Annotated in this window: 41 protein-coding genes and 1 tRNA gene; 25 read left to right on the top strand and 17 right to left on the bottom strand. The window is 35.9% G+C overall.

Annotation, left to right across the window (positions count from 1 at the left end; all coding sequences use genetic code 11):
• A tRNA-His gene (locus V7Z48_RS08290) sits at positions 1-76 on the top strand.
• Positions 77-182: 106 nt separating this feature from the next.
• Here the strand turns inward: V7Z48_RS08290 and V7Z48_RS08285 are convergent.
• A complete protein-coding gene (locus V7Z48_RS08285) occupies positions 183-365 on the bottom strand; it encodes a hypothetical protein (RefSeq protein ID WP_334112942.1) in 183 nt (60 codons plus the stop codon).
• Positions 366-583: 218 nt separating this feature from the next.
• On the opposite strand from V7Z48_RS08285, the gene fumC reads away from it, so the two are divergent.
• The 4 genes from fumC (at position 584) to V7Z48_RS08265 (ending at position 4,700) form a co-directional block, all read left to right on the top strand.
• Positions 584-1,981: a class II fumarate hydratase gene (gene fumC / locus V7Z48_RS08280; RefSeq protein WP_334112941.1), complete on the top strand. Its 1,398-nt coding sequence runs from the start codon at positions 584-586 to the stop codon at positions 1,979-1,981.
• A gap of 59 nt (positions 1,982-2,040) precedes the next feature.
• Complete coding sequence (locus tag V7Z48_RS08275; RefSeq protein ID WP_334112940.1) at positions 2,041-3,444, top strand: T9SS type A sorting domain-containing protein; 1,404 nt, start codon at positions 2,041-2,043, stop codon at positions 3,442-3,444.
• Between the two features lie 22 nt (positions 3,445-3,466).
• Positions 3,467-4,141 carry a M24 family metallopeptidase gene (locus tag V7Z48_RS08270; protein ID WP_334112939.1) on the top strand — a complete coding sequence of 225 codons (675 nt, stop codon included), beginning with the start codon at positions 3,467-3,469 and terminating at the stop codon, positions 4,139-4,141.
• Between the two features lie 73 nt (positions 4,142-4,214).
• Positions 4,215-4,700, top strand: a complete 486-nt coding sequence (locus V7Z48_RS08265; RefSeq protein ID WP_334112938.1) for a YybH family protein — start codon at positions 4,215-4,217, stop codon at positions 4,698-4,700.
• A 91-nt stretch (positions 4,701-4,791) separates the two neighbouring features.
• Here V7Z48_RS08265 and pckA read toward each other — a convergent pair whose 3' ends face one another.
• Complete coding sequence (pckA, locus tag V7Z48_RS08260) at positions 4,792-6,393, bottom strand: phosphoenolpyruvate carboxykinase (ATP) (RefSeq protein WP_334112937.1); 1,602 nt, start codon at positions 6,391-6,393, stop codon at positions 4,792-4,794.
• A 208-nt stretch (positions 6,394-6,601) separates the two neighbouring features.
• Here pckA and V7Z48_RS08255 point away from each other — a divergent pair, with 208 nt between their 5' ends.
• From V7Z48_RS08255 to V7Z48_RS08225, 7 genes are all read left to right on the top strand, one after another.
• Positions 6,602-7,345 carry a DUF2490 domain-containing protein gene (locus tag V7Z48_RS08255; RefSeq protein ID WP_334112936.1) on the top strand — a complete coding sequence of 248 codons (744 nt, stop codon included), beginning with the start codon at positions 6,602-6,604 and terminating at the stop codon, positions 7,343-7,345.
• A gap of 11 nt (positions 7,346-7,356) precedes the next feature.
• Positions 7,357-8,781: an SLC13 family permease gene (locus tag V7Z48_RS08250; protein WP_334112935.1), complete on the top strand. Its 1,425-nt coding sequence runs from the start codon at positions 7,357-7,359 to the stop codon at positions 8,779-8,781.
• 182 nt (positions 8,782-8,963) lie between these two features.
• A complete protein-coding gene (locus V7Z48_RS08245; RefSeq protein ID WP_334112934.1) occupies positions 8,964-9,620 on the top strand; it encodes a hypothetical protein in 657 nt (218 codons plus the stop codon).
• 76 nt (positions 9,621-9,696) lie between these two features.
• Complete coding sequence (locus V7Z48_RS08240) at positions 9,697-10,662, top strand: sensor histidine kinase (protein WP_334112933.1); 966 nt, start codon at positions 9,697-9,699, stop codon at positions 10,660-10,662.
• A 1-nt stretch (position 10,663) separates the two neighbouring features.
• Positions 10,664-11,359 (top strand): LytR/AlgR family response regulator transcription factor, encoded by a 696-nt coding sequence (locus tag V7Z48_RS08235; protein ID WP_334112932.1) that lies wholly within the window; start codon positions 10,664-10,666, stop codon positions 11,357-11,359.
• 24 nt (positions 11,360-11,383) lie between these two features.
• Complete coding sequence (locus tag V7Z48_RS08230; RefSeq protein ID WP_334112931.1) at positions 11,384-11,866, top strand: hypothetical protein; 483 nt, start codon at positions 11,384-11,386, stop codon at positions 11,864-11,866.
• Positions 11,867-11,949: 83 nt separating this feature from the next.
• A complete protein-coding gene (locus V7Z48_RS08225; protein WP_334112930.1) occupies positions 11,950-12,720 on the top strand; it encodes a hypothetical protein in 771 nt (256 codons plus the stop codon).
• A gap of 482 nt (positions 12,721-13,202) precedes the next feature.
• Here the strand turns inward: V7Z48_RS08225 and V7Z48_RS08220 are convergent, their stop codons facing one another.
• From V7Z48_RS08220 to holA, 4 genes are all read right to left on the bottom strand, one after another.
• Positions 13,203-13,466: a type II toxin-antitoxin system RelE/ParE family toxin gene (locus V7Z48_RS08220; RefSeq protein ID WP_334112929.1), complete on the bottom strand. Its 264-nt coding sequence runs from the start codon at positions 13,464-13,466 to the stop codon at positions 13,203-13,205.
• Positions 13,457-13,699: a hypothetical protein gene (locus V7Z48_RS08215; RefSeq protein ID WP_334112928.1), complete on the bottom strand. Its 243-nt coding sequence runs from the start codon at positions 13,697-13,699 to the stop codon at positions 13,457-13,459. The genes V7Z48_RS08220 and V7Z48_RS08215 overlap by 10 nt, the downstream gene beginning before the upstream one ends.
• Before the next feature lie 254 nt (positions 13,700-13,953).
• A complete protein-coding gene (locus V7Z48_RS08210; RefSeq protein WP_334112927.1) occupies positions 13,954-14,322 on the bottom strand; it encodes a cupin domain-containing protein in 369 nt (122 codons plus the stop codon).
• Positions 14,323-15,327: a DNA polymerase III subunit delta gene (gene holA, locus V7Z48_RS08205; protein WP_334112926.1), complete on the bottom strand. Its 1,005-nt coding sequence runs from the start codon at positions 15,325-15,327 to the stop codon at positions 14,323-14,325.
• A gap of 107 nt (positions 15,328-15,434) precedes the next feature.
• Here holA and V7Z48_RS08200 point away from each other — a divergent pair, with 107 nt between their 5' ends.
• From V7Z48_RS08200 to V7Z48_RS08190, 3 genes are all read left to right on the top strand, one after another.
• Positions 15,435-15,881: a type I restriction enzyme HsdR N-terminal domain-containing protein gene (locus tag V7Z48_RS08200; protein ID WP_334112925.1), complete on the top strand. Its 447-nt coding sequence runs from the start codon at positions 15,435-15,437 to the stop codon at positions 15,879-15,881.
• A gap of 13 nt (positions 15,882-15,894) precedes the next feature.
• The gene (locus V7Z48_RS08195) at positions 15,895-16,884 is read left to right on the top strand and encodes a glycosyltransferase family 2 protein (protein ID WP_334112924.1); all 990 of its coding nucleotides are present in this window, start codon (positions 15,895-15,897) and stop codon (positions 16,882-16,884) included.
• 95 nt (positions 16,885-16,979) lie between these two features.
• Positions 16,980-17,837 (top strand): OmpA/MotB family protein, encoded by an 858-nt coding sequence (locus V7Z48_RS08190; RefSeq protein ID WP_334112923.1) that lies wholly within the window; start codon positions 16,980-16,982, stop codon positions 17,835-17,837.
• Positions 17,838-17,908: 71 nt separating this feature from the next.
• Here the strand turns inward: V7Z48_RS08190 and V7Z48_RS08185 are convergent, their stop codons facing one another.
• Complete coding sequence (locus V7Z48_RS08185; RefSeq protein ID WP_334112922.1) at positions 17,909-18,529, bottom strand: L-threonylcarbamoyladenylate synthase; 621 nt, start codon at positions 18,527-18,529, stop codon at positions 17,909-17,911.
• An 11-nt stretch (positions 18,530-18,540) separates the two neighbouring features.
• The gene (locus tag V7Z48_RS08180) at positions 18,541-20,856 is read right to left on the bottom strand and encodes an ATP-dependent helicase (protein WP_334112921.1); all 2,316 of its coding nucleotides are present in this window, start codon (positions 20,854-20,856) and stop codon (positions 18,541-18,543) included.
• Positions 20,857-21,010: 154 nt separating this feature from the next.
• On the opposite strand from V7Z48_RS08180, the gene V7Z48_RS08175 reads away from it, so the two are divergent.
• Both V7Z48_RS08175 and V7Z48_RS08170 read left to right on the top strand, forming a co-directional pair.
• Positions 21,011-22,288: an amidohydrolase gene (locus tag V7Z48_RS08175; protein ID WP_334112920.1), complete on the top strand. Its 1,278-nt coding sequence runs from the start codon at positions 21,011-21,013 to the stop codon at positions 22,286-22,288.
• Positions 22,289-22,397: 109 nt separating this feature from the next.
• Positions 22,398-22,916 (top strand): DUF7935 family protein, encoded by a 519-nt coding sequence (locus tag V7Z48_RS08170; protein ID WP_334112919.1) that lies wholly within the window; start codon positions 22,398-22,400, stop codon positions 22,914-22,916.
• A gap of 1 nt (position 22,917) precedes the next feature.
• Here the strand turns inward: V7Z48_RS08170 and V7Z48_RS08165 are convergent, their stop codons facing one another.
• Positions 22,918-24,918 (bottom strand): M1 family metallopeptidase, encoded by a 2,001-nt coding sequence (locus V7Z48_RS08165; protein ID WP_334112918.1) that lies wholly within the window; start codon positions 24,916-24,918, stop codon positions 22,918-22,920.
• A gap of 192 nt (positions 24,919-25,110) precedes the next feature.
• On the opposite strand from V7Z48_RS08165, the gene recG reads away from it, so the two are divergent.
• A complete protein-coding gene (recG, locus tag V7Z48_RS08160) occupies positions 25,111-27,252 on the top strand; it encodes an ATP-dependent DNA helicase RecG (protein ID WP_334112917.1) in 2,142 nt (713 codons plus the stop codon).
• Positions 27,253-27,324: 72 nt separating this feature from the next.
• Here recG and V7Z48_RS08155 read toward each other — a convergent pair whose 3' ends face one another.
• Positions 27,325-28,539 (bottom strand): peroxiredoxin family protein, encoded by a 1,215-nt coding sequence (locus tag V7Z48_RS08155; RefSeq protein WP_334112916.1) that lies wholly within the window; start codon positions 28,537-28,539, stop codon positions 27,325-27,327.
• Positions 28,540-28,657: 118 nt separating this feature from the next.
• Here V7Z48_RS08155 and pheT point away from each other — a divergent pair, with 118 nt between their 5' ends.
• The 7 genes from pheT to ribB all read left to right on the top strand — a co-directional run bounded on the left by pheT (position 28,658) and on the right by ribB (position 38,307).
• Positions 28,658-31,084 (top strand): phenylalanine--tRNA ligase subunit beta, encoded by a 2,427-nt coding sequence (pheT, locus tag V7Z48_RS08150; RefSeq protein WP_334112915.1) that lies wholly within the window; start codon positions 28,658-28,660, stop codon positions 31,082-31,084.
• Between the two features lie 17 nt (positions 31,085-31,101).
• Positions 31,102-31,602: a thiol peroxidase gene (tpx, locus tag V7Z48_RS08145; RefSeq protein WP_334112914.1), complete on the top strand. Its 501-nt coding sequence runs from the start codon at positions 31,102-31,104 to the stop codon at positions 31,600-31,602.
• A gap of 10 nt (positions 31,603-31,612) precedes the next feature.
• Entirely contained in the window at positions 31,613-31,981 is a 369-nt protein-coding gene (locus V7Z48_RS08140; protein WP_334112913.1) for a diacylglycerol kinase family protein, read from the top strand.
• 65 nt (positions 31,982-32,046) lie between these two features.
• Positions 32,047-34,434, top strand: a complete 2,388-nt coding sequence (locus V7Z48_RS08135) for a DNA translocase FtsK (RefSeq protein ID WP_334112912.1) — start codon at positions 32,047-32,049, stop codon at positions 34,432-34,434.
• Between the two features lie 37 nt (positions 34,435-34,471).
• On the top strand, positions 34,472-35,086 hold the full coding sequence (locus tag V7Z48_RS08130; RefSeq protein WP_334112911.1) for a LolA family protein: 615 nt from the start codon (positions 34,472-34,474) through the stop codon (positions 35,084-35,086).
• Between the two features lie 69 nt (positions 35,087-35,155).
• Positions 35,156-37,129, top strand: coding sequence for an LptF/LptG family permease (locus V7Z48_RS08125; protein ID WP_334112910.1), 1,974 nt, complete (start codon positions 35,156-35,158; stop codon positions 37,127-37,129).
• A gap of 29 nt (positions 37,130-37,158) precedes the next feature.
• The gene (ribB, locus tag V7Z48_RS08120) at positions 37,159-38,307 is read left to right on the top strand and encodes a 3,4-dihydroxy-2-butanone-4-phosphate synthase (RefSeq protein ID WP_334112909.1); all 1,149 of its coding nucleotides are present in this window, start codon (positions 37,159-37,161) and stop codon (positions 38,305-38,307) included.
• 9 nt (positions 38,308-38,316) lie between these two features.
• Here ribB and V7Z48_RS08115 read toward each other — a convergent pair whose 3' ends face one another.
• The 7 genes from V7Z48_RS08115 to V7Z48_RS08085 all read right to left on the bottom strand — a co-directional run bounded on the left by V7Z48_RS08115 (position 38,317) and on the right by V7Z48_RS08085 (position 45,543).
• Entirely contained in the window at positions 38,317-39,120 is an 804-nt protein-coding gene (locus V7Z48_RS08115) for a T9SS type A sorting domain-containing protein (RefSeq protein WP_334112908.1), read from the bottom strand.
• Between the two features lie 26 nt (positions 39,121-39,146).
• A complete protein-coding gene (locus V7Z48_RS08110) occupies positions 39,147-40,130 on the bottom strand; it encodes a hemagglutinin protein (protein ID WP_334112907.1) in 984 nt (327 codons plus the stop codon).
• A gap of 4 nt (positions 40,131-40,134) precedes the next feature.
• Positions 40,135-41,280 carry a tail fiber domain-containing protein gene (locus V7Z48_RS08105; RefSeq protein WP_334112906.1) on the bottom strand — a complete coding sequence of 382 codons (1,146 nt, stop codon included), beginning with the start codon at positions 41,278-41,280 and terminating at the stop codon, positions 40,135-40,137.
• Positions 41,262-41,477: a hypothetical protein gene (locus V7Z48_RS08100; RefSeq protein WP_334112905.1), complete on the bottom strand. Its 216-nt coding sequence runs from the start codon at positions 41,475-41,477 to the stop codon at positions 41,262-41,264. Before V7Z48_RS08100 ends, V7Z48_RS08105 begins: the two co-directional genes overlap by 19 nt.
• A gap of 141 nt (positions 41,478-41,618) precedes the next feature.
• Positions 41,619-43,442, bottom strand: coding sequence for a beta strand repeat-containing protein (locus V7Z48_RS08095; protein ID WP_334112904.1), 1,824 nt, complete (start codon positions 43,440-43,442; stop codon positions 41,619-41,621).
• A gap of 245 nt (positions 43,443-43,687) precedes the next feature.
• Entirely contained in the window at positions 43,688-44,881 is a 1,194-nt protein-coding gene (locus V7Z48_RS08090) for a DegT/DnrJ/EryC1/StrS family aminotransferase (RefSeq protein ID WP_334112903.1), read from the bottom strand.
• 32 nt (positions 44,882-44,913) lie between these two features.
• A complete protein-coding gene (locus V7Z48_RS08085) occupies positions 44,914-45,543 on the bottom strand; it encodes an NAD(P)H-dependent oxidoreductase (RefSeq protein WP_334112902.1) in 630 nt (209 codons plus the stop codon).
• Positions 45,544-45,832 lie beyond the last annotated feature (289 nt).

Genomic DNA, 45,832 nt, shown 5'->3' with positions numbered 1-45,832 from the left:
GGTGGTTGTAGCTCAGTTGGTTAGAGCGCCTGATTGTGGTTCAGGAGGTCGTCGGTTCGAGACCGATCTTCCACCCAAAATTAACAAGCCTTTCTTTTCAGAAGGGCTTTTTTTGTGCCTCACTTTTAGGCAGAAAAAAAGGAAACCTTTCGATTTCCTTTATACCTATTTTTTAGTTTCAATTAATGTGATGCCCTTTCTCTTTTAGCTTTTCTTTCGGCTAAAATTTCTTTAAAACGCTCAATAGAAGCGCCAAATAACCAATATGGTATTACGAAGGTTAATAAAAAAATCATTAACCAAAAGCCAATAGTCAATATAGTTAAAAATGCTAAAAATCCTAAATATTGGTCAAATTCGAACATAATTACAGTGTTTGTTGTGCAAATATAAACTAAGAAATAATCTTAAACAAGAAGAAAACTAGTATTTATTAACAGGAAACTAACTAAAACACCAAAAAGTCAAACCTTCTATAATCATATTGAAATCTTTAGCCTTTTACCTATCATTCTGTATAAAAACGGCAATTCCTTCTACTAAAAATTAGTAATTTTGTAGTACTTAATTTAACCAATAAATCATGGATTACAGAATAGAAAAAGATACCATGGGCGAAGTAAAAGTCCCTGCAGATAAATTATGGGGTGCACAAACAGAACGCTCCAGAAATAATTTCAAAATCGGACCAGAAGCTTCAATGCCCTTAGAAATTATTTATGGCTTTGCTTACCTTAAAAAAGCAGCTGCGTATACCAATTGCGATCTCGGAGTTTTAGCCGCTGAAAAAAGAGATTTAATTGCAAAAGTCTGCGATGAAATTTTAACTGGTCAGCACGATTCGCAGTTTCCTTTGGTTATTTGGCAAACAGGTTCTGGAACCCAAAGCAATATGAATGTTAACGAAGTTATTGCTAACCGTGCGCATCAAATTGCTGGCAAAATAATTGGTGAAGGCGATAAAACCATACAACCAAACGATGATGTTAACAAATCGCAGTCGTCTAACGATACCTTTCCAACTGGTATGCACATTGCCATCTATAAAAAAATTAAAGATGTTACCATTCCTGGTGTTAAACAGCTTCGAGATACTTTACAACAAAAATCAACCGACTTTAAAAATGTGGTTAAAATAGGAAGAACACACTTAATGGATGCCACGCCATTAACTTTGGGACAAGAATTTTCAGGATATGTTTCCCAATTAAACCACGGTTTAAAAGCTTTAGAAAATACCTTGCCTCATTTGAGCGAATTAGCACTTGGTGGCACAGCGGTTGGCACTGGTTTAAACGCACCAGATGGCTACGACGTTTTGGTAGCAAAATACATCGCTGAATTTACTGGTTTACCGTTTATAACTGCCGAAAATAAATTTGAAGCACTAGCAGCCCACGATGCTTTGGTTGAAACCCATGGCGCATTAAAACAATTGGCCGTTTCATTGAATAAAATTGCAAACGATATTAGAATGCTGGCATCAGGACCGAGAAGTGGTATTGGTGAAATCATCATTCCAGCTAACGAACCCGGAAGTTCCATCATGCCAGGAAAAGTAAATCCTACACAATGCGAAGCGCTTACCATGGTTTGCGCTCAAGTGATGGGTAATGATGTAGCTGTAACAGTTGGCGGTACCCAGGGTCATTACGAATTAAACGTGTTTAAACCAGTTATGGCAGCCAACGTATTACAATCGGCGCAACTCATCGGTGATGCTTGCGTAAGTTTTGATGTTAACTGTGCTATCGGCATAGAACCTAATCACAGTGTGATCAAACAACTTTTGAATAATTCACTGATGCTTGTTACCGCTTTAAATACAAAAATTGGCTATTACAAAGCAGCCGAAATTGCCAACACAGCGCATAAAAATGGTACAACCTTAAAAGAAGAAGCTATAAACTTAGGTTACGTTACCGCCGAAGATTACGATAACTGGGTAAAACCTGAAGAAATGGTTGGAAGTTTGAAATAATTTTATAATTTTGAGAGTCAATTAATTAATCCAACTCTTAAACTTAAATTTCAACTCCCATGAAGCAAAAACTACACTTTCTTTTCACAATATTACTTCCAGTAATAGTAGCGGCTCAAACGACCTTTGCACCTAAAGTAACGATTAATAATAATACAGGTGCGGCTCCTTACACCATCGATTCTGGTTTTATAAATGGAGATGCTTTTGCTGATATTGTCATTGGCACTGCTAATGGCAGCACCTTAGAATGGTATTTAAACAACGGTGATGGCACCTTTACTTTGCAACCTTTAATTTCGAACACACTAAGTTTTATAACTGGTGTCAAATTATTTGATGTAAATGGTGATGGATTTTTAGATATTGTTGCAAACGGATTTTCAAGTAACAATGTTGTTTGGTTTGAAAATGATGGAAATGGAAACTTCGGAAGCCAGCAAACTATAGTTTCTGGCGTTAGTGGTGCTGCTGATTTTCTTTTTGCTGATGTCAATAACGATGGTATTCAAGATTTGGTAGTATCTGCCTACTTTGGCAATTCAGTTTCTTGGCATGAAGGAGATGGAATTGGAAATTTTGGAGCTGGCAATTTAATAGATGGTAGCATTACAGCGCCTGCATCTATGAGCATGAGTGATATTGATGGCGACGGTGATTTAGATTTGGTGGTTGCAACCGCATCAACACCCCAAGGCAATAATAGCGTTCAAGTTTATAGAAATGATTTATTTCCGGGAGGCACTAACACATTTACAAAAGAAACCAATCCGGTTACCACAAACAAGCAATACTTTTTTAATGTGAAGTTTGATGATGTAGATGGTGATAATAACTTCGATATCCTAGCGACCGATTTATCTACTACTGCTGGAACAGGTAATTTTTATTGGTATGAATTTGACGGAACCGATTATATAGAAACACAATTTACAACCAGTATTGGTAATCCGGCAAGCGTTAGAATGTTCGATTTAGATAATGATGGACTCAGAGATATTATTTTAAGTAGTGGATCGTCTGGCGCAGGAAATGATATTGTTTGGTTTAAAAATTTGGGTTCAGGAAGTTTTGCTTCCGAGGCAGTAATCGATGCTACCCAAAATCAGGCTTACGTTTTTACAGTCGCCGATTTTGACAACGATGGTGATTTGGATATTGCTAACGCGGCTTTCAATCAAAACGATTTAAATTATTTTGAAAATGAACTTATTACCTTATCGCTTGATGCGCTTGAAAGTCAAAATATAAGTGTGTTTCCAAATCCAACAGCTGATTTTATTTATTTAATAGGTATTGAAAATAATTCTCAGCCAATCGCTATTTTCAACCAATTGGGTCAAAAGGTTTTCCAAGGCCTCCCAAATGAAAACGAAGGTATTGAGGTGAAAAATTATGCACCTGGTGTTTATTTCCTTCAACTTTTAGAAAATAACGTTACCATCAAATTTTTGAAACAGTAATTTTTGATGAAGCATTCATGTGATGTCTGAGAGTCTGAAAAATTTAATAGAAGCCGAAGCAAAGGCAAGCCAATTATTTGATGAAATTGAAAAGCGTCAAATTATAAAAGCTGGAAAAACCGAAAAAGACGTAAACACTGATATTTTCAAATTAGCGTTTGACATGTTCGGAATTGAAAAATATTGGCATAAACGCATTGTGAGATCTGGAGAAAACACCCTTAGACCTTACGATGACAACCCTCCAAACCTTGTAATTCAACCTGATGATATTGTATTTTTAGATTTCGGACCCATTTTCGAAGATTGGGAAGCCGATTTTGGAAGAACCTTTGTGCTTGGCCATGATGCCTACAAAATAAAACTTAAAACCGACATCGAAACAGCTTGGTACGAAGTTAAGGACTGGTTTCATCAGCAAACCGAATTAACTGCTTCAACCTTTTACAATCACATCACAAAAGTTGCCAATAACTATGGCTGGGAATACGGTGGCGAAATTGGTGGTCATTTAATCGGGCAGTTTCCGCATGAAAAGATTGAGTCTAATAATTATGGCTTATACATACATCCAGAAAACAATCTAAACATGTTTACGGTAGATGCCAAGGGTAACAAAAGGCATTGGATACTTGAAATACACTTTGTAGATAAAAAGAAAAAAATTGGTGGCTTTTTTGAACAGTTGTTGTGCTGATTAGTAAGATGATTGAAAATTTGAAATATTTTTATTAACTTTCATGACACTAACCAATTAAATCGTTCCTGTCATGATACAATCAACCTCATTTACAAGAAAAAAATCTATTTTTTTAACCTCACTGTTTTTGATTCTGTTAATTTTAGCTTGTGAAGAAAAGAAAACGGAACCTCTAAATCCTGAGCCTGAAATTTCAGCCTTATGGTCTAATTTTACCGAACATTGGAATGCCATGAATTCTGATGGATTAGTCGAAATTTTTGCTGAAGATGCCAAAAATATTCCACCTGAATTTGAAGTGAAAACAGGGAAAAAGGAAATAAAAGAATTCTATGACTTCTTGTTCGACAATAATATCTCGACCAAATATCAACATCAAATCGAGGACGTATCATTCGCCGAAAATACCGCGGTAGAATACGGCAATTTTGAAGTAAACTGGGTAAGAAACGACAGCGTAGCATGGATTTATAAAGCGCGAAGTGTTGTAAATTGGGAAAAATCAAATGATGACGAATGGAAAATAAAATCATTTATTTTCAACACCTTAGAATAGTAATTAAATTTTAAAATTGACTATAAAAAATATGTCTAAAACAAAAAAGGGCCGCAAACGGCAACCCTTTTTCTTTTAAAACTCAAATAAATTATAACTGTGGTCCTGCAGCCATAAGTTTCTTACCTTCATCGGTATCGGTATATTGATTAAAGTTTGAAATATATTTAGCAGCTAAACTCTTGGCTTTAGTTTCCCATTCTGAAACACTTTTATAAGTGGTTCTTGGGTCTAAAATGTCGGTCACACCATTCAATTTTGTTGGAATAGTCAAATTCAGATAAGGAACATGAGTCGTTTCGGCTTTATCTATAGAACCATTTAAAATTGAATCAATAATAGCGCGTGTATTTTTAAGAGAAATACGCTTGCCTGTTCCATTCCATCCGGTGTTAACCAAATATGCTTTGGCATTGTGTTCTTTCATTTTACCAATCAGCGTTTTTGAATACATAGTAGGATGCAAGGTTAAAAATGCTTCTCCAAATGCAGGCGAGAACGAAGGCTGTGGTTCTGTTATGCCTCTTTCGGTTCCAGCTAGTTTAGAAGTATAACCGCATAAGAAGTGGTATTGCGCTTGCTCATCATCTAAAATAGACACCGGAGGTAACACACCAAAAGCATCGGCAGACAGATAAATTATTTTACTAGCGTGACCTGCTTTAGAAGGCAATACAATTTTATTAATATGATAAATCGGATATGAAACTCTAGAGTTTTCAGTAATTGAATGATCGTAGAAATCAATTTCTCCATACTCATTCACTACTACATTTTCTAGTAAAGCATCACGTTTAATGGCTCGATAGATATCTGGTTCGTTATCTTCAGAAAGATCTATTACTTTGGCATAACAGCCACCTTCGTAATTAAACACCCCATTATTGTCCCAACCATGTTCATCATCACCTATCAAATATCGTTTAGGATCGGCAGATAAGGTTGTTTTTCCCGTGCCTGAAAGTCCAAAAAACACGGCCACATCACCATCTTCTCCAACATTAGCAGAGCAGTGCATCGATGCCATTCCTTTTAATGGCAAATAATAATTCATCATAGCAAACATACCTTTCTTCATTTCACCACCGTACCAAGTGCCACCAATAATCTGTATCTTTTCTGTAAGATTGAATACCACAAAATTTTCAGAATTTAAACCTTGTTCCTTCCAATTTGGATTGGTAGTTTTTGAACCATTCATTACGATAAAATCAGGTTCGCCAAAATTCTCTAGTTCATAATGTGATGGTCTAATAAACATATTGGTTACAAAATGTGCTTGCCATGCGACTTCCATAACAAAACGCACTTTTAATCGTGTATCAGGATTTGTGCCGCAAAAAGCATCAACCACATATATTTTTTTGGAGGCGGATAATTGTTCTAAAACCAAATCCTTTAAGTTGTCATAAATTTCTTTTGTAGTTGGCTTATTTACAGTGCCATCCCAATGAATAGTATCTTTAGTAACTTCGTCTAAAACTATATATCTATCTTTTGGAGATCGACCTGTAAATACTCCTGTTTTAACAGCTACTGCTCCAGAATCGGTAACCGCTCCTTTTTCAAAACCTTTGCGCATGGTAGATACTTCGGCTTTGTATAGCTCCTCATAACTCGGATTGTAAGATACTTCATGGTAACCTGTAATTCCTAAGTCGTGTAATTCTTTAATAACTCTAATATTTTTCATGATATATAATTTTAATTAGACCTTAACTATGCATTACAAAGTACGATAATTAACTGTTTAAAATAGCTGACAATAATCATGTTTTCACTTTAAACTAACGCAAACGTTTTCGCAAAAAACATTCATAAACAATAGATTACATGATATAAATCACCTGAAATGTGTGGGAGTTGTGCGTATCTTTGTTTTTTGAAATAAATGATGAATCATGAATTTCTATCAACTTATTTTTTGCTATGCAATTTTCGTTTTTTCAAGTTTGAAATCACTTGCTCAGGAAGATTTTATTTACGAGAATCAGGTTTGGATTGGCTATCTAACCAGCGCACGAGTAAGCGACAGAATTTCAATCTGGAACGATGCACATTTTGTGCCTGAAAGCTTTTTAATTGTGAGAACTGGTGCCACTTACCATTTTAATTTTAGCGAAAAAGTGAGAGGTACAAGTACCTTAGGATTTGCGCGCTTGTGGCTTTATAGCAGAAATGATCTCACTCCTACTCGAAACGAATATCGACCTTGGGGACAAACTACAGCGACATTTAATCTCAATAAATTTACCATAACCAACAGGTTTAGATACGATGCCCGATTTAGACAAGAAATTGAAGATAATTTTTTGCTAGACAACTATGAATTTAACTGGCGTTTGCGATATTTCTTGATGGCTCAATATCCGATATATAAAAATTCAGAGAAAAACACTGAGTGGTACGCCTACAGTTATAATGAAATTTTATATGATACGGGTAAAAATGTCACCAAAGGTTTTAGACTTAATCAAAACCGCTTCACTGTTGGAATTGGTTATAAATTTGACAATCTAAGAATTCAACTTGGATATTTAAACATGATAAAAAATCCCACAACAGACGGCAGTAAAACATTTGCAAATACGGCTATGTTAATGGTTTTTCATAACTTCGATTTAAGAACTAAACAACAAAACTAACTTACATCATTATGTCTGATTCAAGATCCTATTCGCTCTCAAAATACACCAAAAAAATTGAAAGACAAACCAAGACCATTTTCTTTTTAACAACCTTGGTGACATCCTTTTTTCTAGTGTATGTGTTGCGAGATGAAAGCTTTACCTCAACACAGGATTACACATTGTTTTTGTTGTTTTTAGCAATTGGCTTATGGATTACAGAAGCAATCCCGCCTTTTGCAGTAGGTATTTTAATTATTGGTTTTCTTGTTTTTTCAATGGGTTCTAATCCCGATATTGATGTTACGCAATATGTACAAACCTGGTCTGATGGTGTAATCTGGTTGTTTCTTGGAGGTTTTTTCCTCGCGGAAGGTATGCGGAAAACACAACTAGACGAATCCCTTTTAAAATTTATTTTACCCAAGCTTGGTGGTAACTCTAAAAATGTATTGCTAGGATTAATGATGGTAACTGCCGCGCTTTCAATGTTGATGAGCAACACAGCAACAACCTCTATGATTTTAGCTTCTATTGCACCACTTATTTTAACATTAGGGAAAGATGCTTCATTAATTAGAGCATTACTCATTGGAGTGCCTGCAGCAGCCTCAATTGGCGGAATGGGTACCATTATTGGTTCAGCACCAAATGCCATTGCCGTTGGTGCACTTGAAGGTATTGGTATTAGAATTTCATTTATTGAATGGATGGTTATAGGTGTACCAGCAGCTATTTTATTAGTCTTTTTGTTTTACAAGCTACTGGTGAAAAAATATAATTTAAAAACTGAGCACATTTCCTTAGAGTTTCTTAAAACCGAAATTGTTCCTCTAACGCAAGAAGATATAATCAGAAAGAACATTGTTTTAGTAATTTTGGCAGGAACGCTTTTACTGTGGTTAACCTCTCAGTGGACAGGTATTCCCGTAGCAGTAGTTTCTGGTGTCCCAATTGTGTTGTTAACGATGTTAGGTATCATAGATTCTGAAGATGTAAGAAGATTACCTTGGGATACACTTATGTTGGTTGCCGGTGGATTATCGCTTGGTTTGGCCATTCAAGAACAAGGCATTGCGGAATATTTTGTGCAAAGTATCAACCATTTTGAATTGAATTATTACGTTATGATTGTAATATTTGGCTATGTATCAGTATTGTTGTCTAATTTTATGAGTAACACCGCAGCTACCACGATTTTAGTTCCGGTAGGAATTTCTTTGGTAAGTATCATTCCCGGTGCGAATGTGGCATTTTTACCTGTAATTATTGGTTTATCTGCATCTTGTGCATTGTTGCTTCCGGTTTCAACACCACCAAATGCCGTTGCATTTAGTATGGGTATTGTTAGCCAGAAAGAGTTTTTCCCTGGAGGCATATTTGTTGGTTTACTAGGACCAGCAATTATCATTGTGTACACAATTTTAAGTTTTAGTTTGTTTCATTTTGGATAAATGTTCAGATTTATAATTCTTATATGAGTTTTGTAATGTCATATAACATTCCGAATTGACATTAAAAAATATGGATACAGTAAATTTATTGTTCGTCATGTGCAAACCATTATTCATCGAATTTTAGTTTCATTGATCAGACTAAGACCATAAGTTTGCCCAGTTCAATTAAAACAAATAATATGAAAATCTTAAAATTTTTTGGCGTAGTTATATTACTGCTCAGTCTACAAGCTTGTATCGTAAAATCCATTCAACCATTTTATGTGAGCGAAGCAGTGAGCTTTGAAAAATCGTTGTTGGGAAAATTTACCGATAACAAACAGGGTGAATGGGAAATCATGTCCTTTAAAGAAGCTTTCGAAAAAGATAGTTCCAATCCGTCCAAATACTCTAAAGACGATTTAGAAGCACTTGAAAAATACAAACAAGCCTATGTGGTAAATAAAGTTAAAAAAGAAAAGGAAGCTGCCTTTCTAGTAGTGCCATTTAAGGTTTATAACGAGACTTTTTTAGATTTTACGCCCATTGCTTTTGACGATAGTGAAAGCAATTCGTTAGCGATGCAGCACTTATTAAAAACACATTCGGTGGCCAAAATGAATAAATTAGAAAATAATGCTATTCAGTTGCAATGGTTAGATGAAAAACCGATTAGTGAACTTTTCAATAAAAGCCAACTCAAACTAAAACACGAAACAGTTGGTGTTGATGAAACTTTGGTGCTTACCGCAACCTCTAACGAATTGTATCAATTTCTGCAAAAATTTGTGAAAAGTGACATTGAAGACAAATGGAAAGATTCTGAAACTTACAATTTAACGCCACTTGGAAATTAATATCCAGTCTTATTTCAAGTTCAAGCACCACAATGCACTAATTTTTAATATTTTTTTGTGGTGCTTAACCTATTTAGTGCTACTTTTTATTTTCACCAAAAACGAGCAGGCATTAAGAGTTGATTACTTATATACATTGGCCTACACTGCTGCGTTGGTGATTCCGGTAAGTCTTAATCTTTATATTCTTATTCCTTATTTTCTAAAGAAAGAACGCTATTTAAGTTTCTTTTTTCTTTTTGTGGCACTTATCGCCATAAGTGCGATAAGTTTTAATCTTTTCTTTATTGTAATTATAGATGCGCTTTTTAAAAATTACTTTTTTATTTCATATCACAGCAATTCAAGTTTTACCACCATTTTAAGTATCGCGATTATTGCTGTCACCTTAATAAAGTTAGCCGAAGATTGGTTTTATTTCAATCAGACTCAAAATAAAATCATTAGAGATGCGCATCAAATTACACAATCGCAACTATCGGCACTGCGCTCCCAAATCAACCCGCATTTTTTATTTAATGCACTGAATGTCATATATGCGATGTCGCTAGAACAGAAATCCACCACCAAAGATGCGGTTTTGCAGCTATCGGATATTTTAAGGTACGTTATTTACGATGCCAACACCAAAAAAGTAATGATCAGTCAAGAACTTGAACTCATTAAGAGTTATATTGCTTTTAATAAAAACAGAAGCGCAACCAAACTCGAAACGCAGCTGATTAGCACTGTTGAAAATCCAAGTTTTGAAATCTATCCAATGCTATTACTGCCATTAATTGAAAACGCCTACAAACATGGCGGAATGAATAAAGTTGAACAAAATTTTATCAATATAGCACTGTTCCAGAAAGATACAATGTTTAACTTTGAGATTGAAAACAGCGTACATTCTAATTTTCAAAAAGAGTTGGAGAACAATGGTGGCGTCGGACTGAAAAACGTTCAGGAAAATCTCAAAATTGTTTATCCACAAAATCATAGTCTAAACATTCAAGAAACGCCATTTTTGTATAAAGTTTCGCTACAAATCAATCTATAAAATGATTACCAAACCTATAAAATGCATCATTGTTGACGATGAACCATCGGCACAAGCCGTCTTAAAGCATTTTATAAGTATGATTGATTTTATCGACATTAAATCACTTTGTTTTAATACTGAAGAAGCCGAAAAAGCACTTGATAAACACCGAGACATCAATCTGATTTTTTTAGATATCAATATGCCAAAAGTTTCGGGATTGAACTTTTACAAATCTTTATCAGATCCTCCCGAAGTTATTCTCACAACGGCTTATCCGCAATACGCCTTGGAAGCTTTTGACATAAATGCTGTTGATTACCTACTAAAGCCTATTGCCTTTGAACGCTTTTTCGCAGCGGTAAACAAGGTTTTAGAGAAATTAAAGAATCTGCCAACTATTGCAAATCAATCTATTGTTGTAAATTCCAATAAAGTTTTACATCAAATAATTATCGATAAAATTTTGGTTGTAGAAGCCTTTGGCGATTATATAAAAATTCATACTACCGAGAAAGTTGTGGTGGTCAATAACTCACTAAGTAATTTTTTGAAAGAATTACCTTCCGAGCAGTTTGCGCGTTGCCATAAATCTTTTGTAGTCAACAAAAATTTAATTAATGTTGTAGAGGGAAATACTATTCATATTGAAAAGCTTTCAATTCCAATTGGTTTGAAATATAAAGCTGAATTTCTTGAAAATCTAAAATCATAATAACTTCATTATAAATAAATTTAATTGAAAACGACCAATATTGTTCAAATAAAAAAAGAATTACAACATCTCAATAGCGACGAGCTCATAGAACTATGCCTAAGACTCACGCGTTTCAAAAAAGAAAACAAATCACTCCTTACCTATTTATTATTTGAAGCACATGATGAAGCACAATACATTGCCTCGGTAAAAGAAAGTTTAAATCAAGAGTTCCAGAGTATCAATAGCAACAGTTATTTTTACATCAAAAAAAGCGTTCGAAAAATTTTACGTCAGCTCAAGACTTATGCGCGATATTCCCTAAAAAAGGAAACGGAAGTAGAATTGCTACTTTATTTTTGTGCCGAATTGAATGAAATCTCGCCCAATATCCATCAAAATATCACACTGAGCAATCTCTACGACAGACAAATTATTGCATTAGAGAAAAAAATTACCACACTTCACGAAGATTTACAATTTGATTATCGCTCTCAAATAGAAGCACTTAAATATTATAACTAATTTATTTTAAAATTTTAGTCTTTTTAGGGTAGGAATTTCAAGGCTTGACTTGTTTTATAATAAAGAACTAAAACCTATAAAACATGAAATCTTTAAGAACAAAATTTTTAACCTTAGCTGTAGCACTTGTGTATGTATTTATACTTACTTCGTGCTCCAACGATAATGACGACAATAATTTCGAAACCGCTTCACTTGCGATTAAAACCAAAGCCATAACCAGTACTAACGGACAAAACAGAAATGCCAATGCTATGGTAGAAGTCACTAAATTTAAAATCAATATCAAGGAAATTGAATTAGAATTCGACGATGATTTTTGCGATGACGATGATGATGATGATGACAACAATAATATCTTTGATTGTGCGCTTTATAACGGCTTCTACGATGGTGACGACGAAATTGAACTTAGAGGTCCGTTTGAAGTAGATGTACTTACAGGTGTAAATACCATTACAACCGTAGATGTGCCAGCCAATGTAATATTTGAAGAAATTGAATTTGAATTTGACCGCAACAGCAATCCAAATAGCGATTTATTTGGGAAAACCATTCTAATTGAAGGTACCATCGATGGTCTGCCATTTATATTCTGGCACAATTTTGAGGTAGAATTTGAAATTGATTATGAAGACACCAATCAAACTCTAGATATCTCAAACGGCTTTAACAGCGTTATTATAGAATTTGACCTTGCGGGCTTGTTTAGCATGGTAAATTTATCAAATGCAACTGACAACAATAATGACGGATTGATTGAAATTAGCCCAAGTGATCCTGATGGCAACACTGTTTTGGCAAATCAAATTAAAAATCTGATTAAAGAATACGCAGATTTATTGGATGATTAATAGCACTTCATTTTGACTGCCAAATGAAAACCTGTTGGAAATTCCAGCAGGTTTTTTTGTTTCAAATCGGATGCACTATTTAACACGCTTTCTTTAGATTTTTTTGGTGTAAAGACAGAAGCATTTAAAAATACTGGGAACAGCCTCAAAAACAGCTTTAATTAGAATTATTCTAAAAAAGCCAAGGGTGGGCTTTACCTAGGCTTTGCTAGGGCGTAAGGTGGGAGTATCTATGGAGTAACTATAAATTATGTAGATTTTATTCATACGGTTGATCCGTCCTTGGATATGCTCAATGTTTTTCTGTAACAGGCGTTGTGTGGTTTAAGAAACTAAGATACTTAAAAAACACAAACCTACACGATTGCGAGGATTTTCCTAGAGGAAATTCAGAAGCAATGCGTGTTACACGGTGTTGGCAACTGACTTTTATTTTGTTCGTTCTAATTTTATGGGGTTTTGTCTGGTGTCAAAAACATCATTTATTTCAATTCTATTTTCTTTTCGTTAATCCAATAAATGACCTTATAATTTTCGTAGACTAAATATCTGAATTCTTGTTTTCTATACTTTAAAAGTTCCTCTTCTTGTCCAATTCTAGGTTGGGTTTTTAGTTTTAAAGTTTCATCATAAATTCCGTTAACAAGTTTTTTAGCAATTCGAACTCCTGCTTTTTCACGATAATATTCATAAATATTTTTAAGTTCTTTTTGTGAAAAATCAGTCCAAAAAACTGTCAATTCCATTTGTCTATCTTAGCTTTTAATTCTCTAGCTTCAATCATCCGACCATTTTTTGAATCTGTCATTGATTGGTCAATTCGAGAGTTAAATTCCTCAATTGTCATAGGTTTCAAATCGTCCTTTTCAGATATTTTAATTTCCTTTCTTAGGATTTTTTCAAGGCGTGAAATAACGTCTTCACTTTGAAGTTTTAAAAATTCCTGCACAAATTCTATTTTTCGAGCTTCTAAATTCATTTTATTCAGCTTTTTATCAAAGATACAAAATTATCAATTCAGTCTTTATTTTGGTTGGATTAATGTGTTTAGATAGCTTGTTGCCAACTTCTTATATCATCAACGAATCTGACATTTTTCCGCAAATGGTTGGTTATACGTTAGTTTTCTCAAATATAGCAAAATCCTTTAATTTTAATTTGAGCATCATCTTTAGGTAGTTATATTTACAGTTGAGATATTTAAAAATTGAAGCGGTAAATTTTAAGCATCATCTATTTAATCTCCGTAATCAAAAACACGGCCGTGGTCGTACCGACATTTAAAACTTCGTGCGAAATAATTTCGGTATTTCTAAAATTTGATCCGGTTTTAACTTCAACGGTTCGCGTGCCACTTTCGTCCGTAATTTGAAAAGTACCGCCAACCAACGTATATCCAAAATGCGGCTGATGGTAGTGGAGCTCATGCCCTATTTGCGGTGGAAAAGTGCATTTTAAAACTCGAATGTCATCGTCTTCATGAATTACTTCGCACACCTTTTCGCCGTTCCATCCAGCTTCTAAGGGATCTGGAAGTTTTGGGTTTTGTGTACAGCTTAGTAAAACTGAGATACACAATAGCGCTGTTAATAATCGAATCATTTATCTAAATATTTTAACCAAAAGCTCCTTTAGCAAATCACCTTGGGGAATATTATTGGCACCAACGCCTTTTCCTTTAGCATCAAAATCACGCAAAACAGAAACAATACCACTCACCTTTTTCATGGGGTAATTTCGCGCTGCTTGAATGTAATCATTCACAAAAAAAGGATTGATTTTTAAGGCGGCTGCCACCGATCGCGGTGATTTGTCCTGCAAACCATGAAACTCCAATAATTGCGAAAAAAAACTGAATAGTAAGGTCACCGTCACCACAAATGGATTGTCCTTAGGATTTTCAGCGAAGTATTTAACAATCCTAAACGCTTTTACCTCGTTTCGTTCGCCAATGGCTTTGCGTAATTCGAAATTGTTGTAATCCTTACTAACGCCGATATTTTCTTCGATGTGTTCGGGTGTAATTTGCGTTCCCGAGGGCAAGACAATTTGCAACTTATTAAGCTCGTTACTGATTTTCCCTAAATCTGTTCCTAGAAATTCAACCAGCATTTGTGCGGCTTTAGGTACGATGGTATAACCTTGGGTTGATAACACGCGTCTGATCCAATCAGGTACTTTATTTTCGTAAAGTGGTTTACTTTCAAATACCAAACCTGTTTTGTTAACTGCCTTATACAAAGCCTTACGCTTGTCTATTTTTTTGTATTTATAATTGATTACCAAAACCGTAGAAGGTTGTGGCTGCAAAGCATAATCGGCTAATTTTTCTATGGTTCTAGACAGTTCTTGCGCTTCTTTTACGATAATAACTTGTCGGTCTGCCATCATAGGAAACCGCTTGGCATTACTCACAATATCCTCAACACTAACATCATAACCATACATCACCATTTGGTTAAAACCCTTTTCTGCTTCGTCTAAAACATTGGCTTCTATGTATTCAGAAATTTTATCGATGTAGTATGGCTCTTCACCCATTAGCAAATAAAAAGGCTTGATATTTCCTTTTTGAATATCAGCCACCAATTGTTTTACTTCGTCCAAAACGTTGAAATTTGAAAAATTAGATAAAAGGGAAAACTTTTTTAAACCATCGTGCCTTTGGTATTTGTCAATTGTGGTTTAACTTTGAAACATCAAACAACCATTCTTTGCAAAAGCTAAATTTTCCGCAGTATTCATTCCGTTTCAAAAATAACGAAAATAACCTATCTATTTTTGATGCTATCCGTAAAAAATTTGTGATACTTCAACCAGAAGAATGGGTGCGACAGCATTGTATTCAGTTTCTTCTGAATGAAAAAAAATTCCCGAAATCACATATCAATATTGAAAAAAAAATAACGATAAATCAGTTAACCAAACGCTATGACATTGTGGTTTTTAATCCTGATGGTAGGATTCATTTAATGGTGGAATGTAAAGCACCAACCGTCATAATTAACCAAACCACATTTGATCAAATTGCACGATATAATTTAGCCTTAAATGCTACTTATTTGATGGTGACTAATGGTTTAAATCATTATTATTGCCAAATGGATTACAAAGAACAGCGCTATCAATTTTTAGAAAACTTACCTTCGTACCAACCATAACAACCATGAAAATTTGAAAATAGCAGTCGTTATACTCAATTGGAACGGAAAGGCCTTGCTTGAGCAATTTTTGCCTTCTGTTTTGAAATATTCTCATGAGGCTAAGATATATGTTGCCGACAACGCCTCAACCGATGGCTCAATTGCCTACCTAGAACAATCTTTTCCAAATGTTTCTATTGTAAAAAATGATGACAATTACGGCTTCGCTGGTGGCTATAATCAGGCTTTAAAAAAAATTGATGCAGATATTTTTTGTTTGTTGAATAATGATGTCGAAGTTACTTCTGGATGGTTAAGTCCAATAATCAAGCATTTTGAAGACCATCCTGCAACAGCCATCATTCAACCCAAAATTCTTGATTTCAAACAAAGAGATACTTTTGAATATGCAGGTGCTGCTGGCGGTTTTATTGATAAATATGGTTATCCTTATTGTAGAGGAAGACTATTTGATACCTTAGAAACCGATCAAGGTCAATACAATGACAGCGCAGAAATTTTCTGGGCTTCTGGTGCCTGTTTTTTTATACGAGCCAAAGATTTTGAACAACTAGGTGGTTTTGACGACGATTTTTTTGCCCATATGGAAGAGATTGACTTGTGCTGGCGCGCCTTCAACAGTAATTTGAAGGTTCATTATGTTGGCGCTTCTACTGTTTATCATTTAGGTGGTGGTACCTTAAGTAACCTAAATCCAAAGAAAACATACCTGAATTTCCGAAACGGTTTATTTGCGCTTACTAAAAATGCTTCTGGTAATCTGCTGTTTATTATCTTTATAAGATTAATACTTGATGGTTTGGCTGCCTTAAGGTTTTTGTTTTTAATGCAACCAAAACATGTATTGGCAATTTTAAAATCGCACTTAAATTTCTACTCAATGTTGCCAAAATTATTGAATGAAAGAGCACAGATAAATCAGCGTAAAAACTACTATAAAATAAACTCGATTGTATGGCGTTATTTTGCCCTGAAACGCCAATCTTACAATAGTTTATAAATATGTTAATGTTTTTAATAACTATTGCAAATTTGGCATATATTTTGAATAATTTTGTAAAACTATAAAACAACTGAATTAATCATTTTCCAATTATGAAAAAACTAATCTTATTAAGTGTGGTATCGATGTTTATTTTAGGGTCTTGCGTCTCTAAAAAAGAATATGCTGCACTTGAAGCCAAACACAAAGAAACACAGGATTTACTAAACACAGCAACAGTAAAACTTAACACTTGCCTTTCAGACGCTGCTGCAGCCAATGCACGTGTTGAAGGGTTAAGAGACCAGTTAGCAGATTTGCGCAAATCTAATCAAGACTTAATTGACACTAAAGGAAATTTAACAACCCTTACGCAAAAAGGTGCTGAAAACTTAGAACGTTCACTTGAAAGCTTAAAAGAAAGAGATTTAAAAATTACCAGATTACAAGATGCACTAACTAAAAAGGACAGTGTAACCTTGGCAATTGTAACTTCTTTAAAGAGAGAAGTTGGTATTAGCGATCCAGACATTGAAATTAATGTTGAAAAAGGGGTTGTTTTTATCTCGATTGCTGATAAGTTACTGTTTCAAAGCGGAAGCTACAACGTAACCAACCGTGCTAAAGAGATTTTAGCTAAAGTGGCGAAAGTAATCAATAGCAAGCCTAATTTTGAGGCTATGGTTGAAGCACACACCGACAATGTTCCTTACAAAAGAGATGTGTTGTTAGACAACTGGGATTTAAGTGTGAAACGTGCTACTTCTGTTGTACGCGTACTTGAAAGCTTAGAAGTGAATCCACAACAATTAATCGCATCAGGTAGAAGTTACCACGTGCCTTTAGTTGAAAATGACACAGCTGAAAATAGAGCCAAAAACAGACGTACTCGTATTGTAGTGCTTCCTAAAATCGATCAATTCTACGAAATGGTTGAGACAGAAATGAAAAAATTAGCTGAAGGAAATTAAGACTTTCCAAACATAAAAAATCAAAACCCATTCTTTTTAGGATGGGTTTTTTTGTGGTAATAAATGATTAACTAAAAAATTTCTATACTGCCTTTTCCTTGACGCACAATTTCGGGTGGCTCTAAAGACAAATCGATGACGGTTGAAGCTTCATTATCGCCATAACCACCGTCTATTACTAAATCTACGAGATTGTCCCATTTTTCTAAAATCAATTCAGGATCGGTAGTGTACTCTAAAATTTCATCTTCATCTCTAATAGAAGTTGAAACCAACGGATTACCAAGTTGTCGCACAATTTCTAAAGTGATATTATTATCAGGAATTCTAATACCAACCGTTTTACGCTTCTTAAACGGATGTGGTAAGGATTTTGCTCCTGGCAAAATAAACGTGTAAGGTCCCGGTAATGCGCGCTTCAAGATTTTAAATGTTGCTGTATCGATTTGCTTGATATAATCGCTTAAATCACTCAAATCGTGACAAATAAATGAGAAATTGCTTTTCTCAAGCTTCACACCCTTAATACGTGCAATGCGTTCTAATGCTTTTATGTTGGTAATATCGCAGCCCAAACCGTAAACTGTATCAGTTGGATAAATAACGAGACCACCGCGTCTTAACACTTCAACAACCTGTTTGATTTGTTTCGGGTTTGGATTTTCGTTAAATAACTTTATAAATTCCGCCATCTGACTACAATTTAACCTAAAATTTCAAGTTTAGCAAAACGCAGTAATAATTTCTTAACGCCACCGTGCTCAAAATTAATTTCAGCTTTTATATCGGTTCCGGCACCTTCAATCTTTAAAACTTCTCCTTTGCCAAATCGCAAATGCGAAACAATATTGCCCACCACTAATTTGTCGTCAAACAGATTTGATGTTTTAGCAGTGTCTGTTTTGGTCACAGGTTTTAAGTTTTTAGGGGCTACAAATTTTGGTGGTACTGCTTCTTTTTTTCTGATAGTTGGCTTTTTAAACCTTACCACATTGGGTTCTACATCACCAAAAATATCAGCATCTAGCATCGGATTAAATCGACGCTCTTGCATAGGTGTGATGTTATCTAAATACGCATCGTCAATTTCTTCAATAAACCTGCTTGGTTCTGCATCAATAAGTTTTCCCCAACGATAGCGGGTTAAGGTATACGTTAAATAAGCCTGCTTTTCTGCCCTGGTTAGTGCCACGTAAAACAAGCGGCGTTCTTCCTCTAATTCAGAGCGCGTATTCATACTCATGGCACTTGGAAATAAATCTTCTTCCATTCCTACGATAAACACATGAGGAAATTCAAGTCCTTTTGCTAAGTGAATGGTCATCAGCACTACTTTGTTATCGTCGGAATCTTCATTGTCTAAATCGGTTGCCAAAGCGACGTCTTCTAAAAATTCAGCCAGTGAAGCTGTGCTATCGGCAATTTCCTTCTGACCTTCCACAAAATCTTTAATACCGTTGATTAACTCTTCGATGTTTTCCATACGAGCTACACCATCGGGCGTGCCGTCTTTTTTGAATTCGCGCAACAAACCTGATACTTTGGCAACATGTTCGGTTAATTCAAAAGCATTCACATTTTGATTCATCACCTGAAAGCTTTGAATCATCGTAACAAAATTGTTTAATTTGGTTTTGCTGCCAGCATTGATACCCATATCTATCGAATTGAGATTTTCTAAAACCTCAAAAATACTCTTGTCATGTTTATTAGCGGCAATAATTAGTTTATCAATAGTGGTTTGCCCAATGCCTCGAGCAGGGAAATTAATAATCCGTTTTAACGCTTCTTCATCGGCAGGATTGATAATGAGTCGTAAATACGAAAGAATGTCTTTAATTTCCTTTCGCTGGTAAAACGATGTGCCTCCAAAAATTCTATACGGTATATCACGCTTTCGTAAAGCTTCCTCCATTGCTCTAGACTGCGCATTGGTACGATACAAAATCGCGAAATCTTTATTGTGTAGTTGCTCTTGCATTTTCACCTCAAAAATGGTGCTAGCCACAAATCTACCTTCGTCACCGTCAGTTAAGGATCGGTGTACTTTAATTTTATTACCAGAATCATTCGAGGTCCAAACAACCTTATCTATTTTACTTTTATTGTGGGCAATAATCGAATTAGCCGCGTTTACAATAGTTTTGGTCGAGCGATAATTTTGCTCTAAACGGTACATTGCCACCTCATCATAATCCCTTTGGAAATTGAGAATATTGTTAATATTTGCGCCTCTAAAAGCGTAGATACTTTGGGCATCATCGCCAACCACACAAATATTTTGAAATCTATCAGCCAAAGCTCTTACAATTAAATACTGCGAATGGTTGGTATCTTGATACTCATCTACAAGAATATATCTAAATCGGTTTTGATATTTGGCCAAGACATCAGGAAACCGCGTTAATAATTCATTGGTTTTTAGCAATAAATCATCGAAATCCATGGCGCCCGCTTTAAAACACCTGTCGACATAGTTTTTGTAAATTTCACCCATTTTCGGACGTTTGGCCATGGCGTCTGATTCGATTAGTTCAGGATTGTTATAATAGGCACGAACCGTAATCAAGCTATTCTTTAATGAAGAAATTCTGGAGCGTATTTGTTTGTTTTTGTAAATATCCTTGTCCAGATTCATTTCTTTGATAATCGAAGAAATAAGTTTCTCAGAATCTTGGGTGTCGTAAATGGTGAAATTGCTGGGATAACCTAATTTATCCGATTCAATACGAAGTATTTTGGCAAATACGGAGTGAAAGGTTCCCATCCATAAATTTTTTGCTTCGCTACTTCCTACAATCTCTGAAATCCTCGATTTCATCTCTCTGGCAGCCTTATTGGTAAATGTGAGCGCAAGAACATTAAAAGGATCGACGCCTTTACTCATTAAATAAGCAATTCGAAACGTGAGCACCCGTGTTTTTCCAGATCCTGCTCCGGCAATTACCATTAGCGGGCCATCAACATGGGTTGTTGGCGCCAGTTGCGCATCGTTTAGCTGACTGAGATATTCTTTCAATTTAATTCAAATTTTAAAAACGTGAAATTAACCATTGTTATGCTTTTTGGGTAACAGATTTATCAATAATTATAAACAATTGGACTAAAATGAGCGCCTGCATTCAATTTTTAAATATATTTAGAAATTCAACTATCCATAACAATTATACCACATGAAAAAGCTCGTAATATTACTTTTTATCTGCTCCCAATTTATGCAGTCTCAAAATACGAATATTGAAGCAGATATTGCCGAAATAGAATCGAAAATTATTGAATGGCGTCGGTATTTTCATCAAAACCCTGAATTGTCAAATCGAGAATTTAACACGGCGGAAAAAATTGCAGAACATTTAAAAGGTCTGGGCTTAGAGGTTCAAACCGGTATCGCAAAAACTGGCGTGGTTGCAATACTTAAAGGTGATAAACCAGGAAAAGTAGTAGCATTAAGAGCGGATATTGATGCGTTGCCAGTAACCGAACGCAACGATTTGCCATTTAAATCAGAAGTAAAAACTGAGTTTTTAGGAACTCCAACGGGCGTGATGCACGCTTGCGGTCACGACACTCATATTGCCATTTTAATGGGTGTGGCCGAGATACTTTCCAAACACAAAGAGAAAATTAACGGTACGGTCAAGTTTATTTTCCAGCCTGCGGAAGAAGGTCCACCGCCGGGCGAAGAAGGTGGTGCCAAATTAATGATAAAAGAAGGCGTGATGAACAACCCTAAGGTAGATGCTATTTTTGGTTTACACATAAGCTCAGACACGCCAGTTGGAACTATAGAGTACAAACCCGGAGGCATCATGGCTTCGGTCGAGCGATTTGTTATAACTGTAAAAGGCAAACAAACCCATGGCTCACAGCCCTGGGCTGGCGTTGATCCTATATTAATTTCAGCCAAAATCATTGATGGATTACAAACTATTATAAGTCGCGAAGCACCTCTAACTAAGGAAGCTGCGGTTATCACAGTGGGTAAAATAACGGCGGGCACTCGTTTTAATATTATTCCAGAATCGGCCGAATTGATTGGTACTGTTCGAACCCTTGACAAAGGAATGCGCACCTTAATTGAACGCAGAATGACCGAAATGGTTACAACACTAGCGAAAGCTTATGGTGGCGAAGCTGAAATCACCTTTCAGAATAATGCTGGGATCACCTTTAACAATCCCAATTTGGTGGCTCAAATGTTGCCATCACTCCAAAAAGTGGCTGGAGATGATCATGTACAACTTTGCAAAGCGACCACTGGTGGCGAAGATTTTTCTTTCTTTCAAGAAGTTGTTCCAGGGTTTTACTTCTTTTTAGGAGGAATGACACCTGGAAACACCGAAGCCTTTCCGCATCATACACCCGATTTTATGATTGATGAAAGTGGCATGCTCTTAGGCGTAAAAACTTTTGTAGCGCTTACTTTTGATTATTTAAATACTAAAAACTAAATCTTTTTAGAACATCTGAACTTTTGGCTTTAATCATTTGTTTCATTATTTCGAGACTTTTAATAGATTGTATATATTTGGGCTGAGATTATAAAAATCAATTTTTGTTATGGATACCAAACTTTTCGACTTAGCCCTTTATGCCATACCTGCTTTAATAACTGGAGGTATCGCTTACTACTTTTTTAAACAACATATTGAAAATGAATTTCACCAACGACGTTATCATTTGCAGCGCGAAATTCAAAAAGAAGCATTTCCACTCAGACTTCAAGCCTACGAACGAATGGCCCTTTTTTTAGAGCGCATCTCGCCTTCTAAATTATTAATTAGAGTAAGTCCAAAAAGCTCAAATAAAAACGATTACGAGTCTTTACTTATAGCAAGTATTGAACAGGAATTTGAGCATAATTTGTCGCAACAAATTTATGTTTCAGATGAATGTTGGAGTATTATATCGGCCGCTAAAAATGCCACCATACAATTAATTCGCAAAGCCAACATGCTTGAAAAAACTGACACAGCCAACAAACTACGTGAAGTTGTATTAACCGAACTGATGGACAAACAAGCACCGAGTAGCGCGGCGCTTTCTTATATTAAAAAAGAGGTGAGCGATTTGTGGTAATCTAATTTTTTGAGTTAAAAAATTCTTTATACCGAGATTGAGCTGATAATTTTTCAATTATTTCTTTTGAATAACTTTGAAACCTCCAATTGTGATGTTTTGAAGCTTCGTAAAGATTGTTTAATGCGTCAGGACTCCATAAATTAAGCATTTTCAAATAGCTAAATGCTGACTGCCTGATTTCAAAACTAAAATCTTTTGAAGTGTAGTTGATTAATTCCTCTATAAATTGATTCTTATTGTCAATTTTATATTCAGGTGTTGCAATGGCCAAGGCTAACCATAAGAGTCGCACATTTTTTAAGTTATTTCCTTCTACTTCCTCTAATTTGTCTAAGTATTTTTCTCTGTCTTTTGGGAAATTAGTCCATAACTTATAAAGTGCACTTTCAACCGTAACATAAGATGTATCCTGTAATAATGATTCAAAATTTGACTTCAGCTTTTCCGGTATCTCAGTCAAAGTTATTGCAATGGCTTGCCTGACTTCCCAACCTTCATTAAAGTGATTTTGATTAATTAAATTTGGATATTGCGCAATGAGTTTCGACTTTATTTTAGGGTCTAATGGCATGGTTAAATAATCCTTGCATTTAGACTGAAATAACTCGCAGTCAATCATTTCATAATCTCTAATTAACATACTGTCATCTTTCAATGCTTCTAAAACATCATCATAATCAAAACTGTTCTCTTCTAGCCATTTAGATACAAAATTAGAGAGCGAGATACCGCTTTCTGCCTCCGATTCCCTTATAAAATCTGAAGTTTTAGCCGCGGCAAACGAATGCTTATGTAAATAATTAGCGACTGCATTTTTAAAAGCCTTGTCACCTATTTTTTTCCTTAAGAGATATAAAACAACAGCACCCTTTTGATAAAAGGTTAAACTACTGGCTTGAGCATTCAGTAAGCCCGTAGCGGAACCCGATTGTTGTTGTGCTTTGAGTTGATTGGCATATTCGTAAAGTCGCCAATAAAAATAATCATCGCCAAAAACATGACGTTCCGCCAATAGTGCATAATAGGTTGAAAAACCTTCATGTAACCAATGGTGTTCGCTTGATTGCGCTGTGACCAAGTTACCAAACCAGTGATGTGCCAACTCGTGTGCGTTTACATTTACATAGTTTTTGTCGTTAAATTCCCTGTCGTCAACCATATAACTATCCGAAAAAATAGTTAAGGTCGTGTTTTCCATGCCGGCATAAAGAAAATCATGAACTGGAACTTGCCTGTGAATTTCCCATGGATAGGCTACTCCTATTTCTTCTTCCAAAAAATTAAAGATTTCTGTGGTGTAGCGATAGGTTGGTTCAGCTTTTAAAGAATCGTAAGGCGCATAATACATTTCAAGTGGAATTCCGCTAGCTGATTTATCAAATATGTTGCTATACCTGCCAGCCGCAATCGCTACCAAATAACTACTCATCGGTTGCTTCATTTGGTAAGTCCAACGAGAAATACTATCGTTAATCATGGTTTTTTCAATAAGTAAACCATTGCTATTCAAAGAATAATCCGAATAAAAATCTACTGAAACATTAAAAATCAACTTCTCATTTACATCGTCGAAACTTGGCAACCAGTGGCTTGTATATTTACCTTGACCTTGGGTCCAAACTTGATTAGGTGCATCGCTATCCCAACCAACAAAATAGATGGTTTGTTTAGGGTACGCTTTAAAATTAAAACTTAAGCTGTTTTTATTTGAAGGCTCAAAATCATGGTGAATCAACAATTTGTTGGTATGAACATTATATTTAACTTCTGAACTATTCAACTCAAGAGATTCAAATTCCATATAATGCGCATCAATGAAGATGGAATCGACAGGCTTCAAAACGTCAAAAATCAATTCGCCACTGCCAGAAACCTCTTTAGTTAATGGATTGATAGTTATTTGGTAATTGGCGACTGTAAAATCTACCGCTGTTTGCTGTTGTGCTGAAACACCTAAAACAGCAAAAGCATTAATTACACTAAAAATTAAAGTTTTCAAATTCATAATTGTGTAAGACCAAAATACAATAATTTGTCAGTTATATGAAGGTCTGAGTCTAAAACACTAATTCGGATTAGTTATTGCACCTCAAGTGCTACTTGACAAACCAAAATTGATAGATTTTAATAAATAATGAATTTCCTTTAATAGGAGAATCATGCCTTCGCAGGAATTTGGTAAATTCGCTTAATGAGCGTCAATTTACAAACTCCCATCGATTATTTAAAAGGTGTCGGCCCAAACCGTGCCGATTTGTTGCGCTCTGAGTTGGGCATTCACACCTACCAAGATTTAATTAATCTGTTTCCCAATCGTTATATTGACCGAACCAAATATTATAAAATCAACCAATTACAAGATAACAGCTCCGAGATTCAAGTTATTGGAACCATTGTAAATATACAGGAGATTTCACAAAAACACGGCAAACGATTGGTCGCTACGTTTCAAGATGAAACAGGCAGCATGGAATTGGTTTGGTTTAGAGGCATTAAATGGATTAAGGAGAATTTAAAGCGTAATATAGCATACGTAATCTTTGGAAAAGCGAGTTGGTTCAACGGTGTTTATAGCATGCCGCATCCTGATATGGAATTACTTACTGAGCACGAACAAAACTTGCGCTCTGCCATGCAGGCCATTTATCCTTCAACAGAAAAACTCTCGAATAAAGGCATTACCAACCGGGTGGTTTCGAAAATTATGCAGCAACTGTTTTTAGAAACCAAAGGAAAATTTGAAGAATCACTTTCCCCCGGTTTACTGAATTCGCAGAAATTAATTTCCAAATCGGATGCTTTATTCAATATTCATTTTCCGAAAAATCAAGACCTATTGGCCAAGGCTGAATTTAGATTAAAATTTGAAGAATTATTTTACATTCAACTACAACTAATTTTAAAAAACCTAATTCATAAATCCAAAATTAAAGGACTCACTTTTGTAAAAGTAGGCGACTATTTCAACACCTTTTACACCCAACATTTACCCTTTGAATTAACCGACGCTCAAAAGCGCGTTCTCAAAGAAATTCGTCAAGATTTAGGCAGTAATGCTCAAATGAATCGTTTACTTCAAGGTGATGTAGGTTCAGGCAAGACCATAGTGGCCTTCATGTCAATGTTAATGGCACTTGACAACGGTTTTCAAGCTTGCTTAATGGCGCCGACTGCAATTTTGTCAGTACAACATTATAATGGATTACTTGAACTGTGTAAGCCGTTGAACATCAGTATTAAATTACTCACTGGTTCAAGTACTACTTTAGAAAGAAAAGAGATTGACGAAACGCTGCAAAATGGCAGTTTACAAATTATAATTGGTACGCACGCCTTACTCGAAGACAAGGTTGTTTTTAATAATTTGGGTCTGGTGATTATAGACGAACAACACCGATTTGGAGTTGCCCAACGCGCCAAACTTTGGAAGAAAGGCCCAACCCAATCCTCCCAAAATGAGGAAACAAAAAGTGTCCCGACTCCACCGCATATTTTAGTGATGACTGCAACACCCATTCCAAGAACATTGGCCATGAGTGTTTACGGCGACCTTGATATTTCGGTAATTGATGAGCTACCAGCCGGACGAAAACCCATCAAAACGGTTCATAGATTTGACACCAATCGTTTAAAGGTATTTAAATTCATGAGAGATGAAATAAGCAAAGGCCGTCAAGTTTACGTGGTGTATCCGCTTATTCAAGAAAGTGCCAAAATGGACTATAAAGATCTTATGGATGGTTACGAAAGTATAGTAAGAGAATTTCCAATACCCACTTATCAAATATCTATTGTTCATGGTAAAATGAAACCTTCGGATAAAGATTTTGAAATGCAACGTTTTATAAACGGTGAAACACAAATCATGGTTGCTACAACCGTTATCGAAGTTGGCGTAAACGTACCTAATGCTTCAGTAATGGTTATTGAAAGTGCGGAGCGTTTTGGGCTTTCCCAGCTACACCAGTTACGAGGGCGCGTTGGCCGTGGTGCTGAACAGAGTTATTGCATTTTAATGACCAGCCATAAACTTGGCAACGACAGTAAAACCAGGCTAGAAACCATGACCCGCACCAACGACGGTTTTGAAATTGCGGAAGTAGATTTAAAACTTCGCGGGCCAGGCGATATCATGGGCACCCAACAAAGTGGTGTATTGAACCTAAAAATTGCTGACATCGTTAAAGATAAAGACTTATTGAAACACGCCAGATTCTGCGCACAACAAATTTTAAAATCCGATCCAGGCTTGAATCAATCAGGAAACATTGCTATTTTGAAAACCTATCGCGCATTAACCAAGTATAAAAATATTTGGAATTATATTTCTTAAATAGTAGATATTTAAAAAAAACTGGAGTAATCAGCGCTATCTACAGAAAAATAGGTTAATTCAAGGCATCAACTATTCAGCTAATAATTCCGCAACAAATCCTTCAAACTCCTTTTTGAATTCTACAAATTTGTCACCGGTTGCTGGCCCGTTAAAGCCCGTGTGAATTTTGCGCACTTTACCCTGTTTATCAATAAAAATACTGGTTGGATAACTCAATACATGATTGAGCGTTGGTAGTTTTTGTTGTGCTTCGGCTTTATTAATACCGCCGTATTGGGCAAGCAAAATAGGATAGTTAATTTGTAAACGCTCTTTTAACCTGTAAATTTTATCAAAGGCCTTTTCAGGTGTTTTATCATATTCAAACGCTAAGGCCACAAAAGCTAAATCATCGCTTTTATGATGATTGTAATACTGGGTGTAATACTTGCTTTCGTCTAAACAATTAGGACACCAAGTACCCATAACTTGAACTACAACGACTTTATTTTTAAACTGCGCGTCACTTAACGAAACCAGTTTTCCTGATGCATCCGGAAATGAAAAGTCCAAGGATTCATAATCTTCTTTTAGAAAAGTAAGTTCATTGGCGTTTGGAAGTTCGAAGTCGGCATTTCGTGTACCTGTAAATGGTTCTTTAAAATGATTTCCAGAGTAGAAATTACCATTCATACTGCTATCATTCACTTGGGCAGTAAAATAAAAGGCATGCGAGGCATCAAAAGCAGACAATTTTAATTGCGAACCATCAACTACACCTTCTAAAAATCGATAATCTCCGGTGGTGGTTCTAAAAGTACCAGTAACCTTGTTTCCAGTTTGTTTAAATAATCCTTTTGCACTGTATTCATCTGCTTCAATGCCTTCACTAAAAACAACTTCCCAAATACCATCTACGTTAAACTTTGCTTCATTTTCGGTTAAAAATCGTTCCTTATTGCCAAATTCAGCTTCAAACGGCACTACTCTACCAACACTTTCTTTGATAAAATCTCCTTTTAAATTTTTTCCTTTGAAAGTCGCCGCCACATAACCTTCAAAAACTGGAAATTGAATGAAAACAGAATCATTTTTAATGGTAATTTCATCCACTTCAATACGTTCTTCCCCATTGAAAACAACCAAAGTTGAGTCGCTAGTCACTTCAAAATTAAAAGGCAATACTTCCTTGTCTTGCAAGGCTAATGTCGCTCTGTAAAAACCAATTTCCAATTTGTTAGTAGTTTTAGATTGTTGGCATCCAAAAATTAAAACACACAAAACTAATACGAATACACTTCTCATGTGGCTACATTTTTTTTGCGAAGTTATGAATAAGTTAATAAAACAGGCATAAAAATACTTTCGGCGTTTATATAACGACCTTGATTTGTTATCTTTGCCCGGCAATTAATCATTGAGCATGAAAATTTCATATAACTGGCTAAAACAGTTCATCAATACCGATTGGCCGGCTGAAAAAACTGGCGAATTACTTACGGATTTAGGATTAGAAATTGAGGGCATCGAGCACTTTCAATCTGTTAAAGGCGGATTAAAAGGCATAGTTGTTGGCGAAGTGCTCACCTGTGTACAGCACCCAAATGCCAACCGACTAAAACTAACCACGGTTGATATAGGTGAAAAAACGCCCTTACAAATAGTTTGTGGCGCACCTAATGTTGGCGTGGGGCAAAAAGTACCCGTAGCTACCATTGGCACGACGCTTTATTCTGCTGAAGGTGAAGCATGGACTATAAAAAAAGGCAAGATACGAGGTGAAGTAAGCGAAGGTATGATTTGTGCCGAAGACGAGATAGGATTAGGTGCTTCGCATGATGGTATCGTGATTTTAGATTCAAAATTGAAAGCAGGCTTGTCCTGCGCTGAAATATTTGAAGTTGAGGACGATGAAGTTTTTGAAATTGGCCTAACGCCTAACCGTGCCGATGCCATGAGCCATTTTGGTGTAGCGCGCGACCTTAAGGCTGGATTAATTCAAAAGGATATAAATCCTGAATTGATTACGCCATCGGTAAGTGCTTTTCATGTTGATAACCGTGGTCTGAGAATTGATGTTGAGGTTAAGGACAAAGAAAAATGCCCAAGATATTGCGGGGTTACCATAAGCGGATTAAAAGTTGCAGAATCCCCAAACTGGCTTCAAAACAGATTGAAAGCGATTGGTTTATGGCCAATTAACAATATTGTAGATATTACGAATTATGTGTTACACGAATTAGGACAACCGCTGCATGCTTTCGATGCCTCTAAAATAAAAGGCAATAAAATTGAAGTAAAAACAGTAAAAACAGGCACGAAATTTATAAGTCTTGATGGTGTAGAACGCATCTTAGACGAGGAAGATTTAATGGTTTGCGATGCTGAAAAACCTATGTGTATCGCTGGTGTTTTCGGTGGTAAAGATTCTGGAGTTAGCGATGGTACAACCAGTATATTTTTAGAAAGTGCTTATTTTAGTCCAATAGCTGTCCGCAAAACAGCCAAACGACACGGTTTAAATACCGATGCCTCGTTTAGGTTTGAGCGCGGCATAGATCCCAACATTACTGAATACGCGTTAAAACGCGCTACCCTATTAATTTTAGAGATTGCTGGCGGAAAAGTTTCCAGCGATATTATTGATGTCTACCCAAAAAAAATTGAAGATTGCCAAGTACGTCTCAATTTTGAAAATACCAGACTTTTAATCGGTGAAGAAATACCAAAAGAAACTATAAAATCTATCTTAACATCCCTCGAAATAAAAGTCAATAATGTTACTGAAACTGGTTTAGGACTCACCATTCCAGCCTACAGAAATGATGTTACCAGAGAAGCAGATGTAATAGAAGAAATTTTAAGAGTATATGGTTATAACAACATAAAAACCACCGACAAGCTTAATGCCTCCATTGGTACCAGCTCAAAGTTTGACGATCATAAATTGCAGTACATTATCGGTAATCAATTAGTGGCGCAAGGGTTTTATGAAATTATGTGCAACTCGCTAACCAATGCCAAGTTTACGGAGTTGGACTCCGATTTAAAAGCTGAACACAACGTTCATATTTTAAATCCTTTAAGCACAGATTTGGGTGTGATGCGTCAGTCGATGCTATTCTCAGGCTTAGAAGCTATGGCATATAATTTAAACCGCCGACAATCGGATTTAAAACTGTTTGAATTTGGAAAAACCTATCACCAATTCTCAGATAAACAATCTGAATATAAACATTTAACCCTTTTCATAACAGGAAATAAATCAAAAGAAAGCTGGACAAAAAAAACTGAACCGAGTAGTTTTTTCCATTTAAAAGGAATTGTAGAATCGGCTCTAAATCGTCTCGGCATCACACAAACTAGCAGCTCACCTAAAACGATAGACGTACTTTCGGAAGGTTTAAGTCTAACTGTAAATAGGCAAACCATTGTTGAGTTTGGCGTGGTGAAAAAATCGATTCAAAAATATTTCGGTATACCATCGGAGGTGTTAATCGCTGATTTTAATTGGGATATCATCTTAAAATTGGTTCAAGAGAATAGCATTTTGTTCACATCTATTCCTAAATATCCTGAAGTAAGACGAGATTTTGCCTTACTTTTGAATAATGACGTTCAATTTGACGCAATTTATAAGCTTGCTTTCAAAACAGAAAAAGAATTGCTTAAAAAAGTAAATTTATTTGACGTATATCAAGGCGAAAATTTACCCATTGGCAAAAAGAGTTATGCCATTAGTTTTACTATTCAAGACGAAAACAAAACACTAACTGACAGCCAAATTGACAAATTAATGAAAAACCTACAAACAAGTTTTGAGCAAGAACTAGGAGCAGAATTACGATAACTTAAAAATAAAATAATATGGCACAAATAACATTAAAAGGCGCAACAGTAAATACTATAGGTGAACTTCCGCAAGTTGGTAGTATGGCACCCGATTTTAAAATGATAGCAACGGATTTATCTGTTAAAACCCTCGCTGATTTTAAAGGTAAAAAAATAGTTCTCAATATATTTCCAAGTGTCGATACAGGTACGTGTGCACAATCTGTTAGAACTTTTAATCAAAAAGCAAGCTCCCTTGAAAACACTGCGGTGCTTTGTATTTCTAAAGATTTACCATTTGCATTGGCACGATTTTGCGGCGCTGAAGGTTTAACAAATGTGGTAAGTTTATCCGATTTTAGAGATGGAAATTTTGGTAAGTCTTACGGTTTAACCATTGTTGACGGACCATTAGAAGTTTTACATTCTAGATGTGTAGTCATTATTGATGAAAGTGGCAAAATAATCTACACAGAGCAAGTTGGCGAAATTGTAGACGAGCCAAATTACAGCGCTGCAATTGCTTGTATAGAATAACACGAAGATCATGACTAAAAAAGAGTCGTTTTTTGTAAACCGACTTAAAAGCGTTGGTTTCGCGTTTAAAGGAATGCTCATTTTAGTTAAAACCGAACCCAGTATAAAAATCCAGCTAGTGGTAGCTTTAATAGCGACTTTAGCTGGATTTTATTTTGAAATTACTACTATAGAATGGATGTTTCAAATTGCTATGATTGGTTTAGTTCTAAGTATTGAAGGCGTAAATACCGCTATTGAATATTTGGCCGATTTTATCCATCCTGAACACCACACAAAAATTGGACTCATAAAAGACATCGCTGCTGGAGCTGTTTTTATAGCTTCAATAGTAGCTGTAATCATTGGAATTTTTATCTATTTACCTAAGATGCTATAAATACAATTATACATTAGGATAAACGTTAGTAATTTGTATTTTTGTTTAAACACAGCGGAGCGTAAATGGCTAAAAAAACCAGTACAAAAAAAGATAAAACTACTTCAAAATTTAAGCTAACAAAGTTTGAGTTATCCAATCAACAAAAACTCATTTTTGGAAGTTTATTAATGCTTATTGGAGCTTTGCTATTCATTTCCTTTTTATCCTTTTTATTCACGGGTAAAATGGACCAAAGTGTGGTTTCTGACTTTCCAAATAGAAACCCTGAAGCCCAAAACTGGACACGACTTTTAGGTGCTTGGTTAAGTGACTTTTTTATCACAAAAGGTCTTGGATTGTCTGCTTTTATTTTATCTGGACTCGTTTTTATATCAGGTATTTACGTTGCTTTAGGTATCAACAAAGCTAAATTGCAAAGTCATTGGATTTGGGGATTACTCATCATGGTTTGGCTGGCCACCTTTTTTGGTTTCTTTAGCCACAAATTAGATGCACTTGGCGGCGTTATTGGTTTTGAAATCAATCAAATACTTCAAGATTATACTGGAAAAATCGGAACTGCCTTTATATTGTTATTCGGACTTATTGTTTTTGCTGCCGTCAAATTTAATGTAACTGCGCAGAGTATTCTCAACTTTTTCAATAGAACTAAAAATGCTATCTCTGAAGATTTTAACGAAGGGAAAGACAGTACTATCGTATCCTTTGACAATAACCTAACGGATGAAGCTGCTGATTTCAAGTCAGCTTTTTTAAAGGATGAAATTGAAGATACTGACAACGAAGATATTCCAGAACCAATATTGAAAAAAACGGAATTAAAGGTTGAGCTTGTGCGAAAACCAGAACCAGAAGAACCAACTGTTTCTATTGAAATTGAAGCCATAAAAGAAGAAACTTCCGAAACCGATAACCTCGCCAACAAATTGGTAGAAGATTTTGGACTGTTTGACCCAACTTTAGAATTGAGCAATTACCAATTTCCCCCAATTGATTTACTTAAAAAATACGATACGGAAGGCATCACCATCAATCAAGATGAGCTGGAGGAAAATAAAAATAAGATTGTCGAAACCCTCAGCAATTATAAAATTGGAATAGATAGTATAAAAGCCACCATTGGCCCTACGGTTACACTTTACGAAATTATACCAGAAGCCGGAATTAGAATATCTAAAATTAAAAATCTAGAAGATGACATTGCCTTGTCGTTGTCTGCCCTAGGTATAAGAATCATCGCCCCTATTCCTGGTAAAGGTACTATCGGTATTGAAGTACCTAATAAGAAATCTACTATTGTATCAATGCGCTCTGTGATTGCCTCGCAAAAATTTCAGAAGTCCGATATGGAATTACCGATAGCCTTAGGTAAAACCATTAGCAACGAAACCTTTGTTGTTGATTTGGCAAAAATGCCTCACTTATTAATGGCTGGTGCTACGGGACAAGGGAAATCGGTTGGTTTAAATGCGGTTTTAACGTCCTTATTGTACAAAAAACATCCGGCCGAAGTAAAATTTGTGTTGGTCGATCCTAAAAAAGTAGAACTTACCCTATTCAATAAAATTGAACGCCATTATTTAGCGAAATTACCCGATAGCGAAGAAGCCATCATTACGGACAATAACAAGGTAATAAATACTTTAAATTCGTTGTGCATTGAAATGGACAACCGCTACGAAATGCTTAAAAACGCCTTGTGTAGAAATATCGCGGAATATAACGCCAAGTTTAAAGCTAGAAAATTAAATCCAAACGACGGCCACGCCTATTTACCTTATATAGTTCTAGTGGTTGATGAGTTTGCCGATTTAATTATGACGGCTGGTAAGGAAGTTGAAACTCCAATTGCGAGATTGGCACAGTTAGCACGCGCCATCGGAATCCATCTTATTATCGCTACCCAAAGACCGTCGGTGAATGTTATTACAGGAATTATTAAAGCTAACTTTCCAGCGCGAATTGCTTTTAGAGTAACTTCTAAAATTGACTCGAGAACTATTTTAGACGGCTCTGGTGCTGACCAATTAATTGGTAGAGGTGATATGTTATTCACCCAAGGCAACGATATGATTAGATTACAGTGTGCTTTTGTTGATACACCAGAAGTTGAAAAAGTTACGGATTTTATCGGGTCACAAAAAGCCTATCCTGATGCCCATTTATTGCCAGAATATGTTGGAGAAGATAGTGGCACAAGTCTTGATATAGATATAGCCGATCGCGATCAATTATTCCGTGAAGCAGCAGAAGTTATAGTTACCGCCCAACAAGGTTCAGCATCTTTATTACAGCGCAAGTTGAAATTAGGATACAATCGAGCAGGCAGAATTATAGATCAGTTAGAAGCAGCCGGAATTGTAGGTCCTTTTGAAGGCAGCAAAGCCAGACAAGTTTTAATCACAGATTTAACAACATTACAACAATTTTTAGATAATGAAACAGTATAATATCATTTTAATCAAATTAGTTTTTTTAAGCATTTTTATGCTTTCATCGTTTTCAATATTTGCACAGAATGCCAATAAAGCAGAGGCTTTACTTAAAGAAGTAAGCGCCAAAATAAAAGCCTATAAAAACATGTCTATTGACTTTAAATACGCGTTGGTAAATCAAAGCGAAAATATCAATCAAGAAACTCGTGGTACGGTGGTAATTGAAGGTGAAAAATATGTTTTAAATATTATGGGAGCCACTAGAATCTTCGATGGTAAAACACTCTACACCATAAGCCCCGATGATGAAGAAGTAACGGTGTCCTCAAGCGATGCTGAGAATGAAGGCACCATAACTCCCAACAAAATGTTGTCCTTTTACACAGATGGCTATACTTATACGATGGATATTGTTCAAAATGTTTTGGGCCGCAAAATTCAATATGTAAAGCTAACACCTATTGATAGTAAATCGGAAATTAGTCATGTTTTATTAGGAATTGATGCTAATACCAAACACATCTACAATTTAATCGAAGTTGGTAAAAATAGCACACGCACTACATTGACATTTAATTCGTTTAAAACAGATGAGAGCTTATCAAAAAATTTGTTTGCTTTTGACAAAGTTAAATACAAGGATTACTACATTAATAAAATTGACTAAGTGTTCCGAACAACCACTAAGTTATAAGCATATTTTAAACGATTTGAAGATATATAATTCCATTCCAAATTGAAAATATTAGATAGGTATATTCTAGTAACCTATTTGAAAACCTTTGTAAGTGTTTTCATTATTTTGATGTTCATTTTTGTACTTCAAACAATTTGGCTTTATATAACAGAACTTGCGGGTAAAGATTTAGACCTTTTCATTGTAGGTAAATTTCTACTATTTTTTGCCCCTAAAATGGTGCCTTTAGTGTTGCCATTATCTGTTTTACTTGCCTCTATTATGGTTTTTGGCAATTTTGCAGAAAACTATGAGTTTGCCGCCATGAAATCTACTGGAATTTCTCTGCAACGCGCCATGAGAAGTCTTACTTATTTTATCGTAATTCTAGCCATTGGTGCTTTCTTTTTCGCTGATAAAGTAATGCCATGGGCTGAGTACAACAGCTATAATCTAAGACGAAACATCGCTAAGTTAAAACCAGCTATGGCCATAGCTTCAGGTCAATTTAATGAAATTGGAAACATTAATATTATTGTTGACAGTAAATCAGGTGACCGTGGTCAATATCTTGATAAAGTTGTTATCCATCAACAAAAAGCTTCTAAAAAAGGAAATTACACGGTTATAGTATCTGAAAAAGGAGAATTAATAAGTAGCGAAGATTCTAATATTTTACAATTAGAACTAACCAATGGTCACTACTATGACGAGATTATTAATAATAAACGAGGAAATAAGCAAAATCAACCACATGCTAAAAGTTACTTCGACACCTATATTATTAACGTAGATTTGGAAGGCTTAAACAACGTAGACTTAGATGACAAATCCTACTCAAATAGGTATAGTATGCTTGATATTAATGGCCTGAGATATACAATTGACAGTTTATATATTGATAAAGAAAAGGATTATCAGTCCTTAGCCAATACTTTATATAATAGGTCTACCATTGCAGCGCTTCCCACAAATATAAACCCCAAACAAGATGTAATATTCACTGGTGATATTTTAGATTTATTTGACAATAAACAGAGGATTCAAATATTAAATTTAGCAGATAATACCATTAATACTTCAAAGCAAATATTAGAAAGTACTGGGAAAACTTTTAAAAATAAAGATTCTTGGTTAAACGATCATATAGTATCATTAAATCAAAAATATGTTATTGGTTTTGCCTGTATAATTCTGTTTTTTGTAGGCGCACCACTTGGAGCTCTTATTAGAAAAGGTGGTCTTGGGTTACCAATGGTTATTGCTATTGTACTATTTTTAACCTATCACTTTTTAGGGATTTTTGCTGTTAACAGTGGTAAAAATAGTGTTATCAATCCAGCGCTTTCAACTTGGGTTTCAACAATCGTAATGCTTCCATTAGGCATTTATCTTACATCACGCGCGACTAAGGATAGAGGTTTGTTTGATTTGGGAAGTATTACAGAGCCTTTAAAAAAATTAATGCCGTTTACAAACAAATTCAACAATCTTGCAGTTGAAGGTGAAAATCTAAACTTCCTAAAAAATTACAAGGCCGATCAATTAATTGAAATAATTGAAGATCAAGACACCAGCACAACATCGGACAAAAAGCTAATAGCATTAAGCCTATTAGAATTAAAAAATGAAGCTTTTGAAAATTTTAAAACCAAGCTTTTAAACCTAAACGAAAATTTTAAAAAGTCAAATTTTTTGATAAATCAATATTTCGACTATGTCAAACCTGCCTTAACTGGCTATATAACAGGTTTAATTTTAATCCTGCTTCATTTAGTTTTTAAAAATAACAAATTACCACAAGCAGCGGAAGCATCCTTAATTTTGGGCATTGTTGCTCTTTCTATTTTCGGATTGTATTATGTGGTTTCAACTGTTTATTATGTTCGCTATTACAAGCGAATTCAACATAGAAATAGTACCAATATCGCCCTACTAATATTAGGACTTCCCTTCTTCCCTATTGCCTTGTTTTTTAACAACCATAAAGTTAAAACCGACTACCGTCGAAACCTTTTAAAAAGTATAAAATAAGCGGTATCTTTGCACAATATTTTAAAAAGATGAACACCAGTCTAAGTATGCCCAAAACAGCCTTAAACACCATAAAAGAAGCGATTCAAGCCATTAAAATGGGTGAAGTTATCATAGTAGTTGACGATGAAAATCGCGAAAATGAAGGTGACTTCCTTGCTGCTGCCGAAACAGTTACACCAGAGATGATAAATTTCATGGCCATGCATGGACGCGGACTTATTTGCGCACCACTATCAGAAAAACGCTGCAAAGAATTAGACTTGCACATGATGGTTCACAATAATACTGATCCTTTGGAAACTGCCTTTACCGTTTCAGTTGATTTACGAGGAAATGGTGTTACCACAGGTATTTCGGCATCAGACAGAGCAAAAACCATAAAAGCACTTATCGATGACCACACCAAGCCATTTGAATTAGCGCGGCCAGGACATATTTTTCCATTAGTTGCCAAAGATGGCGGTGTTTTAAGAAGAACAGGTCATACCGAAGCTGCCATCGACTTTGCAAGACTATCTGGCTTTAAACCTGCGGGTGTAATCGTTGAAATTATGAATGAAGATGGCACCATGGCGAGACTTCCGCAATTGATGCAAGTCGCTAAAAAATTCGATCTGAAAATTGTTTCTATCGAAGATTTGGTGGCCTACCGTATGCAGCACGATAGTTTGATTGAGAAAAAGGAAGATTTTAATTTAGAAACGCGCTTTGGAAATTTCCGTTTGCGCGCCTATCAACAAACCACAAACAATCAGGTGCATATTGCCTTATCTAAAGGTGAATGGACCATGAATGAGCCTGTTCTTACCAGAGTAAATGCCACCTTGGTTAATAATGATATTTTAGGAACGCTCACCAATAACGCTGAGCAAAAGCTGGATGACATGTTTCGGGTGATAAATGAGGCTGGGAAAGGCGCTATTATTTTCATTAACCAACAGGCACAATCTATGAACTTATTAAAACGTCTCAATCAGTTGAAAGAAGAACAAGTTGAAGGCAAAATTGTAAAAGCCCCACGCATAGAAATGGATCATAAAGACTTTGGTATTGGCGCTCAAATTCTACACGACCTCAACATTCACAAATTAAGACTGATCTCCAACTCACAACAAACCAAGCGTGTGGGTATGATTGGGTATGGATTGGAGATTGTGGATTATGTGAGTTATTAAACTCACTGTTTAATCTTTTATAAGTCTTCCTATAAATTTTCCGTTAGTAGTATAAATCTTTATCAGATACATACCTGATTGGAAATTGGTGACGTCAATACTGTTTTTATTTGAAGTCGTATTTAAAACCATTTTTCCAAGTAAATCATAACATTCAATCTTTAAAATCTCTGAATCTGATTTAATATTTACAACCGTTTTTGCGGGATTAGGAAATAACGATACATTGTAATTAATTTTATCTTCATTACTGACACTTAAGGTAGCGAATGAAAAACTTTCCAACCCTGTTTCAAAACCTCCGAAATAATCTTGAGTAGTAGTGCCATCAATATTAGAATTATAAAAAGCATCTAAAACACCGCCGGCTCCAGTGGCTATCGGATCTGAATTAGACATCAAGTACATGTCACCAGTTTCTGGTGAATTGGTAATATTAAAACTTACTAAATCGATGTAATCACCAGTACTGTGCGATACAATACTTTGTCCTGATGGTAAATTAAATTGAAATACATCTTTTGTCCCATCACCTAGACCTAAATTGGTTAAAAATGCCGAATCAAATTGAAAAATATCCCAAGTTCGACCTGTAAATAGCCCTACGGGATTAACCGCGTCTGCTTCGCCTGCTGGGAGCACCAATGTAAATCCAACATCCGATGCATCGGTGTTGCCATTTGAGGTAAAATCTGGAACCGCAACAATTTTAAAATTGTAATCTGAAATGTTTACAATGCCGAACTTATAAGATTGAGCGGCACTTACCAGCGCCACTAATAAAAATGTTAAAATGAGGTAATTTTTTTTCATGTTCATATCTTTTAAAGGTTAAAAAATTAATTTGTATTAGGTACCGTTGTATTAATTGTGAAGGTGACCGAGCCAAAGGCATTACCAGGAAACTGCAACACATTATCTTTAAGTATATTACTATCATTTCCAGCGCCTGAAAATCTACCAACTCCATCTAAATTTACGTCGATATTTAGATAACCACTTGATGAAAAAGTTACCGAGTTAAAGCCATTGGAGGCATCATCAAGTATGTAATCTTTTATAACATTAGCGTTATTATTTGCGCCCGAAAATCTTACAAAATTGTTGCCTGCGGTATCTCCAGCCCAGAGCGCTTTATTTCCGTTATTTAATATAGCTTGCGCATGATTGCCAAAAGTTGAAAATTGAGCACCTGAAAAATCAACCACGGTAGTCTCTTTTTCTTTGAGTGGAAAACTAGGCTGACTCATGGCTCCCAGGTGGTTTCTATGATTCACCACCACATAATAATTGGTTGGAGCGGCGTACATACTTAAAATTGTGTTTCCGTCTAAATCTACCACATCACCATCGCGTTGCAGTAATGCCGAACGCGCATTGATTAATTTTGAACGGTTACTAGCATCGCGTAGTTCTACCCAAACCCAATCAACAATAGCGTTGGCGCCAGTTGCATTAAAAACCGAAGCATTGACGGTCGCCTGATCTTGATACGGACTTGTTGTTGGGAGAAAACCATTTTGTCTGAGCTGGTCATTCATTAAACCTGCGGTAATGGGGTTCAAAATAGGACCTTGTAAGAGCATTTTCGGACTTACCTGAACCTTAAACGCAGGACCAATAAAACCCTCAGAAACTTTTAGGCTTGCTGCTGATAATTCCTGCATATTCACCTCGCCTATAGTGTATAAAATTTGGGTACCGTCTGTGCTTTCAGCAGATGCGCCACCATTATCAATACTAGATTTAAAAATCACCTGTGCCTGAGCAGAAGAACTGATTATACAAAGGGTTACTGCTATTTGTTTAAAAATTAATTTCATATCATTAGTTTTTTACTAATACTACTTCGTTTATCTGTGACCCAGTATTTTCTAAAGTAGACAGTCGTTGTTCTATATTTTGAAGTTGCAAAATCATGTCTTTTAGTTGGGTGTTTTCGGCTTTTAAAGTTTCAATCGTTTCTTGTTGTTCCTGTACCGCATTAACAATTAAAGGAATAAAATCGTTATAGCGCACACTCATAAAACCATCGTCATCGGCGGTAAGTAAACCTTGGTCTTGATAGCCAACAGCCTCTAAAAGGACTTTTAGGTCTTGGGCAATAAACCCAATTTCGCGGGTTTGGTGTTCGTTATTTTTACGAATGTAATCCACGGGCTTTAGTTGCATTAGTAAATCTAAGCCGTATGGTAATTTTCTAATGTGGTCTTTCCAGCGTTGGTCTGAGGTGATGGTCCAACCCACTTGAACGCCAGCATAACTGATACTGGTATTGCCAATGCGCACTTGGTTACTTCCCGCAGCATTTGGTACTTGTGCGCTAAAACCGAGTCCGAGGTTATTGGTGCCTGTTGTTAACTGTGATAAGGCATTATAACCGTGAGCAGTATTGTAAGTGCCAGAAGTATTATTGTAAAGTGCAGCAATTCCTGAAGCCGTATTCGAATTTCCAACTGTGTTTGAAAATAAAGCCCATTCGCCATAAGCAGTATTTCTGAAACCGGTGGTATTTGTTCTTAATGTTTGGTAACCCATTGCAGTGTTTCTGTTTCCTGTTGTATTGGAATACAAGGATTCTACTCCTACTGCGGTCATATTGCTAGCATTATTACTCCTTAATGCTCTCTGTCCAACAGTTGTGTTATTGCTACCAGAGATATTATTTAGCAATACACCAAAACCCAAAGCAGTATTGTTATTTCCATTTGCGTTATTATATAATGCTGAATATCCGATAGCCGAATTATAATTCCCTGAAGTATTTTTTTCCATGGATAAAGCACCAACGGCAGTATTACTCTCGCCAATTGTGTTAGAAAGCAAGGTTTGAAAACCATTACCTGTATTGTATAGCCCTGTATTATTGGACGCCGTGGTGCTACCTCTTAAAGCATTATAACCTACAGCCGTATTAGCAGTAAATTCACCAGCGGTTCGGTCGTCAGCATATTTTAATGCACCATAACCCAATGCCGTGCTGCCATTATTTGCCTTTTTATAAAGTAAAGCATCATATCCGACTGCTGTATTTTGGGAGCCTGTAGTATTAAAAAATAATGCATTAGGTCCATTTGCTGCATTAAATGCACCTGTGGTGTTAGAATATAAAGAATATTGGCCAATTGCGGTATTATCATAGCCTGAAGTATTGAAGCGTAGTGCTTCATTACCTATCGCAGTATTTGCGTTTCCAGTAGTGTTTAATCGTAAAGTTTCGTTGCCAATAGCGGTATTTCTTGAGCCTGTGGTATTAGAACTTAGTGTTAAATATCCACTACCTGTGTTAGAATTTCCTGTGGTGTTGGAACTTAGGACCCAAAACCTAATGCGGTCATGTTACTTGAGGTGTTATTTCTTAAAGTTTCAAAGCCAATGGCAGTGTTATTATTTCCGGTAGTGTTAGAACGAAGTGCATCCATCCCAATAGCCGTATTTGAATTTCCTATGGTGTTGAAAAAAAGTGCAGCAGCTCCATTGGCAGTATTATTATTTCCAATTGTGTTGGAAAAAAGTGCAGTTACTCCATTTGCAGTATTATTATTTCCTATTGTGTTGGAAAAAAGTGCAGATGATCCATTTGAAGTATTACTATTTCCTATTGTGTTGTTATAAAGTGCGTCTGATCCATTTGCAGTATTAAAATTTCCTGAGGTGTTAGAACCAAGTGCAGATGATCCATTTGCAGTATTTCTATTTCCTGCGGTGTTGGCACGAAGTGCATCTCCTCCATTCGCAGTATTACTAAACCCTGTGGTGTTCGAGAAAAGTGCACCTATTCCATTTGCAGTATTATTAAACCCTGTGGTATTTGAAAAAAGTGCCTGTACTCCATTTGCTGTGTTAGAACCTCCTGTGGTGTTGGAACGTAGTGCGTCTCTTCCATTTGCCGTATTAAAACTTCCTGTAGTGTTAGAATAAAGTGCGTCTCTTCCATTTGCCGTATTTGAACTTCCTGTGGTGTTAGAATAAAGTGCTTGATAACCTACCGCCGTCATATTACTTGAGGTGTTATTTCTTAAAGTTTCAAAACCAATAGCTGTGTTATTGCTTCCTGTGGTGTTAGAAAATAAAGCAGCTCTTCCATTTGCAGTGTTAAAATTGCCTGTGGTGTTAGAATTTAAAGCAGCTCTTCCATTTGCGGTGTTATCATTTCCTGTGGTGTTAGAATTTAAAGCATCTGCTCCATTTGCGGTGTTACTAAATCCTGTGGTGTTAAAAACTAAAGCATCTTTTCCATTTGCAGTGTTAGAATATCCTGTGGTGTTAAAATATAAAGCACTTCTTCCATTTGCGGTATTATTATTTCCTGTGGTGTTAGAAAATAAAGCATTTACGCCATTTGCGGTGTTACTAAATCCTGTAGTGTTTCTTCTTAAAGCATCTGCTCCATTTGCCGTGTTACTACCTCCAGTTGTGTTAGAATATAAAGCATTACTTCCATTTGCGGTGTTAAAACTTCCATTGGTGTTAGAATATAAAGCATTTACTCCATTTGCGGTGTTATTATTTCCTGTGGTGTTAGAAAATAAAGCATCTCTTCCATTTGCGGTGTTAGAAATTCCTGTGGTGTTTGCATTAAGCGACCCTAAACCAAAACTAGTATTAGAATCATTTAATCTCCCTGCTTCAATATTATTTCTTTTAATAACCACATCTTTATTATCAGTAGTCCCAATAAAATTTGTGCTGGCATCTAGGCCTTGGTTACCGGCGGTACCCCAACTGTTTTTGCTGAAACCTGCACTTTCGGCGTGTTTGGCATAAGGCACATAGTTAAAGGCAGTGGTGCCCATATCTACCAAACCAGCGCCAATGTTAATTTTGGTATTAAGAAAATGAGTGTCTTCACCCCAATCAATATCGGAAAAAATACCAGTAATAGCCGTGCCTTCACCAATATTTAAAATAATTATACCATTGGCATCTGTAGTTGGCGAATGACTTTCTTTATAAACCACCGTGTCGCCAGGACCTTGTAAAATAGTAAACTCGACTAAAATTAAGTCGTTGGCCACCACGTTCCCAAGGTTGTCCTTAATAATAGCTTTGTAATTAATACTGCTGGTTTGTGCTGTTATATTTAACAACATTCCGGTTGCGAACAGCACACCTAATAAGTTCTTTAGTGTCATCTGAATTGTTTTAATGGTAACAACTCAAAATTAGGTAGGTAACAATTATTCGGCTATAACATATGTAACAAATGCTATAACATATGTAACATTTTAAAAAAATATTAAAATAATAAAATACTGATTATGTATTAGTTAACAAATTTATACCAAAAACTGTAGAAAAAATCTGACACTAATTTTAAAATTAAAAAGCTAAGCATTTTTAAGAAAATTTATAATCTAAACAGCCAATCCATGCAGTTTTATAAAGCTGCTAATATACATTTTGCCATGTTCTTGACACGTTGAGTCACTTCTGCTTCGGTCCATGACAGTTTTATAAGGCAAGAAAGGTTTCTTCCTATATAATGATCTGACTGTATAAAATCTTGCAGATTCAGTTTGGCTAGGCCAGATTTTAGTTCATCTGATAGTGGAAACAAACTCTTCGCTTCCAACAAATGCTGCCATTTGCGCACATAATGCCAATTGTTATCGTAATAATGAAAACAAGCATCAATGCCTTCAGCTTTAAACGCCGCAGCGACTTGCCTTGTGGTTTCTAAACTCGGTAAGAAAAAATTGATAAAGGCATAACTTTCTTCACCGCCTTCGGGAACGGTTCTAAATACTACTTCGGGGATTTTAGACAGTTCATTTCTGATGATGGTATAATTCTTTTTTTGAAGACCGATAAATTCGTCAAATCGTTTAATTTGTGCCAGGCCAACGGCCGCATTTAATTCTGAAATGCGATAGTTATAACCCAAAAACGGATGTGCTTCAGCGCCTCTATCGTTGCCAACATGATCGTGACCGTGGTCGGAATAATGATCAGCTGCTTTGGCAAATTCAGCATTATCAGTGATAACGGCACCACCTTCGCCACAGGTAAAGGTCTTTACAAAATCGAATGAAAAAGTGCCAGCATCACCAATACTTCCTAAGGGTTTACCACGATAAGTTCCGCCAATAGCCTGGCAGGCATCTTCCACTAATAGGAGTTGATGCTCTTTACAAATAATTTGTAAGGCATTTAAATTTGCCATACTCCCGCACATGTGCACAGGCATGATGGCTTTTGTTTTTGGCGTGATGGCTTTTTTAACAGCTTCAATATCTAAAGTCAATGTATCGTCAATATCCACCAAAACAGGAATAGCGCCTAAAGCAATCACGCCTTCAAAACTGGCTACGAAAGTGAAACATGGCATAATAACCTCATCACCAGCACCAACACCCGAAACAGCTAAAGCTACCGTAACCGCAGCGGTTCCGCTAGACAGTACTTGGGCATGTTTAACTTTAAATCGCTCTTGTAACGCCGTTTCTAATTCCTTTGCCTTCCAATGGCCATTGCGCATACCGTCAAAACCAAAGCGCATCAGTACACCATTGTTTAGCACGTCGTTTACCTCATGTCGTTCTTGATCACCAAATAATTCAAATCCTGGCATAGTAAAAATTTAGAAGCTAAAGGTAATAATAATTATAGGCTTATAACAACCTCCTCAATGGGTTTGCGCACTTTTTTAAAGGTTGAAAACATATCGTCGTCTGCTCTAAAGCCAACTGGTAGTAATAAGACTGATGTTAAATTGTGCGCTTTTAAGTTAAGTGCTTCATCTACTTTTTCTGGCACGAAACCTTCCATCGGGCAACTGTCGATGTTTTCTATTGCGCATACTGTCATTAAATTACCAAGGGCGATGTAAGTTTGTCTAATAGCCCATTCTCGCTTTGTAGAATGTTGCATACTGCCGATGGTAGATTTTAATTGATTTCTGTAAGGCGATAAAATCGTTTCAGGAGTTTCTCTGGTAGTACTTACAGCATCAAAATAATTATCAACATCGGTTTCTGAAATGTCGTTCTGAATACATAAAACCAGCACATGGGAAGCTTGTACCACTTGCTTTTGAAAATAGGCTGTAGATAACAAACTGTCTTTTAATTCTTGTTTCGCCACTACAACCAACTTCATGGTTTGCAAACCATACGAAGTCGCAGTTAAATTAAACGCATGAATAAGCACATTTAGTTGCGTGTCGCTTAACTTTTTATCGGGATTAAATTTTTTGGTAGCATAACGCCATTGGAGTTTTTCTAATATTTCCACAATCTTTTTTTTGCAAAGTTACAATTAGAACCGTAAAAAATTGAATCTCAAGATTTATTTATTAAAATAATAATCACTAACGAACTGAATTGGGAACACCTCAAACTTCAAAAAACATTTTAATTTTTTAATCTATTTTATTTGATAGATATAAAAAGGGGATTATATTTGCACCCGCTTAAGCACGCACGACCGATGCTTAAGCTTCAGGGGCAGCAAGTCTGCTGGTTATAATGGAGAAATGGCAGAGCGGTCGAATGCGGCAGTCTTGAAAACTGTTGAGGGTCAC

The sequence above is a fragment of the Paucihalobacter sp. genome (assembly GCF_036825875.1).
GTDB lineage: Bacteria > Bacteroidota > Bacteroidia > Flavobacteriales > Flavobacteriaceae > Paucihalobacter.
The sequence above is the reverse complement of the archived record's forward strand: the minus strand, read 5'-3'. Positions and strand labels throughout refer to the sequence as shown.

What these genes read in the sequence shown, in the direction of transcription:
- V7Z48_RS08130 (WP_334112911.1), top strand. Translation starts at nt 34,472, where the DNA reads ATGCTTTCATCGTTTTCAATATTTGCACAGAATGCCAATAAAGCAGAG.
- V7Z48_RS08110 (WP_334112907.1), bottom strand. Translation starts at nt 40,130, where the DNA reads ATGAAATTAATTTTTAAACAAATAGCAGTAACCCTTTGTATAATCAGT.
- V7Z48_RS08185 (WP_334112922.1), bottom strand. Translation starts at nt 18,529, where the DNA reads ATGGCGGAATTTATAAAGTTATTTAACGAAAATCCAAACCCGAAACAA.
- pckA (WP_334112937.1), bottom strand. Translation starts at nt 6,393, where the DNA reads ATGAAAAATATTAGAGTTATTAAAGAATTACACGACTTAGGAATTACA.
- ribB (WP_334112909.1), top strand. Translation starts at nt 37,159, where the DNA reads ATGAACACCAGTCTAAGTATGCCCAAAACAGCCTTAAACACCATAAAA.
- V7Z48_RS08235 (WP_334112932.1), top strand. Translation starts at nt 10,664, where the DNA reads ATGATTACCAAACCTATAAAATGCATCATTGTTGACGATGAACCATCG.
- V7Z48_RS08170 (WP_334112919.1), top strand. Translation starts at nt 22,398, where the DNA reads ATGGATACCAAACTTTTCGACTTAGCCCTTTATGCCATACCTGCTTTA.
- V7Z48_RS08275 (WP_334112940.1), top strand. Translation starts at nt 2,041, where the DNA reads ATGAAGCAAAAACTACACTTTCTTTTCACAATATTACTTCCAGTAATA.
- pheT (WP_334112915.1), top strand. Translation starts at nt 28,658, where the DNA reads ATGAAAATTTCATATAACTGGCTAAAACAGTTCATCAATACCGATTGG.
- V7Z48_RS08100 (WP_334112905.1), bottom strand. Translation starts at nt 41,477, where the DNA reads ATGAAGCACTACGCTTCAATACTTCAGGCTATGATAATACCGCAATTG.
- V7Z48_RS08140 (WP_334112913.1), top strand. Translation starts at nt 31,613, where the DNA reads ATGACTAAAAAAGAGTCGTTTTTTGTAAACCGACTTAAAAGCGTTGGT.
- V7Z48_RS08090 (WP_334112903.1), bottom strand. Translation starts at nt 44,881, where the DNA reads ATGCCAGGATTTGAATTATTTGGTGATCAAGAACGACATGAGGTAAAC.
- V7Z48_RS08270 (WP_334112939.1), top strand. Translation starts at nt 3,467, where the DNA reads ATGTCTGAGAGTCTGAAAAATTTAATAGAAGCCGAAGCAAAGGCAAGC.
- V7Z48_RS08115 (WP_334112908.1), bottom strand. Translation starts at nt 39,120, where the DNA reads ATGAAAAAAAATTACCTCATTTTAACATTTTTATTAGTGGCGCTGGTA.
- V7Z48_RS08245 (WP_334112934.1), top strand. Translation starts at nt 8,964, where the DNA reads ATGAAAATCTTAAAATTTTTTGGCGTAGTTATATTACTGCTCAGTCTA.
- V7Z48_RS08250 (WP_334112935.1), top strand. Translation starts at nt 7,357, where the DNA reads ATGTCTGATTCAAGATCCTATTCGCTCTCAAAATACACCAAAAAAATT.
- V7Z48_RS08210 (WP_334112927.1), bottom strand. Translation starts at nt 14,322, where the DNA reads ATGATTCGATTATTAACAGCGCTATTGTGTATCTCAGTTTTACTAAGC.
- V7Z48_RS08215 (WP_334112928.1), bottom strand. Translation starts at nt 13,699, where the DNA reads ATGAATTTAGAAGCTCGAAAAATAGAATTTGTGCAGGAATTTTTAAAA.
- V7Z48_RS08285 (WP_334112942.1), bottom strand. Translation starts at nt 365, where the DNA reads ATGTTCGAATTTGACCAATATTTAGGATTTTTAGCATTTTTAACTATA.
- V7Z48_RS08155 (WP_334112916.1), bottom strand. Translation starts at nt 28,539, where the DNA reads ATGAGAAGTGTATTCGTATTAGTTTTGTGTGTTTTAATTTTTGGATGC.
- fumC (WP_334112941.1), top strand. Translation starts at nt 584, where the DNA reads ATGGATTACAGAATAGAAAAAGATACCATGGGCGAAGTAAAAGTCCCT.
- V7Z48_RS08265 (WP_334112938.1), top strand. Translation starts at nt 4,215, where the DNA reads ATGATACAATCAACCTCATTTACAAGAAAAAAATCTATTTTTTTAACC.
- V7Z48_RS08225 (WP_334112930.1), top strand. Translation starts at nt 11,950, where the DNA reads ATGAAATCTTTAAGAACAAAATTTTTAACCTTAGCTGTAGCACTTGTG.
- V7Z48_RS08135 (WP_334112912.1), top strand. Translation starts at nt 32,047, where the DNA reads ATGGCTAAAAAAACCAGTACAAAAAAAGATAAAACTACTTCAAAATTT.
- V7Z48_RS08255 (WP_334112936.1), top strand. Translation starts at nt 6,602, where the DNA reads ATGAATTTCTATCAACTTATTTTTTGCTATGCAATTTTCGTTTTTTCA.
- V7Z48_RS08175 (WP_334112920.1), top strand. Translation starts at nt 21,011, where the DNA reads ATGAAAAAGCTCGTAATATTACTTTTTATCTGCTCCCAATTTATGCAG.
- V7Z48_RS08220 (WP_334112929.1), bottom strand. Translation starts at nt 13,466, where the DNA reads ATGGAATTGACAGTTTTTTGGACTGATTTTTCACAAAAAGAACTTAAA.
- recG (WP_334112917.1), top strand. Translation starts at nt 25,111, where the DNA reads ATGAGCGTCAATTTACAAACTCCCATCGATTATTTAAAAGGTGTCGGC.
- tpx (WP_334112914.1), top strand. Translation starts at nt 31,102, where the DNA reads ATGGCACAAATAACATTAAAAGGCGCAACAGTAAATACTATAGGTGAA.
- V7Z48_RS08190 (WP_334112923.1), top strand. Translation starts at nt 16,980, where the DNA reads ATGAAAAAACTAATCTTATTAAGTGTGGTATCGATGTTTATTTTAGGG.
- V7Z48_RS08095 (WP_334112904.1), bottom strand. Translation starts at nt 43,442, where the DNA reads ATGACACTAAAGAACTTATTAGGTGTGCTGTTCGCAACCGGAATGTTG.